This window comes from Acidobacteriota bacterium (genome assembly GCA_030949985.1).
Lineage (GTDB): Bacteria > Acidobacteriota > Polarisedimenticolia > J045 > J045 > JALTMS01.
In genome coordinates, this window is sequence record JAUZRX010000023.1 from 56,795 (window position 1) to 114,465 (window position 57,671).

The following is a 57,671-nucleotide window of genomic DNA, read 5'->3' on the forward strand; positions in this document are numbered from 1 at the left end:
CACGGCGATGCCGGCAAGACCAGCCTCACAGCCGCTCTGGCCTTTGGCGCCGGCGCGACCGACAGCCTCGGCTCCGTGCTCGAGGGCACGGCCGTTACCGATTTCGACGCCGAGGAAATCCAACGCAAAGTCAGCATGTCGGTGGCCGTGGCTTTCGTCGAGCACGGTGATTGCAAGATCAACCTGATCGATGCCCCCGGTTACACCAATTTCATCGGCGAGGCGGCCGCGGCCCTGCGTGCGGCGGACTGCGCCATGCTCACCGTGCACGCGGTTCACGGCATCGAGGTGCAGACCGAGAAAATGTTCGAAGACGCCGAGAGCGATGCCCGGCCGCTGGTCTTCGCGGTGACCCAACTCGATCGGGAGAACACCGACTTCGCCACGGTGGTCGAAGCCCTGGGCGAGCGCTTCGGGCGGCAAGTGATGCCCATCGCCCTGCCCATCGGCACGGGAGACAGCCTCGAAGGCGTGGTCTGCCTCGTCACGGGCAAGGCCCTGCGGCCCAAGTCCGGCGGCCGCGAGGTGGAGATCGGCGATCCGCCGGCGGAGATGGCCGACGCGGTGGCGACCGCCCGCGAGCAGTTGATCGAGATGGTCGCCGAGAGTGACGACGAACTGATGAACGCCTTCCTCGAAGAGGGCGAGCTGAGCGACGAGCAGTTTCGCCGGGGACTGGCCCTGGCCATCGGCTCCCGCAGCCTCTTCCCCGTCTTCGCCACCGCCGCGCCGAAGATGATCGGCGTGCACCAGATCCTCGAAGCCCTGGTGGGCTTCGCGCCTTCTCCCGCCGACCGTCCCCTGCCGCCGGTCACCGACGCCGAGGGCGCGGCGGTGGAGGTGAGCGTCGATTCCGACGGCCCCCTGGTGGCCCAGGTCTTCAAGACCTACATCGACAAGTTCGCCGGCCAGATCAGCATGCTGCGGCTCTTTTCCGGCAGGATCAGTGCCGACCAGGGCGCGTGGAACGCCGACACCGAGACCGCCGAACGACTGTCGGGGTTGGCGCTTCCGCGGGGCAAGGAAGGAACCAAGGTCACCCAACTGATGGCCGGCGACATCGGCTTCGTGACCAAGCTCAAGGCGACCCGTACCGGAAACACCCTCGTCGCCGACAAGGGCAGCGTGGTCAAGGTGGCGCCGATCCCCTTCCCCGAGCCGGTCATCGCCTACGCGGTGCACGGAGAGGGCAAGGGCGACGATGAAAAAATCGCCCGCTCCCTGGCGCACCTGGCCGAGGAAGACCCCACCCTGCGCATCTCCCGCGACCCCCGCACCCACGAGCTGATGCTCCACGGACTGGGCATCGACCACGTGCGCACGGCGATGGACAAGATGGAACACCGGGACGGGGTCAAGGGGATCCTGCAGAAGCCGAAGATCCCCTACCTCGAGACGATCACCAAGGCCGCCTCCGGTGACTACCGGCACAAGAAGCAGTCCGGTGGTGCGGGACAGTTCGCCGAGGTGCACATGCGCATCGAGCCCCTGCCGCGGGGTGGCGGCTTCGAATACGACTCGGAGATCGTCGGCGGCGCGATCTCGCGGAATTTCTGGCCCTCCATCGAGAAGGGCGTCAAGCAGGTCATGGAAGAGGGTGTGATCGCCGGCTACCCGCTGCGGGACGTCAAGGCGGTGATCTTCGATGGCAAGGAGCACCCGGTGGATTCCAAGGACATCGCCTTTCAGATCGCCGGTCGCCAGGTCTTCAAGGCCTGCGTGATGCGTGCCGCGCCGGTGGTGCTCGAACCGGTGATGAAGGTGGTGGTGACCTGTCCCGACGAGAACATGGGTGACATCCTCGGCGACCTCTCCCGGCGCCGTGGCAAGGTGCAGGGCTCCGACAGCCAGTCCGGACGCAGCATCGTACGGGCCCTGGTGCCCATGGCGGAGATGCTGGAGTACTCGGCCACGCTCAAGTCGCTGACCCAGGACCGGGGTTCGTTCACCATGGAACTGGCCAGCTACGAGAAGGTGCCGGCCGAGATCCAGCAGGAACTGATGGCGGCCTACAAGCCCCAGGACAGCGAGGACTGAAGTGTCCGCTCCGAGGGTCTTGATCCGGCATCTGGCCCGGCACGTGGACCAGGAGGTGCTGATCGCCGGCTGGGTGACCCACCTCCGTTCCAAGGGCAAGATCGCCTTCCTGGTCCTGCGGGATGGGACCGGCCAGTGCCAGGCCGTCGCCTCGGTACGGGACGTCGACCCGCAGACCTTCGAGCAGATCACCCGCTGCGGCCACGAGTCATCGGTCAAGGTTTCCGGCGTGGTGCGCGCCGACAGTCGTGCGCCCGGTGGCTTCGAGCTGGGAGTCAAGAGCTTCGAGGTGGTCACCCAGACCGAGGACTACCCCATCGGACGCAAGGAACACGGCACCGAGTTCCTCCTCGATCATCGGCACCTCTGGCTGCGCCATCGGGGTCCTTGGGCCGTGCTGCGCGTACGGGACGAAGTGGTCAAGGCGATCCGCGACTTCTTCTACGACCGGGAGTTTGTGCTGATCGACTCGCCGATCCTCACGCCGGCCGCCTGCGAGGGCACCAGCACGCTGTTCAAGACCGACTACTTCGGTGACAGCGCCTACCTCTCCCAGTCCGGCCAGCTCTACCTCGAACCGGCCTGCCAGGCCTTCTCCAAGGTTTATTGCTTCGGCCCCACTTTCCGCGCCGAAAAATCCAAGACCCGTCGGCATCTGACCGAGTTCTGGATGGTCGAACCGGAGATGGCCTGGGCCGGGCTCGACGAGACGATGCAGCTCGCCGAGGCACTGGTCGCCTACGTGGTCGGCCGCGTACTCGAGCGGCGGAGCGAGGAGCTGGCCATCCTCGAACGGGACACCAGCAGGCTCGAAGCCATCGTGCCCCCCTTTCCCCGGCTCAGCTACGACGAGGCCGCCGCGATCCTCACCCGCCCCGAAAACGTCGAACGGGCCCGACAGGCCGGCGCCCCGCCCTTTGAACCGGGCTCGGATCTGGGCGCTCTGGACGAGACGATGCTCGCCGAGGGCCATGACCGCCCCCTGATGATCCACCGCTACCCGGCGGAGGTGAAAGCCTTCTACATGGAACCGGACCCGGACGACCCGTCCCGGGCCCTGTGCGTGGATGTGCTCGCCCCCGAGGGCTACGGCGAGATCATCGGCGGCAGCGTGAGGATCCACGACGCCGGGTTGCTGGCGCAGCGTATTGCCGACCACGGCCTGCCCGAGGAGTCCTTCCGCTGGTTCATGGACGTGCGGCGCTTCGGAGGCGTGCCCCACGCCGGTTTCGGGATGGGTGTCGAGCGGGTGGTGGCCTGGATCTGCGGGATCCACCACGCCCGCGAGGCCATCCCCTACCCCCGGACCCTGCAACGGTTGTATCCGTGAGTTCCCGCCCGACAGACCCCCACAAGGGCCGCCGGGTGGCGCTGGTCAGCCTGGGGTGTCCCAAGAACCAGGTGGACAGCGAGTTGATCCTCGGACGCCTGGCCGCCGAAGGTGCGGAGTTCGTCGAGGATCCGGAGTCGGCCGACATCCTGGTGGTCAACACCTGCTCGTTCATCGACAAGGCCCGGGCGGAGTCCGTCGAGACCCTCCTCGAAGCCGCCGAGTGGAAATCCCGCCGCCGGGGGCGGCATGTGATCGCCGCCGGCTGCCTGGTCCAGCGTTCCGGCGACGAACTGGCCGCGAACCTGCCCGAGATCGACGGCTTCGTCGGCCTGGACCAGATTCGGCGGGTGAGCGAGGTGGCGCGGCAGCCGGGTCGCGCTGAGGGCCGCTTGCCGGTTGCGGGGACCGCCGCCCGGGAGCTCTACGCCGCCGCCGAGCCGCGATTGCGGCTCTCTCCGCCCTGGACGGCCTACGTCAAGATCGCCGAGGGATGCGATCAGCAATGCGCGTTCTGCGCGATCCCCACCTTTCGGGGCAAGATGCGTTCGCGGTCCGTGGACGACCTGCTCGAGGAAATCGTCGCGCTGGCCGCCGACGGCGTACAGGAAGTCAACCTGGTGGCCCAGGACTCCTCCTCCTACGGTCGCGACCTGGGAATGGACGACGGCCTGGCCCGCTTGCTCGAGGCGATCGACGGCTGCGAGGCCGCCCCGGCCTGGGTACGGCTCCACTACCTCTACCCCGGTCGCCTCTCCGGACGCCTGGTCGACGCCCTGGCCGGTTGCCGGCGCCTCGTGCGCTACATCGATCTGCCCCTGCAGCACGCCCATCGGGACGTGCTGCGCCGGATGCGCCGTCCCGGAAACGCCGACAGCTACCTGCGGCAGGTGGAGGAACTGCGACGCGCCCTGCCCGGCGCCGCCCTGCGGTCGGCCTTCATCGTGGGCTTTCCCGGAGAGAGCGAAGCGGAGTTCCGCGCCCTGGTCGATTTCGTCGAGCAACTGGCCCCGGACAGCGCGGGGGTCTTCACCTACTCTCACGAGGAGAACACCACCGCCCACGGTCTCGACGACGACGTCCCCGAAGAACTCAAGAACGAGCGGCGGGAGATCATCGAAGAACTCTGCTCGTCTCTCAGCCACCAGCGAGGCGAGCGTCGGCGGGGAGAACGCCTGACCGTGCTCTGCGAGGGGCCCGCCGAAGACCAGCCGGAACACGGTGCCGGCCGCTGGGAAGGCCAGGCCCCGGAGGTCGATGGCCGGGTCGTGATCGAAGGTGGCGCCGCCTGGCCCGCCGGCACTTTCCTCGAAGTGGAAATCACGGGCGCCGCTCCCTGGGAGCTGTGGGCCCGGCCAGTGGCCGGCACAGGCGAGGCATGAGCCTGGTCCGCCGCACGGTGGCCACCGCCCTGGGAGTCGGACTCGTACCTTTCGCTCCGGGCACCTTCGGGAGTTTGGCGACCCTGCCCCTGGTGCTGCTGCTGTGGTGGAGCGGCCGCCCCCTGCTCTTCCTGCCCGCCGTGCTGGCGGTCACGGCCCTGGGGCTCTGGTCGACCCGCCGGGCCGAACAGGACTTCGGCACGCCGGATCCCGGCGCGGTGGTGATCGACGAGGTCGCCGGCATGCTGCTGGCCGCGGCGGCGTTGCCCGCCGGGTGGCTTTCGCTGTCGATGGCCTTCGTCGCCTTCCGCCTCTTCGACGTGGCCAAGCCCTGGCCCGTGGGCCGCGTGGAGCGCTGGCCGGGAGCCTGGGGCATCATGGCGGACGACCTGCTGGCCGGCGCCATGGCCCAGGTCACCGTACGGCTGCTGCTCTGGGCCCTGGAGAGGCTGGGATGAAGGTCATCCGCAAGCTGGACGAACTCCACCTCGCTGCGCGGGGCGGGATCGTGGCGACCATCGGCAACTTCGATGGACTCCACCTGGGCCACCAGGCGATCATGGCCCGGGTGACATCGCGGGCGGCCGACCTCTCCCTGGCCTCGGCGGTGGTGACCTTCCACCCCCATCCTCTGCGGGTGCTGCGCCCCGAGCGCGCCCCCCGGCTGATGCTCACCGGGGCCCAGAAACAGGCGCTGGTGGAGCAGGCCGGCATCGACGTGCTGGTGGTGCTGCCCTTCCACCGGCGGCTGGCGGACATGCCCGCGGAAGCCTTTGTCGAGCAGGTGCTGGTACGGGGCCTTGCAATCAGGGAACTCTACGTCGGTCCCGACTTCCGTTTCGGGCGCGACCGGGCGGGAGACGTGGACCTGCTGGCGCGCCTGGGTAAAAGCCACGGCTTTCTGGCCCGGGGCGTCGAACCGGTGCTCGACGAGGGTCGGCGCATCTCGGCTTCCGGTATTCGCCGGCTGCTGGCCGATGGTCACGTGGCGCAGGCCGGCCGCCTGCTGGGCCGTCCCTTCACCCTGGTCGGCACCATCGTTCACGGCGAAGGGCGGGGCACCACGCTGCTGGTGCCCACCGCCAACCTGGCTCCCGAGAATCAGTTCCTGCCCGCCCGGGGGGTGTACATCACGCGCACCCGTTGGGGGGGGCGCAGCCGGCTCGGCGTGACCAACGTCGGTATCCGGCCGACTTTCGGTTTTCGGCGGATCGTGGTGGAGACTTTCCTGGTGGATTTCGAGGGAGATCTCTACGGCCAGCGGGTGGAACTGGAGTTGCTCGAACGGCTGCGCGAGGAGCGTAAGTTCGGTTCGGCGGCGGAACTGCGTGCGCAGATCCAGCGGGACATCGAGGCCTTCAAGGCCTGGCGCGAGGAAAACGGCGCGTCATGAACGAGGTCCTCGCGGTCTTCTGCCGCTGGCCCGAACCGGGGAAGGTCAAGACTCGACTGATTCCCGCACTCGGCGCGGAAGGCGCGGCGGCGTTTCAGCGTCGCTGCATCGAGCGGGTCGTCGAACTCTGCCGCGGCCTGCGCCGGCCCGGCCTGGTCACGCAGCTCTGGATCACGCCGGATTCGGCGGTGGCAGAGGTTCCCGGCGACCTTGCCGGCGACTTTACGGTGCACCCCCAGGGCGAGGGGGACCTGGGGGCGCGGATGGCGCGTGCGGTGGTCCGGGCCCGGGCCCGGGGCGCCCGCCGCGTCGTCGTGATCGGTACCGACTGTCCGGCTCTCGATCGCGCCGTCATCGACGCCGCCCTGGACGGGCTGCGCCGCTTCGACGCCGTCATCAACGAAGCGGAAGACGGGGGCTACTGCCTGATCGGTCTGGCCCGGGCGATTCCGTCGGTCTTCCAGGACATCGCCTGGGGCACCGAAGCGGTCGCCGCCCAGACCCTCGAGCGGCTGGAAGCCGCCGGTGCCGCGACCTTGCGCCTGCCGCCCCTGGGGGATGTCGATCGCCCCGAGGATCTGCACGAGGTCCGGCGACGCTGGCCCCGACTGCTCGATGGCGTCTGAAAGGGGAACGACACGGCGACGACGTTCGCGCCCATCCTCCCGGGAGCCGACCCGCCGGGGCAGAGCCCGGGGCTCAAGGCTCTCGAGCCAGTTCCCGGATCAGGACCTCGGCCAGGTACCGATACTGCTCGAGCCGGTTGTAGAGCTGGGCCGACAGGCGCAGCAGGCGCCGGGGAGGATCGGGCCAGGAGAAGACCGGCACCTCGACACGGTGCGCGTGCCAGAGCCGGTCTTGGAGGGGATCCCAGCGCCCCTCGGCGGCGGCACCGGATCCCGGCGGCAGGGGGATCGAGGCCAGCGAGCCGATCATCGATGCGGGGGCGGGGGCGGCCGTCCCCAGGGCATCGAGCAGCAGCCGCCGGCCCGCCAGGGCCAAGTCCCGGTTGGCGCGGCGAATCGCCGGCCAGCCCCCGTCGACCGCGTTCTCGAAGAAGTCGATGGCGAAAGGAACCGCCAGCCAGGCGCTGGGATCGCGGGTTCCCATCCAGTCGAACTCGGCGCGGAAACGGCGGCCTCCGGCGGGTGTCTCGGCGGCGCCGTGGGAGATGGTCAACGGCCGGGTGACAGCCTGCAGATCCTGCCGCACGTGCAGGAACGCCGCGCCCTTGGGGGCGCAGATCCACTTGTGGCAGTTACCCGTGTACCAGGCGGCCCCCAGGCGGTCGAGATCCAGGTCCAGCATGCCCGGCCCGTGGGCGCCGTCCACCAGGGTCTCGATGCCCCGGGCGGCCAGTTCTTCGACGATCTCCCCGATCGGCAGGACCAGGCCCGTCGGAGAGGTGACGTGGTCGATCAGGGCCAGACGGGTGGCCGGCGTGGCGGCGTCGAGAATCGCCTCCGTGACCCGCGACGGATCTTCGACGGGAAAGGGGATACGCGCGATCTGCAGGGTCAGGCCATGGCGTCGGGCCATCAGCCGGGCCGCTTGCAGGCAAGCGTTGTAGGCGTGGTCGACGAGCAGAATGCCGTCACCGGTGCGCCATGGGATCGAAGCGAGCACCGCACCCACCGCCGCGCTGGCGTTGGTGACGAAGGCCAGGTCGTCGGCCCGGGCACCCACGAATCGACCCAGCCGAAGGCGCGCTGCGGCCAGGCGCCCGGGAAGCTCTCGCGCGAGGAAGAGCACGGGCTCCCGCTCGAGTTGCTCGCGGATCGCCGCCTGGTGATCGAGGACCTGTCGGGGGCACGAGCCGAAGGAGCCATGGTTGAGGAAGGTGACCTGGGGATCGAGCAGCCAGGTGGGTGCCGTGCCGACTGTCATGGAAAGAGCTTCGCCTGCTCCGGCAGGCATCGTCGCACCGGGGCGTAGCTCCGCCGATGGACGGGACAGGGACCGAGGCGGGCGAGAGCCTCGAGGTGGCCCGCACTGGGGTAGCCCTTGTGCCGGGCGAAGCCGTAACCGGGGTATCGGCGGTCCAGCTCGATCATCAGGGTGTCCCGGTGATGCTTGGCCAGAATGCTGGCCGCGGCGATTACCAGGTGGCGTCCATCACCGCGTATCACAGCGCGCTGCGGCACCCCGACCCGGGGCAGAGAGCGGGCGTCGGTGAGCAGAAAGTCCGGGGCCGGATCGAGGGCGCCCACCGCCCGGGTCATGCCTTCGATGGCGGCCTGAAGCGGGCCGATACGATCGATCTCCGCGGCGCTGACTTCCGCGACCGCCCAGCTCACCGCCGACTGCCGAATCCGCATCGACCAGCGCTCCCGGCGAGCGGGATCGAGGCGCTTGGAGTCGTCCACGCCAGGCAGCCGTGCGCCGGCGGGCAGGATCACCGCGGCGGCCACCAGGGGCCCGGCCAGGGGACCGGCCCCGGCCTCGTCGGCCCCGGCGATCAGGCGATAGCCCGCCTTCCGCAACGCCGCCGCCCCGGCGCGCAGGGCGCGGCGGCGGGCCGGGCTGGGAGAGGGCGGGCTCATGGAAGCGCATTCTAACCCGAGCCCGGAGGGGGGGCGGCTCCTATAATGGGCGCCGCCGAGCGTCTCGGACCCACCCGACGGGGGTGACGGAAAGGCGCCGCGGGGAGCGCTGGGATGAGCGACGGTCGGGGATGGTTCATCACCCTCGAGGGCATCGAGGGGGCCGGCAAGACGACCCAGACCGAATGGCTGGTCCGGGCCCTGCGCGCCGCCGGCCGGCAGGTGGTCGCCACCCGCGAGCCGGGCGGCCGCGGTCCCGTGGCCGAGACCCTGCGCGCCCTGCTCAAGGAGCCCGCCGTGTGGAAGGAACTGGGCCTGGCCGAGATCTACCTCTACGCCGCCGCCCGGGCCCACCACCTGGAGTCGCTCGTCCTGCCGGCCCTCGACGAGGGGCGCGACGTGATCTGCGACCGCTATCTCGACTCCACCCGGGCCTACCAGGGTTTCGGTCGCGGCCGACCCCGGCGACTGATCGAAGATCTCCACGCACTGCCGCCCCTCGACCTGCGGCCCGATTGCACCCTGCTGCTGGATCTCCCGCCCCGCGTCGGGCTGGCCCGCGCCCGGGAGCGGGGTGAGGACGGCCCCGCGGGCTACGACGACGAGAGCCTCGCCTTTTTCGAGCGCGTCCGCGATGGCTTCCGGCACATCGCCGAAGACGAGCCCAGCCGGGTGCGGATGGTCGACGCCGACGCCTCGCCGCTGGAGGTCCATACCCGGATCGTGGGCGCCCTGACCGACCTGGTGCCCGGCCTCGAGCCCGCCGCCGGGGGCTGGCCATGAGCGAGGAGCCGATCGTTCCCCTCGTCTCCATCGAAGGCCAGAAACGCGCGATCACGGCCCTGCTCGCCCTGGTCGCTTCCCGGGAGGCCCTCCCTCCCCTGCTCTTTTGCGGGCCGGAGGGCGTGGGCAAGCGCAGCGCGGCCCTGGGACTGGCCGCGGGGCTGGTCTGTCGCCGGGGGGGGATCGACCGGGCCTGTGGGCGCTGTCCGCCCTGCCAGCGGGTACTGCAGAGCCGCGGGGTGACCGCGCTGCGCCGCCGTTCGACCGCCCAGGACCGGGCCCAGGTCTACCCCGACATCGGTTTCGTGGGCATTCCCGAGGGCAAGACCCGCATCTCGGTGCTCCAGGCGCGGGACGTGGAACTTTCGCTGTCGATGCAGCCGTTCGAACTCCCGCGGCGGATCTACATCATCGAGCCCGCCGACTCGCTGACTCCCGCGGCCGCCAACAGCCTGCTCAAGGTGCTCGAGGAGCCCCCACCCTGGGGCCTGCTGATCCTGGTCACCGCCCACCCCTGGGCCCTGCCCGTCACCGTCCGCTCCCGGATGCAGACGGTACGCTTCGGCCTGCTCGACCGGCGGACTGTCGAGTCCTGGCTCGCCGGCAGGGGTTACCCGGCCGACGAGGCGGCCGAGCGGGCCCGCTGCTGTCGGGGGCGACTCTCCCTGGCCCTGGCGGCGGATCCGGCCGCCGAGGACGCGCTGCGGGAGACCTGGACGGGGGCCATCGAGAAACTCGCCGCGGGCGGCCCGGCGGCGGCCCTGGCCATCGCCGTGGCCGAGGCCTGGGGCAGCGACGCCGCGGCCGCCGAGAAGGCCTGCCAGGCTCTGCTGGAGCTGATGCGTGATGCCCAGGCGGTGGCCGCCGGCGCCGAGCCCCAGTGGCTCGACCGCGCCCAGGCCGAGCGACTGGCGGACTTCGTCGACGCCGCGGGCCCGGCCCTGTACGATCGCTTGCGAGTGGTGGAGTTGCTGCGCTCGGAAATCCGCGTCTTCCACCGCAATCCACGCCTGAGCGTCGAGGGCGCCCTGCTCGCCCTGGCGGGCAGGCTCGACCGGGCGGCCTTGGGCCGCTGACGGGCGTCGAAGGGGAAACCAATGGGTCAGGAGAACAAGGGCAAGCCCACCGCTCGCTCGGTCAACATCAGTATCTCCGAGCAGGCGCACAAGGGCGTCTACGCCAACAAGGTGATCGTGGCTCACAGCGCCGACGAGTTCATCCTCGACTTCGTCGCCGATTTTCCGCCGGGTCCCCAGATCGTCTCCCGGGTGATCACCGCCCCGGCCCACGCCCGCGCCCTGCTGGCCACCCTCCGGGAAAACCTGGAGCGTTTCGAGCGGCAGCACGGTCCGATCCGTCGGCGTTCAGGTCCCGGCACGCCCCCCGCCGACGCCTGACTCCCGACCACCGGCGCCGCAGGGCACGCCACACCGGCAGCACTCAGCGGCCTGGCCGTCGTTGTGCCTTCGCGCGCAGCACCAGGCGTCCCCGGCGAAGATCGACCTCCATCACATGCCGGGCCAGAAGGTCGAGACCGACGAAACCGCAGACCCGCACCCCCGTGATGCGACTCCGGGCGGCCAGGTCGATGACGCCGACGTTTTTCAGCCTTCGCCGGTTGTCGCCCACCGCCAGACCCAGGCGCGGCACTTCGCCGGCGAGCGCCAGTCGGCCACCATAGGCGGACGCTTGACGGGAACCCCGACGAAAGGGCTGGCCCCGTTCCTCGAGCAGGCCGGCGCCGATCAGGGAGCGGCTGGCTCCGGTGTCGAAGAGCAGCAACGCCGGGCCGTCCCCGGCGGTGGTTTCCACCTCAGCCTCCAGCAGGAGCTGACCGGCAATCCGGTAGAGGGCGACTCCGGCCTGCCCCGCGGGCCACGGATCGACGGCCAGTGGGTCCTCCGCGGCCCCGCTCCCGCCATCGAGGAGCGCGAGGCGGACCTCCCCGGCGAAGGGATCGATGGTCACCCCGGCCCCCGCGGCAGCCAGCACGTCGAGGCCCACGATCGCCTGGTAGGCCCCGCGTCTTTCGAGGGATCCGGCGGAGCGCACGGCCAGCGCCGAACTGAAGGTCAAGGGTCCGAGGCGCAACCGGTCGAGCAGCCCGCGAACGATGGCATGCGTGCCGCTGCCCCCACCGCCGAAGAGGGTCCCCCGAGTCAGCGTCTCCATGGGGACCCGGCGCAGGGCGGTGGGCGCCAGGTGCAGACCGGACGCTCCGCTGTCCAGCAACGCCGGCACCCGGCGTCTTTCGTCCAGGGCGATCTCCACCAGCCAACCCCGCACATGCCCCGGCCTGCCCGCCAGGGGCTCGAGCGGAAGCGCGCCGGGCAGCGCCCGCTTCTCGACCACCCATACGGGCCGATCGCCCAGGGCCTCGATCAGCCGCAGGTTGTCCCGGGCGCCGGCGATACGCTCGGGAGGCTCGCGCTCGGCTGCGGCCACGTCCAGGTAGGCCGCCAGGGCCTCGCGTCGCCGCTGCCGGTCGGCCACCACGTTGGCCAGGGTGAACCATCCCGCGGCGCTTGTCGGCGCCAGCCGCACGACCCGTTCGGCGGCCTTCTCGGCGGCGGTGAAATGGAAACGAGCGGCGAGCACGCGGGCCAGCACCAGCCAACCGAGGGCGGCCTCGGGATCGTCCGCGATGGCGGCCAGGGCGTCGGCGTGGGCTCGGCGGGGTCGTCCGCAGCGCCACTCGAGGGCCGCGCGGAAAGCCGGCAGATCGACATCGGCGTCCCCCAGGCGTGCGGCGGCCGCGCACGCGCCGGCCCCGGGATCCAGGTCGAGAAAGTCCGCGAGGGCCAGGCCCGCGAGCACGCAGCGGGGGGCCCCGGACGCGGCCGCCAGGGCGGCATCCCTCTCGAGGCGTTGCCGCCGGCCCAGGCGCCGGGCCGCGCCGTCGGCGGGACAATCCGCCGCCCACGACGGAGCGAGGGCGACCAGGGCCGCCATCACCAGCACCACCCGGCGCGCTGCCTTCCTCATCCCCGAGGCTCGCTTTCCAGGGTGACCACCACTTCCAGGTGGGGCGTTTGGGGGAACATGTCCACCGCGGCGACGGCCACCGCCCGGTAACCGAAGTCGGCGAAGCGGGCCAGGTCCCGAGCGGCCGTCGCCGGGTGGCAGGAGACCATCACCACCCGCCGCACTCCCAATCGCCGAGCGAGGGCCGGGATCGACTTTCCGATTCCGGCCCGCGGAGGATTGACCGCCAGCGCCTCGAAGCGCTTTCCGGCGTCGGCCAGCCCGGCGGCGGCGGCCTCGGCGTCGCCGGTGAGAAAGTCGGCGTCGGCAAACCCTTGGTCCCTGGCTGCACGTCGTGCGGCCCGCGCCCCGGCGGGGTCGAGCTCCACGCCCACCACCCGGCTCGCCGGCCCCGCCCCGTGGAGGGCGATCAGGCCCGCCCCGCAGTACAGGTCGAGCAAGGAGCGGGGGGCTTCTCCCGCCTCGTCGCGAAGGGCCCGGCCCGCCAGGCGGTAGAGCTTCCCCGCTGCTGCCGGGTTGACCTGCACGAACCCCTGGATGCCGAGGGGGAACTCCACCCCGCCGATGCGTTCGGTCAGCTCGCACCGCCCTTCCTGCCACACCACGCGCCCCTTGCCCCGGCCCGCCCCGTCGACCTGGGCGGCACCGGCCAGGGGCTCGCCGGCGGCGAGCGCCCTGCGGGACGCCCGGCGCAACTGCGGCGCGGCCGCCGGGGTCGAGTGCCAGACGGCCAGCCAGCGTCCGGCGGCCAGCGAACCCCGCAGCTCGAGATGGGTCGGCCCTTCCCCGGAAGCCGGATGCCGTTCGTCCATCCGGGCCAGCAGGCTCTCGACCACCTCCCACCCCCCCGGGGCCAGCAGGTGGCAACGGTCTACGGCCACCACGGCGGCGCCGCGTCCGCGGGGTCGGTAGCCGGCCCGCCAGCGGCCGCCCCGGCGGGCCAGGGCCAGGCGTACCCGGCTGCGGTATTCCAGCGGCGAGGGGCTCGCCACCACCGGGTCGATGGGCAGGTCGACCCCCGCCAGTCGGCGAAGTTGCCGGGCCAGGTGCTGGACCTTCCAGTCCAGGCCTGTCTCCTCGTCCACCACCATCAGGGGACAGCCGCCGCACCGGCCCTGCTGCGCGCAGGATGCGGGCCGGCGCCGGGCCGAGGGCTCGATCACCTCCAGCGGCACCGCGTCCAGTCGGCGGCGGCGTTCCGCGACCACGCGGACGCGCACACGCTCACCGATCACCACCCCGGGGACGAAGACCACCCGCCCCTCCCAGCGCCCCACCCCGGCGCCCTCGACGTTGAAATCGACGATCTGCAGCTCGATCGTGCGGCCGGGAAGCGAGCCTGATCCTTCGCCTGCTTCGTTCAACTGTCCGCCTTCCCCGGGCCCGGGCCGCCCGCCCGGGAGGGAGAATCTCCAAAACCCGCGCCGAATCTCAACTTTGACCTTGGCTCGGGGGGCAAAAAGTGGTATCGATAGGTTAATCGATCTCGCGTGCAAGGAAAGCGCCATGGGGGGCACATCATCCTTGACACGCACCCTGCGGGCGGGACCTTCGGGTTTCGCCCGCATGTCTTTTCTGCCTCCCGGGGCCCCGGGTCCCGCGTCATTTCTCCTGGGCCGTGGCAAACTTGAAGGCCACCCGCCCCATCCCAGGAGTCGCATCCATGGAAGTGCTCGACGCCCGCCGCATGGCCCAGGCCGATCGGATCACCATCGACGAGGTGGGGATCCCCGGCCTGGTGCTGATGGAAAACGCCGGCCGACTCGTCGCCGAGGAGGTGGCCGAGCGCGTCGACCCTCCGGGCCCGGCGCTGGTGGTCTGCGGGCGTGGCAACAACGGCGGCGACGGCTACGTGGTCGCGCGCCATCTGGCCCGTCTCGGCTACCAGGTCCAGGTGGTGGCCCTCGGCGGGAGCGGGTCCGCGCTGCGCGGAGACGCGGCGGCGATGGCCCGCGCCTGGCGGGGGCTCGGAGGAGCCGTGGAGACGGTGGGCTCGGCCCGGACCCTCTCGCGGCTCGCCCCCCTCTTCGAGGGGGCGGCGGTTGTGGTCGATGCCCTTTTCGGCACGGGTTTGAGCCGCCCCCTCGAGGGTCCGGCCGCGGCGCTGGTGGAGGCCATCAACTCCTGCCCGGCGCCGGTGGTGGCGGTGGATCTTCCCTCGGGCCTCGATGCCTCCAGCCCGGATGTGCCGGAGGTGGTGGTGGAGGCCACCCTGACCGTCACCTTCGCCCGTCCCAAGCCCGCGCAGCTCCTTCCGCCCGCCGAGATGGTCTGTGGAGAGGTGGTCGTGGTGGACATCGGCATTCCGGCCCAGGTGGTCCTGCGGACCCGTCCCGACCTGCACTGGATGGGTGCGGAGGACGCCGCGCTGCTGCTGCCCGAGCGGGAGCCGGCCGATCACAAGGGCCGCTTCGGCCACGTGCTGGTGGTGGGAGGCAGCCGGGGCAAGGCCGGCGCGGCGGCTCTGGCCGGCTGGGGCGCCCTGCGGGCCGGGGCGGGGCTGGTCACGGTGGCCGCTCCCGAACCCGTACGACCGGAGGTGGCGGCCCTGGCTCCCGAGTTGATGACGGCCTCCCTGCCCGCGGGGCGGGAGGGCACCCTCGCCCGCGACGCCCACCGGCAGGTACTCGACCGGCTCGGGAAGTGCACGGTGCTGGCCGTCGGCCCCGGCCTCGGTGCGGGGCCCGTCGTCTCCACCGAGGCACGCCGGCTGGTGCGCTCGAGTCCCTTGCCCGTGGTCCTCGATGCCGACGGCCTGGGAGCCTTCGTCGGGCGCCATGTCAAAACGCTGGCCCGGCACCGGGCCCCGCTGGTGATCACACCCCACCCCGGTGAGGCGGGCCGGCTCCTGGGCAGCAGCTCGGCGGCCGTGCAGGCCGATCGCCTGGGTGCCGCGCGGGCTCTGGCCTCCATGGCCGATGCGGTGTGCGTGCTCAAGGGCCATCGCACCCTGACCGTGTCACCGGGGGGCACGGCCATCATCAATGCCACGGGCAACCCGGGCATGGCCAGTGGAGGCATGGGCGACCTGCTGACCGGCATCATCGCCGCCCTGCTCGCCCAGGGGCTCGAAGCCATGGAGGCCGCCGCTCTCGGGGCCTATCTCCATGGTCTCGCCGCCGACCTGAGCCTCGACCGGGGCGAGGCGCCGGCCAGCCTGGTGGCGACCACCGTCGCCCGCGCGTTGCCGGCGGCCCTGCGGCAGATCGGCGGAGACCCGGCGTGAGCACCACGTCGCTGACCTGGACGAGCACCGACGAGCCACAGACCGAGCTGGCCGGCGAGGCCCTCGCCCGGCACCTCGTGGGGGGCGAAGTGCTTTCCCTGACGGGAACCCTCGGTGCGGGCAAGACCGTCTTCGTACGCGGCCTGGCCCGCGGCCTGGGGCTCCCGGGCGAGCCGGTCTGCTCGCCGTCCTTCGTGCTGGCCACCTTGCACGAGGGACGGCCCGGCCTGCTCCACGTCGACCTCTACCGGCTGGCCGACGGCGCCGGGATCGACGACCTGGGCATCGAAGAAGCGATGGAGGAGCGGCACGTGGTCGCCGTCGAATGGGGTGAGCGGCTGCCGGCCTGGCTCGCCCCCCATGCCTGGAGGATTCGTATCGAGCTGGAGGGCGACGTGCGGCGGATCACCGCCGATCCGCCCCGCAAGGACTACTCCAGGCGGTAGTTGGGCGCCTCGCGCGTGATGATCACGTCGTGCGCGTGGGACTCTCTGAGCCCCGCTCCGGTGATGCGCAAGAAGCGCGCCTTCTGCTGCAACTCGGCCACGTTCGCCGCGCCGCAGTAGCCCATGCCCGAGCGCAGGCCGCCGACGAGTTGGTAGACCATGTCTTTCAGGCGCCCCTTGTAGGGCACGCGGCCCTCGATGCCTTCCGGCACCAGCTTGCGCTCGTCCTCCTGGTCGGCCTGCCCGTAACGGTCTTTCGAGCCCTCCCGCATGGCCGCCAGGGAACCCATGCCCCTGTATTCCTTGAAGGTCCGGCCCTGGAAGAGCACCGTGTCGCCGGGAGACTCCTCGGTACCGGCGAAGAGCGAGCCGATCATCACCGCGTCGGCTCCCGCCGCCAGCGCCTTGGTGATGTCTCCCGAGAACTTGATGCCGCCGTCCGCGATGACGGGAATGCCCACCCGGCCGCAAGCCCGGGCGGCGGCGGCGATGGCGGTGAGCTGGGGCACGCCGCAACCGCTGACCATCCGCGTGGTGCAGATGCTTCCCGGGCCGACGCCGACCTTCACCGCGTCGACGCCCCGGTCGACCAGCGCCCGGGCCCCTTCTTCCGTGCCCACGTTGCCGGCGATGAGCTGGGTTTCAGGGCAACGCTCGCGGATCCGGTCGATCACCTCGAGAACCCGCCGGGAATGGCCGTGGGCCGTGTCCACCGCGAGGATGTCCACCCCGGCTGCAACCAGGGCCGTGCATCGCTCGAGGGTGTCTTCGCCGGTCCCCACCGCGGCTCCCACCAGCAGGCGCCCGTGGGCATCTTTCGCCGCCTGGGGGTATTCGATGCGTTTCTGGATGTCCTTGTAGGTGATCAGGCCCTTGAGCTGGTAGTCGTCGTCGACCACCAGCAGTTTCTCGATGCGGTGCTCCTGGAGCAACTCCTGGGCCCGTTCGAGATCGGTCCCCTCGGGCACCGTGATCAGGTTGTCACGGGTCATGTACTGTTCGATGGTGGCGTCGTGGTTGGTACAGAACCGCAGGTCCCGGTTGGTCAGAATGCCCACCAGCCGACCTCCCCGATCGGTGATGGGCACGCCCGAGATCTTGTAGCGGGCCATCAGGTCCAGGGCGTCCCGTACGGGGTGATCCGCGGTCATGGTGATCGGATCGACGATCATCCCCGACTCGGAGCGTTTGACCTTGTCCACCTCCGCGGCCTGGCGTTCGATGGGCAGGTTGCGGTGGATCACGCCCAGCCCGCCGAGCTGGGCCAGGGCGATCGCCAGCCGGGCTTCGGTGACCGTGTCCATCGCCGAGGAAAGCAGGGGGATCTGCAGGCGGATGCTGCGGGTCAGCCGGGTCGAAGTGTCCACCTCGCCGGGCAACACCTCGGAATAGGCCGGCTGCAGCAGGACGTCGTCGAAGGTCAGTCCGAGTGGAATATCGTGGTGGCTCATCGCGGGCCTCGCGTGGGGGTCGTGCGGAGTGGCGCGATTCTACGCGCCGCCCCCGGGGCCGTCCAGCCCGACGGGCCCGCGGCCCGGCGTCACTCTCCGAGGCGGTGTCCGCAACGCGGACAGAATCGCGCGCCGGCCGGGTGAACGCCGCCACACCCGGAGCAGGTGCCGCCGGCCGTCTTCCGGCCGCAGTGCCGGCAGAATCGTGCGTCCGCTTCGATGGGCTTGCCGCAGGCCGGGCAGGCCGGCTCCCCGCTGACGGACGGTTCGGCAGCGACCACGGTTCCGCTCCGGTCGAGCGCCTCGCGGATCAGGCCCGGCATGGCCATGCCCAACCCGGCCCCCACGCCGAGACCCATGCCCTCCCCGGCACTCGATCCCCCGCCGCCGGCCGCCGCGTCCCCGAGGGCCCGGGCCGCCTTGAAGCCCATGTACCGGCCGCCCATGCCCACTGCGGCCATGCCGGAGCGTTCGTCGATCACCCGGGCCACTTCCTCCGGAGGCGTGATGGCCGCGATCAGCAGTTTCTCGAGTTCCAGGCCGTAGCCCGCCAGGTCGTGCTCGACCCGCCGGGCAAGATCGGCGGCCACTTCATCGTAGTGGGCCGGGAGTTCGAGCAGGCCGATACCCGCCTCGCCCAGGGTGTCGTTGAGCCGGCCTACGATGATCTCGCGGAAATAGTCTTCCACCGCCGCCACCTGGTAGCTTGGGAGGGTTCCCACCAGGGTATTGACGAGCTGCTTCGGATCCCGCACGCGCAACGCATAGCGCCCGTGGGCCCGAAGCCGCACCATGTCGAATTCGGGATCGCGGAAGACGACGGGGTCCCGCGTGCCCCAGCGCAGGTCGGTGAAGGTCTTCTTCGACACGAAATAGGTGTCGGCGCGGAAGGGCGTCTTCCCGCCGAAGGGAATCTTCAAGACCTCCACCAGCAGCGGAATATTCGCCGTGTCGAGGGTGTGGCGCCCGGTTTCGAAGACGTCCAGCGCATGGCCGTTGCGGAAGAACACGGCCCACTGGTTTTCCGTGACGACGAGCTGGGCGCCGAACTTGATCTCGCCACCCGGCTCGAAGCGATGGACGATTTCCGTTCCGCTCTCTTCCCGCCATTCGATGACTTCGATGCTCAGACCCACGGCGCTCTCCTCTCCCTGTCGGCAAGACTTCACCTGGATCAAGCTGGCGCCGGGCGGGACGGGCGGCAAGTTCCGGCAAGCGCCGAATGACCGCCACGGGAGGAACCGGAGAGAGGCGAACAGGGGGGAACGCGGCCGGTCAGCGCTTCAACCGCAACACTTCTTGTATTTCTTGCCCGAACCACAGGGGCATGGGTCATTGCGCCCCACCTTGGAGCCCGACCGGCGGACCGTCTGCGCCTGCCTGGCCTCCTCCCCGGCCTTCGACCGGGAGGCGGCGCGAAAGATCGCCTCCTGCTCCTGGCGCCGACGGGCTTCCTGCTGACGGCGTTCTTCTTCGCTCATCGGTTCGAGCAGCATCAGGTAGCGGATGATCTCGCCCTCGATGCGCTCTTTCATCGCCGCGAAGAGTTCGAAGGACTCGCGCTTGTATTCCACCAACGGGTCGCGCTGGGCGTAGGCCCGCAGGGAAATCCCTTCCTTGAGGTGATCGAGGGCCAGCAGGTGGTCTTTCCACTGGTTGTCGATGATCTGGAGGATCACGTAGGTCTCGTAGCGCCGCATCATCTCGGCACCGACCCGCCCCTCCTTTTCGGCATAGCGCTTTTCCACCAGCTCCCGCAGGCTGGCGACCATTGTCTCCCGGTCGTCGTTGAGTTCGAGGCCACCCGCCGCCGGATCGAAGCCGAAGTAGTGCAGGAACTGGGCGCTGAACTCGTCGAGCTGGGGCTCGCCGCCCCCCTTCTCGTCTTGAGCCAGGTACTGGTCGAAGAGGTATTCGATCAGATCACCGGCGCGGTCCATCACGTAGTCCCGCGGCGATCCGCTCTCGAGGATCTCGCGACGCAGGCCATAGACTTCCTGTCGCTGGAGATTCTGCACGTCGTCGTACTTGATCAGCTGCTTGCGGATCTCGAAGTTCTGCGCCTCGACTTGCCGTTGCGCCCGCTCGATCTGCTTGCTCACCAGCCGGGACTCGATGGGAGCGTCGTCGGCGCCCTCGAGAGCCTTTTCCATCAGCCAGCGCGCAAAGCGCCGCATCAGGTCGTCTTCCAGCGAGAGGTAGAAGCGCGAGGAACCGGGATCGCCCTGCCGTCCCGCACGCCCCCGGAGCTGATTGTCGATACGCCGGGCTTCGTGCCGCTCGGTTCCGATGATGTGCAGCCCGCCGAGGCGGATCACCTCTTCGTGCTCCCGGGCACAGGTCGTCTTGGCGTCTTCCATCGCCTTGGCACGGACGGCATCGTCCACGTCGTCCCAGCTCTGCCCCGTTCGTTCGGCGACCAGGGTCCGGGCCAGGTGCTCGGGGTTGCCGCCGAGGAGAATGTCCGTACCGCGACCGGCCATGTTGGTGGCAATGGTCACCGCCCCGAGACGTCCGGCCTGGGCCACGATCTCGGCTTCCTGGGCATGATGCTTGGCGTTGAGCACCTTGTGGGGAATGCCGGCCCGCTTGAGCAGCTTGGAGAGATGCTCGGATTTCTCGATCGAGGTCGTACCGACCAGCACCGGCTGGCGCCGCTCGTGAGCCTCGGCGATATCTTCCACCACCGCCTGGAACTTGCCCTTCTCGGTGCGGAAAATAGCGTCCGGATCATCGCGGCGGATCATCGGCTTGTTGGTCGGGATGACCATCACGTCGAGCTTGTAGATCTCGGCGAACTCGGCCGCCTCGGTCTCCGCGGTTCCCGTCATTCCCGACAGCTTGTCGTACATCCGGAAGAGGTTCTGGAACGTGATCGTCGCCAGCGTCTGGTTTTCGCTGCGGATCTCGACCCCTTCCTTGGCCTCCACCGCCTGGTGCAACCCGTCCGACCAGCGCCTTCCGGGCATCTTGCGGCCGGTGAACTCGTCGATGATGATGACTTCCTCATCTTCGACCAGGTAGTCCACGTCGCGCTGGTAGAGGGTATGGGCCCGCAGCGCCTGGCCGGCGGCGTGCAGGATCTCGATGTTCGACGGATCGTAGAGGTTCCCGACTCCCAGGAGTTTCTCCAGGTGGGCCACGCCCCGCTCCGTGAGCACCACGTTGCGACTCTTCTCGTCGACGATGTAATCGCCGCTCTGCTCGAGTTCCTCGCGCTGCTCGCGGGACGCCTCGCCGGCGATCACCGCGCCGGGCACGAGCTTGGGGACCACCGCATCGACCTGGTAGTAGACGCTGGTGTCACCCTCGGACGGCCCCGAGATGATCAGCGGGGTGCGCGCCTCGTCGATCAAGATCGAATCGACTTCGTCGACGATGGCGTAGTGGTGCCCCTTCTGCTGCACCATCGACGAGTGCGTGAATTTCATGTTGTCGCGCAGGTAGTCGAAACCGAACTCGTTGTTCGTCCCGTAGGTGATGTCCGCGCCGTAGGCCTCGCGACGCTGCTGGTCGTCGAGCTGGTGCTGGATGCAGCCGACACTCAGGCCCATGAAGCGATAGACGCGCCCCATCCATTCGGCGTCACGGCTGGCCAGGTAGTCGTTGACCGTCACCACGTGGACGCCGTTGCCGTCGAGGGCGTTGAGATAGGCCGGCAGGGTGGCCACCAGGGTCTTGCCCTCGCCGGTTCGCATCTCCGCGATGGCACCCCGGTGAAGGACGATGCCACCGATCAACTGCACGTCGAAATGCCGCATGCCGAGTACGCGCCGCGCCGCCTCGCGCACCGCGGCGAAGGCCTCGACCAGCAGGTCGTCGAGGGTCTCGCCCTGGTCGAGGCGCCGGCGGAACTCGACCGTCTTGGCCGCGAGTTGCTCGTCGCTCAGCGCCCGCATCTCCGGTTCGCGCTCGCCGATCGCGGCGACGATCGGCTGCAGGCGCCGCAACTCGCGCTCGTTCTGCGTGCCGAAGATCTTTCCCAGTAGCTTGTTGATCATATTGTCATCCCCGAGGTGCGCAGCATAGCCCGGATCTCACGCCGCGCCCAGCCGCCGGGGAAGGTCAGTAGATCACGTCCTCGAGCACATACTTCATCGGATCGACCCGCTTGCCGCCCACGAGAACCTCGTAGTGCAGGTGCGGCGCGGTGGAGCGGCCGGTGTTGCCCACCAGGGCGATGACGTCTCCCCGGCGGACCTTTTGTCCCGGGCGCACCTTGTAGCCGTGGAGGTGTCCGTAGCGGGTCACCAGGCCGTTGCCGTGGCTGATGTAGAGCACCCGACCGTAGCCTCCGTTGCGCTCGGTCTTGACCACGATGCCGTCGGCGGGAGCGTAGACCGGCGTGCCTTCGGGGGCTGCGATGTCGAGTCCGTGGTGGAACTGCCGGCGGCCGGTGAAGGGATCCCGCCGCCAGGAAAAGCCCGACCCGATCAATCCGTGCACGGGGAGGATCGAAGGCGTGCGGGAGAGCATGTCGGTCTGTTCCCCGAGCACCTCCTCGACGGTATCGAGACGTCGCGAGAGCAGGCGGCTGCGGTCGAGGAGCTCGCCCGTCTCGCCCCGGGCCATCTCCGCCCGGCTCAACAAATCGAGAGCCTCGCCGGCGATGGCCTGTCCCTGGCCCTGCCCCGCCGTGGCCGGCAGGTCGAGTCCCGCGAGGGTCGCCAGCCGCGAGGTGCGCCGCTCGAAAGCATCGAGCCTCTGGCGCAGCTCACGCATCGAGGCATCGATCTCGTCCGTCCGGGCCGCCAGGTCGTCCCGTTCGGCCTGCACGCTGGCCAGGGTCCGTGAAAGCCGGGCGCCGCGCAGCATCAGCAAGGGCGTCGCCGCCGCCAGCATCGCCACCACGGCCAGCACCGCGGCGCCCACGAGCAACTGCCGGCCACTGAGGTGGTAGCGCCGCAAGCCGCCGCGGGCATCGGGAACGATCATCACGGTAAAGTTTCGGCGAAGGAACACGACGCACCTTTCCGAGGGTCCCCGCTCGCCTACGGAGCGTGGAGGAGGCGCAATATAGCCTCCGCAACGCCGAAGTGGCAAACGAATCGGAAAGAGCCGTTTCAAACTGCGTGCCGCCCGGCGCCGGATACCCGGAAACCATCGTGAGCGATTCCGAAAGAGTCGCCCCGCGGCGAATTACGAAATCGTGCCCAGGGGATCACCGACGGCACCCGGCCCCCCTCCCTACCATCGCGTCCCGTTCGGCGTCAGAATCCCCCCATGAACCTGGAATCGCAGCTTTCACGAACTCTTTTCGCCGGCGTCGGCGGCCCCGATCTCACCACGGCCGAAATCGCCGCCCTCGGCGACCTCCGGCCCGGTGGCGTCACTCTCTTCGGCCGCAATCTCCGCTCCCTGGCCCAGTTGCGCGACCTGGTCTGCGCCCTCGAAGAATGCGCCGGGAGGCCGCTGGTGGTGGCCATCGACCTCGAGGGCGGACGGGTCCACCGCCTGACCGCCATCGACCCCCGCCTCGCCGCCTTGCCCGCGGCCCGCGAGCAGGCCCGCTGGTCCCTCAACCGCCTCGAGCGGACCTGGGAGGCGGTCGGCGTCCTGCTGGCCAGCGTGGGGATCGACCTGGACTTCGCCCCGGTGGTCGACCTGGACGAGGGCCTGGCCGCCAACGGCATCGGCGACCGGGCCTTCGACTCCGACCCCGACCGGGTGGTGGTGCGGGCCCGGGCTGTGATCGAGGGACTCGCCAGGGCGGGCCGGGCCTCGTGTCTCAAGCATTTTCCCGGCCTGGGGGGCACGCGCACCGACACCCACCGGGCCCTGGCCGTCTCGCCCCATGACGCGGGGGAACTTTGGGAGCGGCACGTCCACCCCTACCGGGAACTGACCGCCCTGGCGCCGGCGGTGATGACGGCCCACGCCGCCTACCCCTGCCTCGAGGAACCCCGCCTTCCCGGCAGCCTTTCCGCCTCGATCGTCACCGGCTGGCTGCGCGAGCGCCTCGGTTACCAGGGCGTGGTCTTCAGCGATGACCTGGGTATGGGCGCGCTTGCCGGCTGCGGCGACGACGGCGACCGCGCCCTGGCCGTCCTGGCGGCCGGGGCCGATGTGGCTCTCTTCTGCCACGATCTCGACGCGCCGCGGCGGGCCCGGGATTGCCTCTTCCGGGCCATCGCCCGCGGCGCCCTCGATCCATCGCGGCTGAGCCGCTCGGCGGCCCGCGTCGAGAAGCTGGCCGACCGCCCCCCGGCGACCGTCGGCGCGGAAGCGGCGCTCGAATCGCTCGTCGAGACCCTGCTCCACCCACTCGATCCCTAGCCGCCCGTCGAAAGAGCCTTGTGCGAGCCAAGGGCCGAGATGGCAACCTCGGCCCCCGGCGTGGAAGGTTTGGGGGGGTGGACGGGATCGCCCGGATCTACTCCGGCCAGAGTCCGGACCCGGTGAGAATCTCGAGAATCTCCAGGTACCGCTTGCGCGTGCCGCTGACGACTTCGTCGGGAAGATCGGGACCCGGAGGCGTCTTGTCCCAATCGAGAGTTTCGAGGTAGTCGCGTACGAACTGCTTGTCGAAGGAAGGCTGCGCCCGGCCGGGGGTGTAGGCGTCCCGGGGCCAGAAGCGGGAGGAATCCGGGGTGAGCATCTCGTCGCAGATCACGACCTTTCCATCGATCATGCCGAACTCGAACTTGGTGTCGGCGATGATGATGCCCCGCTCGAGGGCGAAGGCCGCCGCCTTGCGGTAGAGCTCGAGGGTCAAGAATCGAAGCTGCTCGGCCCTCTCTCCGCCCACCAACGCGGCCATCGTGTCGAAGGAGATGTTCTCGTCGTGTCCGGTTTCCGCCTTGGTGGCCGGTGTGAAGATCGGCTCGGGAAGCTGTTCGGACTCCACCAGCCCTTCGGGCAGGGAGATGCCGCAGACCTTGTTCGTCGCGCAGTAGTCCTTCCAGCCGGAGCCCGAAAGGTAACCCCGCGCCACGCATTCCACCGGAAACATCTCGGCTCGCCGAACCAGCGCCGAGCGCCCGGCCAACTGGTCGGCCCAGCCCTGCAGCTCGGCCGGAAAATCGGCGATTCGCTCGGCCACCAGGTGATTGCCCACCAGGTCTTTCGACCATTCGAACCAGAAGGACGACACCTGGTGCAGCACCTTCCCCTTGTCGGGAATGGGCTGGGGCAGGATGACGTCGAAGGCGGAAATGCGATCGGTGGCGATCAACAGCAGTTGATCACCGAATGCGTAGATATCCCGCACCTTGCCGCGGGAGAGAAGATCCATGCCCGGAAGCCGGGTCTCGACCACCGCGTTCATCGTACCGCTCCTCCGTGGGCTTTCAGCGCAACGCCTTGGCCCGGCTGCGGGCCTTGGCCCTCAGGTCTTTGTCACCGATTCGCATACGCGAAAAATTCTTGAGCAGGGTGACGGCCTCTTTCTTGCGCCCCGCCGCCAGCAGGGTTTCCGCGTAGTAGAACGGAGTGTTTTCGAAACGAAGATCGGGGACCCCCTCGAGGGGCGCCTTGGGCGGAGGCTTGGTATGGCCCTTCTTGGCCTTGGCGCGAATCTCCACCATTTTCGAGATGGGTTCGAGAATCTCGCGGGCGCGATCCATCTCGCCGGCTTCGATGAGCAGACGGCCCAGTTCGAAGGCCGCGTTTTCGCGCACGTAGCCGTAACGCCCCTGGGGATAGGGCCAGCCCTCGGTAGGAGCCCAGAGCCCGACATTGCGGATCGCCTTTTCGAGCCACTCCCGCGCCGCCGCCGGGTCCTCCTCCGCGATCGCGATCAACCCCATTTCGTAAGTCGCGTAGGCGTGCTGGGGCTCCCGCCCGATCACCTGGGTCAGCAGGGCCTTGGCGGTTTCCAGGTCGCCCTCTTCTTCGGCCACCAGCGCGCGATTGAAACGCGCCAGGTGTACAGCGGCGGCACGGGGAGGGTCATCCTTGCCCGGACCCATGTCGATCAATCTCTGGTAGGTCTGCTTGGCCTTCTCACGACTCGCAGCGCCACTGACCTCGTAAGCCTTGGCCAGGAGAAACAGACCGATGGGATCGTCGGGCTCGACGGTGGTGGCGCGTTCGAGGTATTGCCGGGCCCGCACCACGTCTCCACCCGGACGCCTCAATTCCACCAGCCCGAGCTGTCGCAGTGCCCCCGCATGGTCGGGGTGCGCCTTGACGAAGTCGTAGAACCACGACTCCGCCTTGTCCCACTGGCGCTTGGCGACCAGTTTCTGGCCGGGGGCCAATTCGGGGTCGACCGCCACCGCGCCGGCCGCCTCCACCGGCAGGGCCAGCAGCAACAGCAGGCCGGCCGGCAAGAGCCACCGCAGCGCGGCGAGCCCGTCAGGGCGAGAAAGCTGTCTCATCTCGTCGATCTCCTGGAGCCCTCCCCCGGTGCCGTGACCAGGGGAAGGGGACTATCCCCATTTCTTCGATCCTAGCATCGAGCCCGGCGTCTCGCTGCCCTCGTCCGCGGGTCCCCTTTCCCCCTGCCAGGGCGGCCGGAGCCCCGTCGGCCGGCAGGCCGATCGCCTCGAGCAGGGCCGGCAGCACGCTGGCCACGCTCGCCGGGTCCCCGCCCCCCCGAACCGGGTCCCCGGTCCCGGCCAGCAGCAAAACTCCCGGCGGCCCTCCCGCGTGGGTCGCGGTGGGCCCCTCGAAGCCCGCCAGGATGCCCGCGACGCGGCCCAGATCGTAGCGCGGCACGAGCCCCACCGGTGAGACCAGCGCCACCACGAAAGGCCGGTCGGAGCTTCGAACCTCGGCGAGAAGTCGCCGGAAGCCGGGCTCGAGCAGGCGGAAATAGCGCGCCAGCGCCTTGCCGTAGACGGAGATCTCGTCGCTTCCCACACCGAACGCGGGGGATTCGGCCCGGTAGCCTCCCAGTTGAAAGGCCAGGCTCTCGTAGCCCGCCAGCCTCAGGTGCACCATCGCCCATCCGGTGTCGGCCAGGACCCGCTTTCCGATTTCGAGGGCGCAAAGATCCGCGGCCAGGGCCTGCCGGGCCCGGTCCGCCTGCTGCTCGAGGCGCTGCCGGGGTTCCGCCCCCTCGTCGAACAGGAGCCCAACCATCTCCCCGGGGTCCGGGCAGACTACGCCATCGCGCCCCCAACCGACCCGGGTTCCGGGACCCAGGGCCTGGGCCGGCACCTGTCCCGGCCAGCCCAGGGGATCGCCCACGAGCAGCCCTTCGAGCCCGGCGGCGGCCAGGATCTCCGGCCATCCGTGGGCTCGCAACGCCGCCACGCTCACCGGCAGGCGGCGCCACAGGCGGGTGTGCACCAGGGGCCGCAGGAAAAGTCCCCGGGGGAAGACCGCGAAGGAACGTGAATCGTTCGCCGGCTGGTAGCGAACGGCTCCGAAGATCCCGTGGCGCCGGGGTGGCTGACCGGTGATCAGGGTGGCGTGCAGAGCGATGGGATCGGGCAGCGGGCCCGGTTCGACCGGTCGCAAGGGATGGTCGGCGGCCAGGCGCTCCAGACTGGGCGCCAATCCTGCCTGCAGGTAGCGGGAGAGATCCTCCGGACCGAGAGCCGGGATCTCGACCAGCAGCACGCGGTTTCGGGGATGCAGGGTCTCCCGCGCTTCCACCGGCGGGCGCCCCGGGTGCCGCACCCGGCGAATCTGCGCCGCCACCGCCAGGCCGATACACAGCCCCAGGGCCACTGCGACCACCCATGGAGCCGTCACACCGCCCGGAACCCGCAGATCGACCAGAACCAAAAGCGCCAGCAGGACGGCGGCGGCTCCCAGCAGGGCGAGGGTCAGCCCCAGGGCCACCTGCGCCCGACCGGGCAGCACCTCCCCCAGGGCCAGCCACTGCCGCCAGGCGGCCAGCAGCAGCAGGACCGCATCGAGCAGGGCGATGCGCAGAATGTAACGGGTGGAGAGACCGGCCCGGGTGGACCGGCCGAAAGAGAGGAAAAGGCCGACCAGTACCAGGGCCGGGCCCGTCAGTACGAAGACCACGAGGATCTGGGGCAACAGGGCGAAGGCCGCGGCGAGAAAGCCCCCGCCGGTCAGCGGCCGGTCCGGGCTGAGGATGAAAAGCAGCAGGACCTCGATGGCCCCGGCGAACCACGCGGCGACCGCGGCGTCCGCAAGCAGCCACACCACGGGCCGGATGACCCGGGGAGCGGGGTCGGCGGAGGAGGCGGAAGCGGGGGGATCACTCATCGCATCGGGCACCCGGGCGGGTCGAGGCGCGACCCGGACCCTTCCATCATGCCACGGAGATTTTCTTCCCATCGAGTTGCCCTTCCCCGCGGTGTAGAATCCCCGCGCCCCGACACCGTTCGCCCGCGAGACATCCCGCGGCCAAGGAGAGCCACGCCCGACATGCCCGAAAACATCACAGCGCGGGTGCAACAGCAGCAGGATCTCGGCCAGGACTACTTCCTGCTCCGGATCGCCGGCGCCCGGATCGCCGCGGCGGCCAAGGCGGGGCAGTTCGTCATGCTGGGCCTGGGGGATCCCGGCGAGATGCTGATTCGTCGCCCCTTCTCCGTGGCCCGCCTGGCCGACACGGCGGAACCGCCGGCCTTCGACATCGTCTACAAGGTGGTCGGCCGTTGCACTCTGGCTTTCAGTCGCCTGGGGGAAGGCGCGGAGCTGAACGTGCTCGGCCCCCTCGGACGCGGCTTCTGGCGGCCCGGCGCCGACGCTCCCTGTCGGCCGGTGATGGTGGCCGGCGGTATCGGCATCGCTCCTTTTCCCCTGCTGGTTCAGCAACTCGGCGAGGCGGCCGGACGGGCGGAACTGATCTACGGCGGTCGGAGCGCCGGCGATCTCCCCCTGGCCGAATGGTTCGAGCCCCGCTGCCGGAAAGTCACCCTGGCGACCGAGGACGGCAGCGTGGGCCTTCGGGGCAGGGTCACCACTCCCCTCGAAAGCGCCCTCGAAGGAGTCGTGGAACAGGACGGCACCTGCGTTTTCGCCTGCGGCCCTCACCCGATGCTCAAGGCGGTGGCCGAAATCTGTCTGGCGCGGAAGATTCCCTGCCAACTGGCCCTCGAGGAAACCATGGCCTGCGGATTCGGTGTCTGCCTGGGCTGCGTGGTCCCCCGCCGGCATCCGGCAGACGCCTTCGACAGCTTCGTCAGGGTCTGCACCGAAGGCCCCGTCTTCGACGCCCGGGAGATTCTGCTGTGAGCGTTCCCGTGAACCTCGAGGTAGGTGTGGGTGCGGGTCTGCGCCTGCGCAACCCGGTGATGACCGCATCGGGCACCTTCGGCTACGGCCTGGAATTCGAACCCTTCGTCGATCTGCGCCGGCTCGGGGGGATCGTCGTCAAGGGGATCTCACCCCGACCCCGGTCCGGCAATCCGCCACCGCGACTGGTGGAAACGCCCGCCGGCATGCTCAACGCCATCGGCCTGCAAAACGTGGGAGTCGAGCGCTTCATCGAAGAAAAACTCCCCCTGCTGCGGGAGCGCGACGCGACCGTGGTGGTCAACGTTTTCGGTCAGCGTGTCGAGGACTACGTCAAGGTGGCCGAGACCCTGGACGGCGAACCGGGCGTGGCGGCCCTGGAACTCAACCTCTCCTGCCCCAACGTGGCCCACGGCGGCTACCTGATCGGCAAGAGTCCCAGCACCGTGGCCGAGGTCACCCGGGCGGTCCGCCGGGCCAGCCAGCTTCCCCTGTGGGTCAAGCTGACTCCCAACGTGTCGGACATCGTCGGCATCGCCAGGGCCGCGGCGGATGCCGGTGCCGACGCCCTGTCGCTGGTCAACACCTACCAGGGCATGGTAGTCGACGTGGAAACCCGCCGGCCGGCCCTGGCCAACGTCACCGGCGGGCTTTCCGGACCCGCCATCCGGCCGCTGGCCGTCGCGGCGGTCTTCCATGTGGCCCGCTCCCTCGACATCCCGGTGATCGGCATGGGCGGCATCGTCTGCGCCCGCGATATCGTCGAATTTCTCCTGGTCGGCGCCACCGCGGTACAGGTCGGCACCGCCAGTTTCAACGAACCGGGAATCGCGGCCCGGCTGGTGGGCGAGTTGGCCCAGTGGTGCGTGGAGCATGGGGTCAGCGACGTCCGCGAGCTGGTGGGAGCGATCGAGATGCCCCGGTGAAGGCGGTTTTTCAACTCCCCCCCCCTCCCGGCCCCACCCGTGCCGCCGCCCTGCCTCGCCTTCCAGCCACCGATCCCCGCACCCCCTCCGACCCCACCCGCCGCTCTCTCTGGCGCTGGGCCGGCGCCCTGGAGTGGCCTCCCGATATCCCGCCGCTCAGCCTGGGCGAGGGGCTGGTGCCGCTGGAGCGACTCGAGGTGCCCGGCCTGGAGCGGCCGGTGAGCGTGCTGCGCGAGGATCTCGAGCCGACGGGCTCGTGGAAAGACCGCGGTTCGAGTTTGCTGGTCTCCGCTCTCCGGGCCCGCGGCATCCGGCGGACGGTGGAGGACTCCTCGGGCAACGCGGCTCTCTCGCTGGCCGCTTTCTGCCGGGCGGCGGGCATCGAGCTGACCGCCTGCGTCCCCGCCGCCGCGCCGGCCGTGAAGAAGGAACTGGTCCGGGAGGCCGGCGCTCGCCTCGAAGAGGTGACCGGGCCCCGGGAACGGGCCTCGGCGCGGGCACGGGAACTTTCCCGCTCCGGGGGCCTCTACCACGCTTCACACGCCTTCCACGCCCTGCATGCCCTGGGAGCCGCCACCGCGGCGTTCAACATCGTCGAAGGGCTCGGCGGCCTGCCCTCGGTGGTCATCGCCGCCACCGGGCACGGCGGCCTGCTCGCCGGGCTCTACGCGGGCCTCGAGGCGAGCGCCCGGGGTCTGGGGCTGCCGATGCCCACGGTCGTGGGTGTGCAGTCCGCGCTCTGCGCGCCCCTCGCCCGCGCCTTCGCGGAAGGGAGCCGGACGGCCGCCGGAGGCGACTGGCCGGCGGGCAGCCTGGCCGACGGCGTGGCGATTCGTGATCCGGCGCGGGGAAGCGAGATCCTGGAACTGACCCGCCGTCACGACGGGAGCCTGGTGGCCGTCGACGAGTTGGCCCTGGACAGGGCCCTCCGGGTCCTGTGGCTGGCGGGCCTGAAGGTGGAGCCCACCGCGGCGCTGCCGCTGGCCTGGCTGCTTTCCCGGCCCGCCCTGCCGGAAGAGGGGGAAATCGTCCTCCTGCTCTCCGGCAGCGGCCTCCGCTCCGGGCGGCTGCTCTTCTCCGCGCCCTGAGGCCCCTCATCCTTCCAGCCTTGTCATCGGGCGCCCGGCTAACGATATTGCCCGGGTAACTTCATTTCTCGTTCGAAAGGATCTCGCGCCCCGATGAGCAAGAGTCCCATCGACATCGAGCTACTGATCCGCCAGGCCCAGTCCCTGCATCCGCTGCCCCAGTCGGTCACCCGCCTGGCGCAGATGATGTCCGGTGAGGGGTGGACCATGACCGAGGTGGTGGAGGCCATCTCCTACGATCAGACCCTGACCGTCCGACTGCTGGCCATGGCCAACTCCGCAGCCTTCGCCGCCCAGAACGAGATTCGCACCGTTCGGGATGCCGTGGTGCGGCTCGGTGCCGGCGCCGTGCTCTCCCTGGCCATGGCGGCCACCGTGCAGTCCCACCTCGACCGGGGAGTGCCCCAGTACGGCCTGGGGGAGGGCGACCTCTGGGATCACTCCGTGGCGGCGGCCGTCAGTGTCCAGGCGCTGGCCACCCGTGCCAAGGCCGACCTTCCCGCCGAGTCCTTCACCGCCGCCGTACTCCACGACATCGGCAAGCTCCTGATCAGCCGTCACCTGGACGCGAACCTCCTCGAGCGGCTCGCCCGGGCGCGGGACGAAGAGGGCCGCTGCGGTTTCCTCGCGGAAGTCGAGGTGCTCGGCATTCATCACGGCCAGCTCGGCGCCATGATGGCACGGTCCTGGGGTTTGCCCGCGGAAATCGTTCGGGGCATCGAATACCACCACGATCCTCTGGCAGGCGGTGGTGGTGTGTGCCACGTGGTTCACGTGGCCAATGGCCTGGCGCACATGGTGATCGACACCGGGCCCTGTTCTGGGCACGAACCGACTCCCGAGCCGGGCAGTCTCGAAGCGCTGGGTCTCACCCGGGAGGACATGACCCAGCTGGTCACGACGGTCGGGGACCAACTCGACGAGGTTCTCCAGCGCTACGCCGTCCACTGAGTGCTCAGCCCCAACTGCGGCTGCGCACCGTCAAGCGCTCCGCCTGGGCCGAGCCGATCGCCCGCAGCAGCGTACGCATCCGCCGGGAAGCCTCCCGTGCGGTGGGCAGGCCGCCGCCCCGCAGCAGCAGGCGGTTCTCCCAATCTTCGAATTCCACGACCAGGCCCCGACGGTCGGGCACGGCCAGCCGTCCGAGAACTTCGTCACGGCTCATGCCCTCCACGGGCAATACATTGGTCACCGCGATACCGCCGGGAGCCAGGTGGGCGCGGATCTTCGCGGGCAGGGCTCCGAGGCTGAGACCGGGCTTGGTGGTGGTCTTCCCCTCGGTCACCGACAGGTCTTCGAGAATCCCGTCGAAGCGGATCCGCGGGCGCCGACGCAGCCAGTCCAGGGCATCACCCTGCTCGACGCGGACCTCGCCGCACCACTGGCCGCAAAGCTCACGGAACAGGCTTTCACCTCTCAGGTCCAGGTCCACGGCCCGCAGGGGGTGGGACCAGCCCATGGCGCGCAAGGGAGCGACCAGGCCGCCCGCCGCGAAGCCGAGGATCAGCAACCGCCGTCCCCCGGCGAGGGCCGCGAGGCTGGCGGCCAGAACGTCGAACAGGCAGCCCGCCGCCTCCGGGCGCCGGAGGACCACGCTGAGTACGGCGTCCCGTTCCACCAGCATCGCTCCGCGGGCGGAGCGCACGACTCGCATCAGCGCTTTCCCAGCAGACGGATGCCGCCGCGGGCGGCGGCGAGCACCGGGCCGGGCACGCCTGCGGCGCGGGAGAACTCGCCCGGAGTCAGGCACAGGGGACGCACCGGCGTGACCCCCGCCAGCCCGGCGCGCACCTGCGCGACGCGCTCGGCCACGGGCACCGACTCGAAGCCGTGAGCGATGATCAGGACCCCCGGCGCGGACCGATCCAGGGCAGCGGTCCTGCCGGGAGGATCGAAGACGATCACTTCCTCCGGTGCCCACCGCTCGACGATCAGGGGCAACACTTCCCGGCGGATCCAGAGGACCACCGGATGTTCCGCGGACAGTGGTGACGACGACTCGATCATCAAAGCTCCCACCTCGAACTGCCACGCGGCCCCGACGGGTTCGCCCCACCCCGGCGCCGAGCCCGCAGCGACCGGCACGTCCGCCGGATCGAAGTCGTAGTATGCCCCAAAAGACTCGGCCCCGTCGGGAGCCCCGGAACCTGGAAACCCGGCCCTTCCAACCGGGCCGGGTGCGCGGCGGGACCAGGCGGCTCGCGGTGATCCGCTCCCGCCTGCCTCCCCGCCAGGGTGCCGATGCGCTTATTCCTGGTAGTCGACCACCCGCACACTCAGGCTGGCGATCTCGGCCGGGTTGCCCGACAGCGCGATCTCGAAAGCCCCGGATTGCCCCGGCACCAGCCGCTCGGGGCTGACGGTGGAGGTGCCGGTGGCCACCAGCACTTCACCGCCGTCGAAACCTTCCGCGCTGACGAGGATCTGCTCGATCGGCACCGGGCCGCGGTTGCGCACCACTCCCCGGACGATCCGCCGGCCGTCTTCTTCCCGCGCCCGGTAGGAGACGATTTCGAGCAGTCGCGGCAGTCCCCGCTCCCGCAGCGCGGCGACCACCAGCGGGTCCCACCGGGCGGCTTCCAGGGCCGCCAGGGCGGCGGCGTCGGCGGCCTCTTCCCGGCCGGAGGCCTGGAGCAAGAACGCCCGCAGGGCGTGGTAGTCGGGCAAAGCGGCGATGGCGCCGTCCTCGAGGGCCAGCTCCACATGGTCGAGAGCGGCCGCCACATCTCCCTTTCGGCCGAGGCATTCGGCCAGTACGGCATGAGCCTCGGCCCGCGCCGTCTCACCCAGGTCGCCGGCCAGGGCCCGCTCGGCCTCGCCGATCGCCGCGGGGCACTCGCCGTTCTGGGCCAGGTAGGCGGCGCGCAACTGGTGAGCGGGGGCATAGTCAGGGTCGATGGTCTCGATACGATCGATCAGGGCCCGCACCTCGTCGTAATTTCCCCGGGCCCAGGCCACCTCCGCCGCCTCGCCGAGAAGACCCGGATCCCGCGGATAGACCGGCAGGGCACGCCGCACCAGTTCGGTGGCGCGGGTCAGATCCCCTTCCAGCCGGTACGCGCGCACCATCCGGGCGAGCTGGCGGGGGGGCAGGGCCGTGGGATCCTCGTCGGCCAGCGCCGCCTCGATGCGCAACGCCCGGTCGAGCACCGGGCCGACCTCCCGGGCCGGAACGGCGAAATTGATATTCTGGCCCTCCGTCAAGGTCAGTGAGCAAACCCCCACGACCCGGCCTTCCATGTTCACCAGGGGCCCCCCCGAAGAGCCCGGTGAGATGGGCGCCGTGGTCTGGATCAGTTCCACGCCTTTCTCGTCCAGCCGCCGCACCGCCGAGACGATCCCGTCGGAGACGGTGAACTCGTAACCCCGGGGATGGCCGATGGCCAGAACTCTCTCTCCCACCGGCGGCAGCGAGGACGCGGCCAGGTCCAGGGGCTCGAGCTTCAGACCGGTGACCCGCAGCACAGCCAGGTCGACTTTTTCATCCACGTGCAGCACTTCGACCGAGGCCAGCAGCGCTCCCTCCCAGGTGCGAACCATCACCTGGGCGACGCCCCGGATCACGTGGGCATTGGTCACCACCAGGCTCGGCTCCCGCAGCACGAAGCCGGTGCCGTAGGAGGTATCGCCACTGCTCTCGATGGTGCCGAGGATCTCGACGACGGACGGCCGCAGGCGCCTCGAGAGCGCCTCGAGTTCCATGGTCCCGTCCTCCAGGCCGTAACCCGGGGCGGCCAGCAGGAACAGCAGGGCCAGGACACGACTCGCGCGTGAGAGACTCATCATCGGAGGAATATAGGCGCCCGGAAGCCGCGCGCCCGCCCTTACGAACCTGCCGAAGCGGTCAGCCGAGCCACCAGCGGCAGGCCAGCACGGCACCGAGTACGCCGAAGAGATCGCCGACCAGGCAGGCCGGTATCGCGTGCCGGGTCCTGCGCAGTCCCACCTCGCCGCCATAGACCGCCAGCACGTAGAAAGTCGTTTCGGTGCTGCCCTGCATGGTCGACACCAGGTACCCGATGGCGCTGTCCGCGCCATGGGTCTTCATGATTTCGGCCATCACCGCGTAGGCTCCCGACCCGGACAGGGGGCGCAGCAGGGCCATCGGCAGGGCTTCGGCGGGCAGGGCAAGGGCCCGGGTCAGGGGGTCGATCAGGCCGACCAGCGCGTCGAGGGCGCCCGACGCACGAAACATCCCCACGCCAACGAGGATCGCCACCATGTAGGGGATGATCCGCAAGGCCACCTGGAAACCCTCTCGTCCCCCCTCCACCACGGCCGCATAGACATCGACCCTCCGCGACCACCCGGCGAGCACCACGACCAGGATGATCCCGGGCAGCACCGTCGCCGACAGGGCCACACGGAACTCGTGAGGAGCGAGCCCGGAACGGGCCAGGGAGGCAAAACCCCAGGCCCCGCACGCGATGGCCACCAGCAGCACCGCCGCCGCGATCACCAGGCGCGGGAAGGACCACTTCGCCGGTGGAGCGCTCACGATGCCCTCATCGTCCGCCTCCCCGGCCGCCGGGTCATCCCCCCCACCCTGCACGAGGGGCGGACGGCTGGCACTGAAGAAAGGCAGGCGTGCGAGCAGCAGGCAGGCCACGACCGCCGCCAGGGTGGACAGCGCGGTGGCGAGGAGGGTCGTGATCACGATGCCCGCGGGATCCTTCGAACCCAGGGCGGCCCGGGCCGCGATCACACCCGTGGGAAAAACCGCGACCGCCGAGGTGTTGATGGCCAGAAACAGGCACATCGGGTCGGTGGCGGTACCCTTTCGCGTGTTGAGCCGGTCGAGTTGACGCATCGCCGCAATGCCGAAGGGGGTCGCCGCATTGACCAGTCCCATCATGTTCGCGGCGATGTTCATCGTGATCGCCGCCAGGGCCGGATGTCCGTCGGGAATCTCGGGAAAAAGCCGGCGAAACAGGGGACGCAGGCTGCGCGCGAGTCCACCGAGCAAACCGGCGCGGGAGAGGACTTCCACCATCCCCAGCCAGAAACTCATCATGCCGACCAGGCCGATCGCCAGGGTCACGGCGGACTGGGCGCTTTCCACGGACGCTCGACTGACCGCCTCGATCCGCCCGGTCAACAGGCCCACGCAAACGGCGACGAGGAGCAGGAGAATGAAGACCGGTCCCATCGCGGCAGGTTAGCACGAACGCCGGCGGACGGACGCCGACTTTCCCGAGGCAAGCGGCTCCTTGCCTCCGGCCGCCGGGGCCACCAGATTGGATCCATAGAGTCGAGAGCCGTCGGCAGGCGGCAGGGAGTTGCCCTTGTCCACAAGTGCCGGGAACGGGAGGCCGGGATCGACCGCGGGCTTGACCCTGCTCGAGACCCTGGTGGCCCTCGCCCTGGTGGCCATCCTGACCAGCCTGGCCGTACCCACCTTCGGCCGCGCCCTGGTCGCCGCCCGCCAGCAGCGCCTGGCAGCGGCGGCGGGACAGATCTTCACCGCCGTCCGCCGTTACCAGGCGGATCACGGGCACCCTCCGGCACCCGGCTCGCTTCGCCCCGATGGCTTCAATCTCCGCACCCTGACTCCCCTGGCCGATCGGGGTTATCTCGCGGGCCCCGAAGCGATCCTCACCCAGCTCAAGGATCGTCGCGTCACCGCCTACGACACCTCGGGGCCGGACGGGTCGAGTGGTTTCTGGCTGCTGCTGATCGACGCCGACAGTCCCGAACTGCAGATTCTCGCCGCCAGCACGGACGACTTTCCCCTGGCCCCGGGCCGGTGGCTCGAGGGGATCTACCTGCTGCGCGGCGAGCAACTCGAGAAGCTGCGCGGGGCCCCGTCCCTGGCGCCGACCCGCAGGACCAGGGCGGCGGGCGGTCCCGGAGAACCTCCCCGTGGCTGATTCCAGGCGATACTGGAAGGAGTCGATCGGCGTGATTCCGGGCCGGGGGAAGAAGCGGAGCCGCTCTCCCGCCGCAAAGGGGCCTTCGGCGGCCCCGCAACGCGTGGCGGCGGCCCTGGACGACGCGCGGCAGGAACTGGCCGCGCGAGGGAACGCAGACACGCTCACAGGTGTCCAGAAGTCGGGCCACGCGGTCGCGCTGGCCAACGTGTGCCGGACCCTCGAATCCCTTCCGGCGGGCAGCATGGATTTCGCCCGCCAGGTCACGCGCCATTTGTGGCCGGCCTCCCCCGCGGACATCCGGCGCCTGGACACCATCGTGGAGGCCTATCCCCTGCTCTCCCCTCCGGCGCGGAACGCGGTCGGCAACGCGGTGCTCGTCCGGGCGCAGGGCGAACGGCTCCTCGAACGCGCGCCGGAACCGACGGTTTCCGCCCTGCTGACCCGTGCCTCCCACTGGCGTCGCCTGGAAGAACTGGCGGGGCGGACCCGGCAGCTCCTCTCCGGCGGCGACGACGACAAGGTGCTGCGGGCCGCCCTCGAACTGGTGCCCGAAAGCGTGGACCTCGTCACCAACGCCCATCTCGCCGAGTCCATGGCGGAGGTCGTCGACGCCCTCGCCGGAAACGTTCCACGGGGCGCGGCCCTTTCCCTCCCCGCCCTGGGGAGCGCCGCGCCGGCCATCGCCGACTCCCTGAAGGGTGAAAAGCCCTCGCTGCTCACCCTCGAGGTAGGTAGCGCGATATGCAGGGCCCTGGTCGCTCTCGACCAGTCCCGCAGGGACGAACTCGCCCCCCTGCGCCGGCTCCTCGGCCGAGTCTCCGAACGCCTGGAGGGGCAAATCAACGAAGTGCTGCGGGCCCATCGCCGGGACCCGGAAGCCACCGCTTCCCTCGCCGCCCTGCGGCGTCACCTGCGAGACGTACGGTCGCGGCTCGACGAGGCGATGCTCGACTCCGCCGTCACGGCTCCCGTCGCCTCCGGTGCCCGTCCCGAGCCGACCGACGGCGACCAGCAGATTCTCGACCACCTGGCGCAGGTCGAGGAACAGGCGGAGGGGTCCGACGAGGAGAAAAACCGCTGGAAGCGCTGGATCGGCTGGAGCTTGATGGGCGGGGCCCTGCTGCTCGTGGGGACGATCCGCAGCCTGCTGCCCTCCCCCCTGCCCCCGGTTCCCGACGTGGTTCCGGCGGATTTCGCCCCGGCCACCGTCCTGACCCGGGTCGATCCGGCGGGGGCCCTGCTGGTGGCCACCGCCGATCCGGCATGGGACGCGGCGGACGCCTGGTCGCGTCGTCAGCAGGCCGTGCGGTTGATGAGCCTGGCCGAGAAGAAAGGCTTTCGCGCTGGTTTGCTCATCGCCGTCGATGGCCGCCCCCTGGCGTCCTGGTCGCCCGGTCGCCCGCCCCTGCTCAGGGAGGGCCCGGGCCGTGCGGCGATGACGCCGCAATCACCGGTGGCGCGCAGGCTCCGCGCCACTATGTTTGAAAGAGATGGCCAAGGTGGAATCCAGCATGCGCCCTGATCGTCGCGCCGGCGAGCGTGGGGCCGTCAAGTGCCCGGTGGAAGTGCGGGTGGGCGACAAGCCGCCCCTGCGGGGGCATACCCAGAACGTCTCGGCAACCGGATCCCTGCTGGTGCTGCCCTGCGATATCCCGCTGGGTGTCGAGTTCCGCCTGAGCCTCGAGTTGCCCGATGACCAGCCCCCCCTCGAGCTCTGGGCCATGGCGATTCGCCACGCTGCGGGCAGCGATGCCCATTCCCGTCCCGTCCGCCTGGGGGTGACCTTCATCCTGCCCCCCCTCGAAGCCGTCCGTCGTATTCGCAGCCTGATCTACGAATCCGCTCCGAACTGATCTCCCCGGAAATCCCACCCGCACTCTCTTCGTTGGCGGCATAATCGAACGCCGTCGGTCCTTGCCTCGAGCAGGACCCGGGAGAGGAGATTCCCATGCCCCGACGCGAGTTGTCCGTCGGCCTGGCCGGTCTGGGCCTGCACGGCGAACGCTACGCCAACCACCTGTTGCAGGGCCATGTTCCCGGCGCCCGCCTGGTGGCCGTCTGCCGGCGCCGACCGGATCTCTCCCGGGCCTGGGCGCGGGAGCACTCCCTGCGCCTGTACGGCTCCTTCGAAGAGCTGGCCGAGGCCCCGGGACTCGACGCCCTCGTGGCCGTGCTGCCTCCCTCCCAGCACGCCCCCGCCATTGCCACGGCGGCGGCGGCGGGGCGGCCCCTGCTGGTGGAGAAACCCGCGGCGGCCGGCGCCGACGCGGCGCGGCAGGCCCTGACCGCCGCCCGCCGGGCGGGCATCCCGGTGATGGTGGCCCAGACCTTGCGCTTCGACGCCACCATCACCGCCCTCGCCGAGGCCTTGCCCTCCATCGGCACGATCCAAACTCTCGCCATCAACCAGCGCTTCGAGCCGACCACGCGGGATTGGATCGACCGCCCCGGAGAAGGCGGCCTGGTCTTCAACACGGGTGTTCACGGCATCGACCTGATGCAGTACTTCACCGGCTGCCGGATCACCGAAGCGCGGGCCCTGGCCGGGCGCATCCATACCCGGAACACGGAAGACCTCTTCGTCGCTGCGCTTCGTCTCGAGCCGGGAGGCATTCTCGCCACCCTGGACAACTCCCGGGCCTGCGGCGCCCGCAGCGGCCGGGTGGAAATCGCCGGTACCCAGGGCCAGTTGGTGGCCGACCATGTGCACGGTATCTTGTGGCGCCTGCGGGGGCGCAGCCGGGAAGCGCTCCCGGTGGGACCGCCGGTGGCGACGTGCCGCGCGGTCCTCGCCGCCTTCGCCGACGCCCTGCGGGACGGTCGACCGATGCCGGTCCCCCTGGCCGAGGGGGTCGCGGCGGTGGAAGGCGCTCAGCTCGTCCAACAGGCTCTCGATCAAGAGGAGCAGGCAAACCCATGACCAAGATCATCGAGTGTGTTCCGAACGTCTCCGAGGGCCGTGACCAGGCTGTGCTCGAGCAGATCGCCGAGACGGTGCGCGGTGTCGAAGGCGTGGTACTGCTGGACGTGGATCCGGGAGCCGAGACCCATCGCACGGTCTTCACGTTCGTCGGCGATCCCGAAGCCGTGGCCGAGGCGGCGTTTCGCTTTGCCCGGACGGCCCTGCGCCTGATCGACATGACCCAGCATCGGGGAGCCCATGCGCGGATGGGTGCGGTGGACGTGATGCCCTTCGTGCCCGCCGGAGGCGGCGCCACCATGGACGACTGTGTCGCACTGGCCCGCCGGGTGGGCCGACGCATCGGGGAAGAACTCGAGATCCCGGTCTTCCTCTACGAGCGCGCCGCCACCCGGCCCCAGCGGCAAAGCCTGGCCGAAGTGCGCCGGGGCGAGTACGAAGGGCTGGCCGCCCGCCTCGCCACCGAGGAAGGACGCCCCGACTTCGGGCCCGCCGCTTTCGTTCCCCGTTCGGGCGCCACCGCCGTCGGCGCCCGCCCCTTCCTGATTGCCTACAACGTGGACCTCAATACCTCCGACCGGAAGCTGGCCCACGACATCGCCCTCGACATCCGCGAACAGGGGCGTTTGAGACGAGATGCCGACGGCAAGATCGTCCGCGACGCGGAGGGCAACAAGCTCCGCAAGCCCGGAATCCACCGCAACGTCCGCGCCGTCGGCTGGTACATCCCCGAGTTCGGCCGGGCCCAGGTCTCCATCAACCTCACCGATTTCAACGTCACCGCGCCTCACGAGGTCTTCGAGACGATCCGCAAGCTGGCCCGCGAGCGGGGCCTGCGGGTGACGGGCTCGGAGATCGTCGGCCTGGTCCCCCTCGAGGCGATGCTGATGGCCGGCCGCCACTACCTGGGCTTGCAGGGCCGCAGCGCCGCCCTGCCCGAACCCGACCTGGTCGCCCAGGCCATCGCCAGCCTGGGCCTCGACGACGTCAAACCCTTCGATCCGGCCCAGGCCATCATCGACTACCGCCTCGCCCCGCGGCAGCAGGGCCTGCGCGCGATGAGCCTGACCGATTTCGCCGACGAACTCTCCCGCCCCACCCCGGCTCCCGGCGGCGGCAGCGTGGCCGCCCTCGCCGGAGCCCTGGCCGCCTCGCTGGTTTCGATGGTCGCTTCGTTGACCCACGCCTCTTCGCGCACCTCGCCCGAGGCGCGCGAAGAACTCGAGGCCTGGGGCGTCCGGGCCCAGGCGCTCAAGGATGTGCTGCTCAAGGCCATCGACGACGATACCGCGGCCTTCGAAGCCATCGGAGCCGCCCGACGTCTGCCGCGCAAGACCGACGAGCAGAAAGCCGCCCGGGCCCAGGCGATGGTCGAGGCCACACGCCGCGCCATCGAGGTGCCCCTGACCGTCGTCGAGCAGGCGGCCGACGCCGCCGATCTGGCGCTGAAACTGGCCTCGAACGGCATGGAGGCCGCTGTCTCCGACGCCGGCGTCGCGGCCTGGTGCGCCCGCGCCGCGGCGGAGTCGGCGGCTCTCAACGTGCGGATCAATCTCCCCGGCTTGCCGTTGGAGGCCGAACGTTCGGCCCTGGCCGAGCGCCTCGAAAAGGCGTTGTCCCGGGCCCGCGACCTGGCCGCCCAGGCGGCCCGCAAAGCCGAGGAGCGAATCGCCTCCGGAAGCTGAGCGCAGCTATGCCGACTCGCCGGGAAACCGTTGGGAGGGGTCGATGCCGCGCAGTTCGAGAAGGCGGCAGATCACCGCGCCGATCTCCCGGTCGGGGGTGGAAGCACCGGCGGTGATGCCCACTTCCAGGTCTTTCTCCGGCAGCCATCCCCGGGAGAGGGCCATTTTCCCCGTGTCCGGCAGCCTGTGCCGAATTTCCCCGGCGCTGAGCAGCTCCCCCGCGCCTTCCACGTGATAGGTCGGCACCTTCTGGGCGCAGATCTCCGCCAGGTGGCCGGTATTCGACGAGTTGTAACCGCCGATGATGATCATCAGCTCCGGGGGCGACTCCATCATCTCCAGCACCGCCTGCTGCCGGTCTTCAGTGGCGGAACAGATGGTGTCGAAAGCCCGGAAATGCTCGTCGATGGCATCGCTCCCCCAGCGATCCTCGAGGGCCTGGCGGATCACCCGGGCCACCTCGAGGCTTTCCGAAGAGAGCATCGTGGTCTGATTGGCCATGCCGACCCGCTGCAAGTCGCGGCGGGGGTCGAAACTCTCGGAGACCGACTGCGCGAAACGGCGGAGGAAGGCCTCGCCGTCGGCCCCCTCGCCGGCCCGGATGAAACCCGCCACCTCATGCGTCTCTTCGAGGTTGCGCACCACCAGCACCTTGCCGCCCGGATATTGCAGGGCGCGGGAGGCGGTGGCCCGGGTCTCCTCGTGGTCCCACTTGCCGTGAATCAGGCAGGTGTACCCCTCTCGCGCAAAACGCTCGACGTTCTTCCAGACGTTGAGAACACTGCCGCAGGTGGTATCCACCAGGAGCGCGCCGGTTTCACGCAGCCGGGTCAGCAGATCGACGGTCACCCCGAACGCGGGAATCAGAACGACGTCCTCCGGGCCCACGTCTTCGAAAGCCACCGTCGAACCGTGACCTCCGTCGAGAAACTCGTAGCCCAGTTCCCGCAGGCGGGTGTTGACACCGGGGTTGTGGATGATCTCCCCGGTGATCAGCAGCCGCCGGCCGGGAAAATGCCGCCGGGTCTCGTAGGCGTAGTCCACCGCCCGCTCGACCCCGTAGCAAAAGCCGAACTCCTTGGCGATGCGGACCTTCAGTCCCGGCCAGGCCAAGGCGTGGCCGGCCAGGCGGGCCTGGCTGACCAGTTCGGACTCGTAGTCACGGGCCAGTTCTCCGGCGACCTCGCGGCGGAGCCCGAAACCCTTGCGGACGATATCTGGAAAATGGCTCAACGCTCTGTTCTCCGGGCTCTGCTCTGGCAAACCAGACCCTAACCCGAATTATGCACGAGCGCCCCCGGTGACGCCTTCACCCCGGAACGAAATTTGACCCTTCGGCGCTATGGGGGGAGGGGCGCGCCGAAGGGTCGGATGCCACGAAACGGTGGGTCACATCGGGAGCTTTTTTCTCCTGCCGGGCCGGGGGGAGAGTGCCCGGCAGGTCCGCTCCCAGTCAGGAGGATCTTGAGCCGGATATTAGGGCGAAGCGGGGCCGGCGAGGGGGCGGAGGGGGCCACTTTTGCTGCATATTCACCGCAAAAAAAGCACAGGGTCGATCCGCAAGCCCCCCGGCGGCGCCTATCCTTGCCCGGATTCCGCTTCTTTCAGGCCCAGGAAGACCTCCATCTGCTCCCGTACCGCCTGACTGTGCTCCGGGTGCAGCACGTTGAGGCGATACTCGTTGATCATTTTTGTCTGCATCTCGATCCACTGCCGGTAGCAGGGATCGCAGACAGACGCGCGAATCTCCCGGCCGAGGTCTCCGGGCCAGGGCTCGTAGTCGAGCCGCGGCCCTTCACCTCCACAACGTCGGCACTTCCACTGCTGATCGGGTGAGGTCATAACGCTTTCTCCTTGAGCGCGACAGTTTAGCCGCCCCGCCCCGGGGGGGCGAACACTCCCGGCCCGCGGGTTGGCCGAAGCTGGGGATCGCCCACCGGGGAAGGTGCCCCGTTGGGCGGGCACGCCCGTGGGCCGTTGCGGGTCGAGGGGCTGCCTGTCGCGGGTCAGGAAGGGTCCCGCCGAGCCTGGATGCTGGCCTCCTCGAGCTTCTGCCGGCAGGGGTCCGCCTCGTCGCCATGCCGCGGCAGAGCCAGGATGCGCGGAGTCCACGGATCCTCGCGACGGTAAGCCTCACCGCGCACCGGGCAGGGCTCCACGCGGCATCCGGCACAGAGGCTCGGCGAACAGGGGTCCGGATGGACCAGCACTTCCCCCGGCGCCGCCAGGCCTTCGATCAGGGCCGCGGAAAGTTCCTGTTGCGCCTCGTGTACCCGCTCCAGTTCCCAGTAGCGCGGCAGGGTCAGATGGAAGTCGATATGGACGAAATCGCCCGAACTCCAGGCCCGCAGCAGGTGAACATCGATCCACTCGTCCCGGCGCAGCCGCCGGAGGACTTCGGCGATGCGCGCGATCAGTCGCGGGTCCTGCCGGTCCATCAGCCGCCCCCCCGCCTCCCGCAGAAGCTGGACCCCGTTGAGGGTGATGATCGAGGCCACCAGGCAGGCGGCCAGGGGATCGAGAATCACGAAACCGGTCAGCTTCACCAGCAGGAGGCCGACGATCACACCCGCGGTGGTCACCGTATCGGCCAGCAGGTGCCGCCCCTCGCCGACCAGGGTCAGGCTACCGCACCGTTTTCCGCGGAGGACGAGGAACGAGCCGATCAGCAGGTTGGCCAGCGCCGCCGCTACGGCCAGGGTCAGTCCGGTGCCCAGGTCGCTGAGGGGACGGGGATCGAGCAGCGCGGGAATCGCCTCCCGCGCGATGCCCGCCGCGGCCAGGAGAATCATCACTCCCGCAAGCCCGGCGGAAAAGAACTCGATGCGCCCGTGTCCGTAGGGATGGGAGCTGTCCGCCGGTCGGGAAGCGTAGACGACACTGAAGAGTCCGAAAGCCCCGGTGAGCACGTTGACCAGCGATTCGACCGCGTCGGAGAGCAGGGCCTGGCTGGAGGTCAGCCACCAGGCCACCACTTTCAGCCCGCCGATCAGCACCGCCAGCACCAGCACTGCGGACATCACGACGACGGTACGGCCCTGGCCCGAGATGCTGTCGCGTACCTTCTCGCCTCGCTCCATCGAGCCCAGTCTACCCGGATCTTTCCCGTCCCTCGAAACGACGTCGCGGCCGAGCGCTGCAGGCCGGAACCCCCAGCGCCCGCCCCCTTCCGCAGGGAGCCGACCGGACCAGGCGCCGGAGCAAGCCGTCGAGCGGTTTGGCAGACGGGTTCGGGGGCCCCAGAATCGACCCATGCATGCCGCCCCCATCGAGCCCGCCGATCGCCGCGTCCGGAAACGCGGACCGGTCGGTCGCCGCGTACTGGCCCTGACCTTGCTCCTGCTGGCTGTCGGTTTTCTCGCCTGGCAGGTCCAGCGCGCCGGCCCACGAGAGATCGCCTCACGCCTGGTCGAGGTGAGCTGGCCCTGGCTGGGGGTGATCGCAGCGCTGACCCTCGCCCGCTACCTGGTGGCGTCCATGAAACTGGCAGCCATCAGCCGGCGCCTGATGCGGGTGCGATTCGCGGCCTACGTGCCGATCTTCCTCGCCTCGCAGATTCTCACCCTGGTGATCCCGGGCCTCCGGGTCGGAGGCACCATCCTGCGGGCCCACCTGGCCAACCGACGCTTCGGAGGCGGCTTCGCCCGTCACCTGGGGCCCAATATCCTCGACCAGCTCACCCTCTTCGCGGCCTGGCTGATCGCCGCCGGCGTTCTGCTGCCCGTGGCCGCGGCGGAAACCGCCGGCCCCGTGCCCTATCGTCCCTTTCTCCTGCTGGCGGGATTGACCGGAGCCTTCGTCGGAGGCTTTTTCCTCTTCCGGCGCCACTGGCCGGCCATCCACCGCTGGCTGAGGTTCGAGCGCCGCGGCCTGAAAGCCCGGGTGGCCCAGGCCCTGGCCCAGGCCCTGGAAGGCACGGGCACCCTGGTCACCGATCCGACCGCCATCTTCCTCGGCCTGGGCGGCGGCCTGCTCTTCGTGCTGCTGGCCGGGCTCTGCCAGCACGCCGCCCTGCACGCCCTGGGCGAGCCGGTGGCCTGGTGGACCTCCCTGCTCGCGGTGGTCGTGGGAACCACGGCCGGCACCGCTTCGGGCACCCCGGGAGGCCTGGGAGTCGCCGAGGCGGCCCAGGTGGTCTACCTCCAGGGGCAAGGCATCCCCCCGGGGATGGCGACGGCGGCCGTGCTGCTGGCCCGGGGCGCGTACTACATTTCGATCCTGGCTACCGGCGGCCTGTCCTTCGCCTGGGAAGCCCGACAAGGACACCTGGCGGGGTTGATGGGAGGCCGGTTACCAGCCGCTGCCCACGATCCAGTGAGCCGTCCCCAGGACATGACCTCTTAGCTCGCCCTCCATCCGGTCGGCATCCGCTCCGGGCTCGAGAGAGACCGGGCGGTCGAGGGCGTAGAGGGTGAAGCGCAGGCGTCGCCCCCCCCCCATTTCGAGGGGCGGTGCGGCAAAGCCCGGCAGCCCATCGCCCACCCGGGCCTGGGACAGGCCGGCGACCCGGGCCTCCCGGGGCAGGCCCGGGGGCAGGCCCCGGCGATCGGGCGTGATGTTCCACACGGCCCAGAAGATCCGGCCGCGGCCGATCGCGGAATCGTCACGGGCCACCAGCGCGAGACTCGCCGTACCCGGCGGGACCGCCTGCCAGTTCAGCTCGGGGCTCCCGCCGAAACGTCCCATCATGGTGATCGCGGTCCAGCCGCCGGCAGCCGGTCCTGCCGGTTGCAGGTGGAATCCCGGACTCTCGTTACGCAAAGCGCTGTCCACGCCGGCGGCCAGGGAAACCGCGGCGACGAGGAGCAGGATGGGCAGGCTGAGTCTGAGGTCCATGGACCCGGAATGTACCGCGAAACCCGGCTCCGGCAGGGAGAGCCGGGGAATCGGGCGAAATTGGAGGAGGACGGAGCCAGGCGGTATCCTGCTGGCCATGGACTCGGCTGGAGGGCAACCCGACCCGCAGGCGTTTGCGCTGCGGCGGGAGTTGAGGGACTTGATCGACCACCTGGTCGAAGGGGGATGCGGACACCGGCGCCGCTTCGAGGAAGTCCTCGAACGCCTCGGACGCTCCCGCCGCCTGGCGCTCCGGCAGATGATCGCCATCCTCCGCCATCACCCCGTGGGCGACCAGGTGTCCGCCCTGGAGATCCTCGGCCGTCTGGCCCGCCCCTCCGATGCGCGACAACTCGCCGCCATCGCTTCCAACAGTGACGAGCCGGAGACCTGCCGCGTGCTCTGCGCGATGGTCGTACTGGGACTCGACCAGGGCGAACGCCTGGACGGCGCGGAGATCTCCGGCCTGGTGCTGCGCTGGCAGGCGCGACACCTGGCCGAGGAACCGGGACTGCGCGAGCCGCTGCTCCGACTCTATGCCTCGGCTCCTCCGGACGAGCGGCGACGCTGGCTGGCCCTGCAGGACGACCAGCTCGACGAGGTGGAAGGCCGCGCAGCGGTGTTCGAAATGCTGCTGGAAGCCGAGAACGATCCCTCCTTGCGGGAAATGGCCCTCGAGGCCCTGATTCGCATCCCCCACCCCACCGTGCGGGCGGCCCTGCGCCGGATTCGACCGCAGGGGCCCTACGAGCGGGACTTCGTCACCGGCGCCCTGGCAGCCCTGGCGGCAAGCGCCGACCCCGTGGCCGTGCCGGAGGGCTGGAGCGCCCGGATCGGCTTCTGCGATGGATCGGGTGCCTTTCCCCTGCGCTTCGACTTCCTCCGTGAAGGCCAACGCCCGCGCTGCGCCCTGTTCATCATCGATCTCGAACGAGGCCCCACCGAGGCGCTGGCGCTGGTGGGCAACGAGGTCGCCCGCTACGACGGGCTGGACGGCGATCTTCCCGGAGAAAACGGGGGCGCTGGCGAACCCGAGCTCTACCCCATCGCGATCAACCGGGCCCTGGCCCTGCTCGAAGAGGCCCGACGCCAAGCGGGGCCGGGCCGGATCCCCGCCTGTCCCGACTTCGAGGATGCTTGCCGGCTGCTCGATCCGCTCGCCGACGTGATGCCCGTCGCTGCCGAGGCCTTGCCCCTGCCGGAGGTGCCCGACGCCCTGCGACGTTCGGCCCTGCTGGTGGATCTCCCAGGATATGCGGGGTGGTTCTACGATGGGGGCGACCGTTTCCTCGACGATCTCCGCCTGCAGCACCTCGAGGCCCCTCGCCCCCTGGCGCCTCCCGCGGCCCGGCTGGTCAACGCGGCGGTCGACCGCCTGATCGAGCGCGGCGAGCCGGCCCGCCTCGCCCGCCGCCTGCGACACAACGCCCTGGTCCATCGCCTGGCCAGCCAACTGGAGTTCGGGGCGATCGCCATGGCCGCGGCCGCGGCCTGTCAGACGCGGGAGTTCCGGAGGCTGCCCCTGGTGCGACGCATCGTCACCCGCTCTCTCCACCCCGGGCACATGTTCTTCTCCCCGACTCCCGACGCCACCCGGCGCGGCGACCTGGCGGAACTGCTGATCGACACCTCGGCCCCCGATCGCCACCAGGTCTTCACGGTGGATCTGGCCTGGATCCTGACCCGGGCGATGGAAGTCTGGCAGGCGCGGATCCCGGTCGGCGATCGTCCCTCCGGAGAACAGGCCCGGTTGGCCGTGCTGACCCTGGCCCCGATCGTCGCCCGCTGGATCGAGAGCTTTCTCGATCGTGCAGCCATGCCTCCCGCCGCGGCCTGGGAAGCGGCCGGGGACGATCTCCGGGCGGTCATCGGCGGCCACCTGGAAGATCGCGGTTTCGCCCGGCCGGCGGTGGACCCCCGGTGGCAAGAACTCCTCACCCTGCTGGCCTCCGCGGCCCGCGTCCTGGTTTTCGAGATCTGTCTCGACCAGTGCCACATGCACTGCCCGGCTCACCCCCGCCTGCCCGCCGGCGACGCCCTGGATCACGGCGTCTTTCCCGCCGGCCGCCAGGCGGAAGTCCGCATTCGCTCCTGGCCCGGAACACTGCGCTGCGAGACCCCGCCCCACCACCGTTCGATTCTCTACCGCTTGCTCGACAAGGCCCGTCGACGCCGGCTCCGCACCCCCTTTCTCTGCGCTCTGTGCCGCGAGCCGCGCCCGGGCACGACCCGCTCCCGCTCCCGGGCCCGGGACGCGGAGGGTCGGCAGCACCTCGTCTGCCGCCGCTGCCAGGGTCGCTACGGTCGGGATGCGGCCTTTCGTCGGGAGATCGAAGCCCGTGGCCTGAGGCTCGAAGCGCCGCGTTCCTAGCCGCCGGTCTCATCCCCCGTCCAGCATGCGCTCGCGCCGTTCCGCCCGGGAGTAGGCCAGGGCGAGGCATGCGGCGCCCAGCAACAGGTAGCCCAGGCGATTGCGCAACCACAGGGCCTGGACTTCGCCGGGATCCTGCCCCGAGACGGTCAGGGGCGACCAGAAAGGCGAATAGGCCGAACCGGCGAAGAGCAGGGCCACCGCCAGCACCACCACCGCGGCGAGCGCGCCGCTGATGGCCCCCCGGAACAGAGCACCGGTGCCCGTGGCCACCACCAGGAAGAACAACCCCACCTGCAACGAGGCGACCAGGGCCTCGAAGGGGAAATCGGTCAGCAGGAGAAACACCGCAGCCGCCAGGGTCAGCTCGGCTGCCACCATCAGCAGGGCCGCGGCGATCAGTTTGGCGGTCCAGATGCGCCCGGCCCCGCCCGGCACGGTATAGGCGATCTCCAGGGTGCGCTGATCGATCTCCGCGGCGATCACCCGTACGCCGAGAAAGATTCCCAGGGCCGCCAGGGGCAGGCCGATCAGCAGGCCCTGCACCGAACGTTCCGTGTACCCTCCCCCGCCATCGCCCACGAAAAGCAGGGCGTAGAGCAGCAACGGCCAGGCCAGTGGCACCACCGCCACCAGACCATAGCGGCGGGAGGCCATTTGCCGCGCGGAAGGGGGCAAGGTCGCCAGCAGGGCTCCCAGGGCGGCCAGGCGGCGGCTCGGCATCATGACGGACTTCCCACGAGCAGCATGTAGCCATCCTCCAGGCTGGGTTCGGCAGGGCGGGCCTGGTCGGCGGGGGCCCGGGCACAGAGCACGCGCAGGCGGCGCGAGCCATCACCGACGGGCGCTTCATCGACGATTCGGGCTCCGGCAGGCAGTTCGACCGGCCGTTCCGGCGGCACCCTCACCTCCCACACCCGGCCGGCAGCCCGCCGCGCCAGTCCCGCGGGGCTGCCGTCGTAGACCAGGCGACCGCCGGCCAGGACCAGTACCCGCTCACAGGAAACCTCGACGTCTTCCACCACGTGGGTCGAAAACAGGACGATGCGTCCGCGAGCCAGGCGCGCCAGGAGGTTGCGGAAGCGAATGCGTTCCCGCGGATCGAGGCCGACGGTGGGTTCGTCGACGATGATCACCGGCGGCAGGCGCAGCAAGGTCCGGGCGATGGCGACCCGCTGGCGCATGCCCCCGGAGTACTCGGCGATGCGCCGATCGGCCTTTTCCGCCAGCCCGACTTCTTCCAGCAGACGGTCGACCCGTTCGCGACGCTCGGCGGCCGGGACGATGTCGTAGAGCAGGGCGTAGTAGAGCAGGTACTCCCGCCCGGTCATGTTGTCGGGGAGGCCGAAGTCCTGGGGCAGGTAGCCCAGCCAGCGGGCCAGGCGGGGACGGAGTCCGTCGAGGGGCTCGCCCCCGAGGCGGATCACCCCGGTCACCGGATCGAGGATGCCGGCCAGCAGCCGCAGCAGGGTGGTCTTCCCCGCGCCGTTGGGGCCCAGAATCCCGATCATGCCCCGTTCGGCGTCGAATTCCACGTGATCGAGGGCGCGCACCTCGTCGGCGGAAGCGGCGGGAGCGAGCCACCGCCGGGCCAGGCCTTCGAGCGCCGGGGGGGAGCGTCTCCGGCCCGATCCGCGCGCCGGCGATTCCCGGGTCGCCAGGTGACGACCGTATTGGAAAATCGCGAGGGTCAGGGCCAGGAGCACGGCTCCCGCCAGGCGCCACCCCAGGCCCGCGCGGCCTTCGAGCCAGGGAGCGAGCACGTCCCTGAAGAGGACGATCTCCCAGGCGGCCCAGGGCAGGGCCAGGGCCAGCGCCCCCTCCGCCCCGCCGGGCGTCTCCCGCCCCAGGGCGTCGACCTTGCCCCGCCAGCGGCGCAGGTGTTTCAGCCAGGCCCCCAGCCAGCCGGCGGTGACGAAGAGGAACACGATCTTCCACAGCCCGGCCGAGGCGGCGTGGGCCAGGTAGCCCGTGGCGCCGGCCAGCAGGGCGTAGCGAGCCAGGGGCTCGACGGCGTCTTTCGGCAGCCAGGCGCGGGCCCCGCGGGCCTCGACGCGCTCGAGAAATTCCCGCCGGGCGCCGAGAGCCGCCCGCAGCGGGCCGGGCAAACCATAGAGCTTGGTCAGGGCCCGCACTTCCAGGCGCGGGGGAGCGCCCGGCTCGATCTTCGGCTCGGGGGGAGGCTCGCGTCGCCAGGAGAGGGCGATCGACAGCAGCCAGCAGGCGGCGACCAGCACCGTGGTGACGATCTGCCAGGTCAGTGAGCTGACGGCTCCACTCCTGAAAAGCGGTCCGACGACCGCGGTGGTCAGGCCGAGCCAGGCGAGCACGACCCACGGCCCCAGCCGCCCGAAGAGGGTGTCCAGCCGACGCAGGAGCACGTAGGCCAGCGGGATCACCACCAGCGTCAACACGGTGGATGCCGCCAGGCCTCCCATCACCACCGTGGCGAAGGGGGGCCAGATCTCGTTCTCCCGCCCCGTCGCCAGGGCCAGGGGCCACAGGCCCGCCAGGGTCGTGACGGTGGTCATCAGCACCGGCCGCGCCCGTTCCCGGACAGCGGCCAGGGCGGCGGCTCCCGGCCCCCAGGTGCCCGAGCGGCTTCTCTGCTGCATCCGGTCCACCAGCAGAATGGCCGGATTGACCGTCAGGCCCAGCAGCGCCAGGGTGCCGACCAGCGCCATCAGGTCGGCGGGCATCCCCGCCGCGATCAGCGACCAGGCGGCCCCGATCAGGGTCAGCGGCAAGGCGAGCAGCACCAGGAAAGGCATGGAGAACGATTCGAAAGTCAGGGCCAGCACCGCGAAGAGCAACAGGACGACGGGGACGAGGATCTTCCTGAACCACCCCGTCGCCGCTTCGCGGGTCTCCGTCTCCAGTGTGTAGCCCCGGGGAAGGGCCAGGCTGCGCACGGTGGCCTGGAGCTGGCGTTCGATTTCCAGCCGCCGGGGACCCACCTCCGGCAGATGCCGCGAAAGGCGGTAGAGCACGCTGATCTCCCGGCGGCCGTTGCGATGGCGGATCACGGGGGCGGCCGGCAGCACGCGCACATCGCTCAGCACCCCCAGGGTCGTGACCCCGGCCGGTGTGCCGACCGGCAAGGTCTCGAGGGCGCGGCGATCGAGACGCCGGCCCTCGCGGAAGAGCGTTACGGGGGTTTCCCTGCCGTCGCGTCCCACCATCCCCACCGGCAGGACCATGCCTTCGCGGCGGAAGGCGGACAGGGCGGGCAGAATCGACTCGGGAGCCAGGCCGAGGGCCGCGAGCCACTCCCGCCGGGGCTCGATGTTCAGCTCCGGCGGGTTCCCGCCGCCGGCCACCCAGGCGTTTTCCACCTCTTCGAGGGCTTCCAGCCGAGCCGCCAGTTCCCGCCCCAGCCTCGTCAATCGTTCGGCATCCGGGCCGGACAGGCGGACGCGGGCCGGTCCGTTCCCCAGCAGGTCCGTCGTCTGCGCCTCGCCCCCCCCACCCTGGTCGTCTCCCGGACGCAAGACCTCGGTGCCCGGCAGCTCGCGCGCGGCGATCCGCTCGACCCTGGCCACCAGGCTTGCCGCCGAAGTCTGCGGCGGACGCTTGTCGGCCTCGACGAGCTTGATCGTCAGGGAGCCCGAGCCTTCCTGGATGAAACTCGACACGCCGGCCACGCCGGCCGTGGCCAGCAGCCGCCTTTCGACTTGTCCGAAGATCGCGCTGCTGCGCTCGAGAGTGCTGCCCGGGGGCAGGCGCAGGGACAAGCGCACCTCGTCGGCCTCCCGGCCGCCTCCCGTGGCGGTGTTGACCCCCAGCCACACCGTGGCCACGACGGCGGTGATCAGCACCGCTCCCCCAATGCCCGCCAGCCACGCGCCGGGGCGCCGCAGCGCACTGGCCAGCAGGCCGCCGAAGACTTCCCGGCCGATGTCCGGCGGGGAAAGCCCGCCGCGCTCGGCCCGTCTCCGGCGCCGGGCCGCGATGGCCCGCAGCGCGGCCGGGGCCGCGAGTCGGCGGGAGAGCAAGGGCACCAGTCCCAGGGCCACGATCAGCGAGCCGGCCAGGGGCAACAAGTAGGCCAGGGCGAGAATGCCGACCAGGGTCTGCATGGCCCGGTCACCGAAATCCACGATCAGCAACGGAAAGAAGACGACGGCGTTGGTGGCGGTGGCGGCGACGATGGCCCGCACGGTGCGCCGGCTGCCGGTGAGCGTCGCCCGGCCGGCATCCTCGCCCCGTTCGAGCTGCCTCTGGATGGCTTCGTAGACGACGATGGCGTTGTCGACGAGCATGCCCAGCCCTACCGCCAGGCCGAAGAGGGTGACCAGGTTCAGGCTCTGGCCGGCCAGGTAGAGCAGCGCCAGGGCGATCAGCAGGCTGGTCGGCACGGCCAGGGCGACGACCAGCACCGCCCGCAGCCGACGCAGGAAGAGCATCAGCGCGGCGAGCGCGATCAGAAAACCCGTCGCCGTGAGTTTTTCCAGTCGGAAGATTTGCTTTTCGACAACGTCGGCAGCGTCGAAGTGGATCGAAAAACCGACGCCCCGCTCCTGGAACTCCCGCCGCAGGCGCTCGAGCCGCTCCCGCAGGGCGCGCCCCATGCGCACCAGGTTGGCGCTCTCGTTCTTGAAGATCACCAGGCCCACGGCGTTCTGACCGTCGACCCGGAAGAGGGTCGTCTCACGCCCGCCCGCCTGGTCGATGGCGGCCACGTGTCGCAGGCGGACCGGAGAGTCCGCAGCGAGCTGCACCTCCGCCAGGCTGACCACGGACGGCGGCCGCCCATCGACCAGTACCAACCGGCGCCCCCCGAAGCCATCGATGCGGCCCGCCGAACGCGGCGCCGCCAGCACGTCGGCCAGCCGCCGGGCCACCGCCTCGGGAGGCATCCCCCATGCCGCCAGTCGGGCCGGGGAGAGGTCGATGCGGATGCCATGGCGGGCGCCGCCGAAGATCAGCACCCGACTGACGCCGCCGACGCCGCTCAGCCGCGGCTCGATCTCCTCCTCGACCAGGCTGCGCAGGGCGTGGCGATCCACCGGCGCCGTCACCTGGACGACCATCACGAAGCGGCTCATGGCGGAGAAGTCGTTGGCGGCGCCCACGTCGATCGTGGTGCCCGGCGGCTGGCCGTGTCCGAGATCCGCCGCCAGTTGCCGCAACTCGAGTTCCCGCACCTTGATGTCGGTCCCCTTTTCGAAGCGCACCCGCAAGAAACCGGAGGCGCCGCGAATCTCCCCCTCGGTCTCCTGCACCCCATCGATGGAGCCGACCCGGGCCTCGAGGGGCATCAGGATCTCCCGCTCGACGACCTCCGGCGGCGAACCGGGGCGCACGAAGCTCAGGTCGAGGGTGTCGCCGCTGACCGGCGGAAAAAGCTCCACGGGAATCTTCCACCCGGCCAGCAGCCCGAGCAGGACCAGGGCGGTGAAGAACATGGCCGTGGCCACCGGTCGGCCAGCGGGCAGGGCCAGCCAGCTCATGGGACCCGGCGCCGGAAGCGCAGGCGATGCAGGAGCAGGTAGAGAGAGGGAATCACGAAGAGCGACGCGACGGTCGAGGCGAGCAGTCCGCCGATCACCGTCAGCGCGAGAGGAGCCCGCAGTCGAGCCGCCTCGTCCCAGCCGAAGGCCAGGGGCGCCAGGGCCAGCACCGTGGTCAGGGTGGTCATCAGGATCGGCCGCCAGCGAAGACCCGCCGCCCTTGCGATGGCCGGGGCGGCCTCCAGCCCCTCGACCCGGCGCCACCGCTCGGCGGTGTCCACCAGCAGGATCGCGTCGTTGACCGCCACCCCCGCCAACAGGATCAGCCCCAGCAGGGCCATCACTCCCAGGGGCCAGCCCAGGGGAACCATGACGCAGGCCACACCCACCAGGGCCAGGGGCACCGAGGCGAGAACCGTGAAGGGATGGAGCAGCGACTCGAACTTGCCCGCCAGCACCATGAAGACCAACAGCAGGGCCATCGCCAGCGCTCCGAGCAACTCCCCCAGGGCCGCCACACGCTCTTCCTCCTCACCCGCCAGGCGGAGTCGCAGGCCCGGGGGCGGCTCGAAGCCGGCGACCACTTCCTCGAGGGCCCGCACGGCCTGGGGATAGCTCACCCCCGGTGCCACCCGGGCGGTGACGCGCGCCACCCGTCGCTGGTTGCGGCGCAAAATCTCCCGCGCGCCCTCGACCTCTTCGAAGCGGGCCACGTCACCGAGGGCCAGGCGCTTGCCGCCGGTGGTGAAAAGGGGCAGCCGCTCGAGCTGATCCCGCCGGATGCGCGGGGTGTGCAGGGTGACCTCCAGCTCCTCGTCACCCCGCACCAGGCGGGTGACATCGAAGCCTTCGAGGGCCGCCTGGAGGCTGCGGGCCACCAGCTGCGGGGTGACGCCCAGGGCGTCGGCCAGGTTGCGGTCGATGACCACGTGCAACTCGGGCGGGCCACCTTCCAGCGAGGAGCGCACGTTCCACAGCTCCGCACGGGCCGCGGCCCGACGGCGCAGGGCCACGGAGGCCTCCCTCAGGTCGGCCAGGGAACGACCGCCGATCTCCACCGCCAGGGGCGCTCCCATGTGCCCCAGGGACCGGGCCAGGGCCGACCCGCCCAGTTCCCACTCCACCGAAAGTCCCGCCAGGGACGCCACCGCGTCCCGGGCGGCGGCCACGACCTCCCGCGCACCGGGCCCCTCCCCCGAAAGGGAGACGGTGATCCGAGCGGTGTTCTCCTCGAACTGCTCTTCCCGCACCTGGCGGTCGTCTTCGGGCAGCCGGCCGACCTCCGAGAGAATCGCCTGCGCGGTGCCATGACTCGCTTCCCGCAGGATATCCTCCACCCGGCCCGCCACCTCGGCGGTGGCCTCCACCGGCATGCCCGCTTTGGCCACCAGTCGCAGGGAGAAGCTCTGCGGATCCGCAGGCGGCAGCAATTCCGTCCCCAGGCGACCGAGCCCCCATCCGCTCCCCGCCACCGCCGCCGTCGCCGCCAGCAGGACGAGCCAGGGGTGCTCGACGGCGCGGCCGGTCAGCCTCTCGACCGCCCTTCGACCGGGATCGAAAGCCCGGACCCGCTCGCGGGGCAACAGCCATGTCGACAGGGCCGGAATCAGGAAAACCGCGGCCAGCAGCGAGACCAGCAGCGCCGCCATCACCGCCAGCGACAGCCCCTCCACCAGCCGCGCGGCCAGCCCCTGGACGAAGAGCACCGGCAGGAAGACGATGCAGGTGGTCAGGGTGCTCGCCCCGATGGCCCCGGCCACCTCTCCGGTCCCCTGGACGATGGCCTCCAGGCGTCCGCCCCCCGCATCCAGGCGGCGGTAGATCGCCTCCACCACCACGATGGCGTTGTCGACGAGCATCCCCGCGCCGAGGGCCAGGCCGGCGAGGGTCATCACGTTCAGGGAACGGTCGGCCAGGCGCATCACGAACAGGGTGGCGAAGAGCGAGACCGGGATCACCGCCGCGACCACCACGGTCGGACCGGCGGCGCGCAGGAAGAGCGCCAGCACTCCCACCGCCAACAACACTCCCAGCAGGGCGGCCCGCCGCACCTCCCGAATCGAAGACTCCACCACCCGGGCCTGGTCGACGATCACGCCGACCTCGACTCCCGGCAGGTCTTCCGCCAGCGGCGCGAGGGCCGCGCGCAACCGGCGCGAGACGTCCACCGTATTGGCTCCCGCCTCCTTGAAAATGGACAGGCTCACCCCTTCCCGCCCATCGATCCGTACCAGGTGCGTGATCTGTCGATCGGCCTCGTAGACCCGCGCCACGTCGCCCAGGTGGATCGGCCGCGCGCTCGGCTGCCCACTCGAGGGGTAGACCAGCACGACCCGGGCCACGTCCTCGCTGCTCTCGAAGCGCTGGCGGCTGCGCACCAGGTAGACCCGGCCTCCCTCCTCCAGGGTGCCCGCCTCGATATCCACGTTGGCCGCCTGCAGCCGCGCGGCGAGCTGCTCGAGGGACAGTCCGAGGGAGCCGAGAACCAGGGGGTCCACGTCGATCCGGATCTCCCGTTCCCGGCCGCCGAGCACCCGGGCCTCGGCCACGCCCTCGATGCGCTCGAGAGCGGGAGCCAGCCGTCGTCGCGCGATCCGCCGCAACTCGGCGAGGGCCCGCGGCCCTCCCGCGCCCACCAGGCCGAGGGTCATCACCGGGGATTGGCGGGGGTCGAAGCGACGAACCAGCACCTCGTCCACGTTCGGATCGGCCCCCATCGGTGCCATCGCCTTCTGCACCTCGATCAGCGCCAGGTCCATGTCGGCATCCCAGGCGAAGACCACCGTGGCGAGCAGCCGACCGGTCCGCGCCACCTGGGCGATCGAGCGGATACCGCGCACCGTGAACAGCCGTTGTTCGACCTGCTGGCCGTAGAGCTGCTCCATCTCCAGCGGCGGCCGGTTACCGGAGCGTATCGAGACGACGACGGTGGGCGACTCCAGGTCCGGCAGCAGATCGACGGGCAGAAGCCGGAAGGCCCGGTAACCGACGAGTACCGCCGCCAGCGCGATGACCACCATCGCCACGGGCCGGCGGGCGGCGATCCGGATCCAGCGTTCCACCGCTCAAGACCCCGTCACGCGCACTCGGCTCTCGTCGGCCAGGGTTTCGAGGCCCTTGACGACGATCTTCTCACCGGGTTCGACCCCGCTGAGCACTTCCACCACGTCATCGTCGCCCAGGCCGAGCCGCACCTCCCGCTCGGCCACTCTCTGGCCACGCAGCACGAAGACCACCTTGCGTCCCGAGCGTTCGGTGACCGCTTCGCGGGGCACCACCGTCACTCCCTCGCGGGTCTCGGCGATCAGCGTCGCCTCGACGAACATGCCGGGCCGGAGCACCAGGTCGGGGTTGGCGACTTCCACCTCGACCCGCAGGGAGCGGGTCTTGGGATCGAGGGTCGGCGCCAGGCGCAGCACGTGACCGGGAAAGGTGTGATCGGGCCAGCCGTGATGCCGCACCCGGGCCGGGAGTCCCACCCTCACCCGCGCGATGTCCGGACCGAGAATATCCACGTCGGCCACCACGGGGTCGAGAGGGGCGATGCGCGCGACGGTGAAACCCGCCGTCACCCGCTGGCCATCGGCCAGGGGCTGTCCGGTGGCGTCGCGCGCCAGTTCGAGGATGACTCCCGCGATGGGCGAGACGAGACGGGTCTGCTTTTCCGTGTAGCGGCTTCGCTCGACCTCGAGGCGGGCGTCGGCCAAAGCGGCCTCGGCCGCGATCAGTTCTTGCTCGGCGATCAGTCCGGCCTCGAAGAGCTTCTTCTTCGAGTCGTAGTCGCGCAGCGCCGTCAGGTAGCGCCGTTCGGTCGACTCGGTACGTGCCGCCAGGCGG

Annotated in this window: 46 protein-coding genes (2 of these 46 running past the window's edge); 23 read left to right on the forward strand and 23 right to left on the reverse strand. The window is 70.4% G+C overall.

What is annotated here, in order from left to right:
- The 6 genes in view from fusA to Q9Q40_06065 are tightly spaced (at most 1 nt apart) and all read left to right on the forward strand, a layout consistent with a single transcriptional unit that may run on beyond the window.
- Positions 1–2,037 carry the 3' portion of an elongation factor G gene (gene fusA, locus Q9Q40_06040; GenBank protein MDQ7006773.1) on the forward strand. Its footprint begins 48 nt before the window's first position, so only the last 2,037 of its 2,085 coding nucleotides appear in the window; its start codon lies beyond the left edge, outside the window; the stop codon is at positions 2,035–2,037.
- 1 nt (position 2,038) lies between these two features.
- Positions 2,039–3,367 (forward strand): asparagine--tRNA ligase, encoded by a 1,329-nt coding sequence (asnS, locus tag Q9Q40_06045; protein MDQ7006774.1) that lies wholly within the window; start codon positions 2,039–2,041, stop codon positions 3,365–3,367.
- Positions 3,364–4,749, forward strand: coding sequence for a 30S ribosomal protein S12 methylthiotransferase RimO (rimO, locus tag Q9Q40_06050; GenBank protein MDQ7006775.1), 1,386 nt, complete (start codon positions 3,364–3,366; stop codon positions 4,747–4,749). The genes asnS and rimO overlap by 4 nt, the downstream gene beginning before the upstream one ends.
- Positions 4,746–5,207: a phosphatidylglycerophosphatase A gene (locus tag Q9Q40_06055; GenBank protein ID MDQ7006776.1), complete on the forward strand. Its 462-nt coding sequence runs from the start codon at positions 4,746–4,748 to the stop codon at positions 5,205–5,207. The genes rimO and Q9Q40_06055 overlap by 4 nt, the downstream gene beginning before the upstream one ends.
- On the forward strand, positions 5,204–6,142 hold the full coding sequence (gene ribF / locus Q9Q40_06060) for a riboflavin biosynthesis protein RibF (protein MDQ7006777.1): 939 nt from the start codon (positions 5,204–5,206) through the stop codon (positions 6,140–6,142). The genes Q9Q40_06055 and ribF overlap by 4 nt, the downstream gene beginning before the upstream one ends.
- Positions 6,139–6,768 carry a TIGR04282 family arsenosugar biosynthesis glycosyltransferase gene (locus Q9Q40_06065; protein MDQ7006778.1) on the forward strand — a complete coding sequence of 210 codons (630 nt, stop codon included), beginning with the start codon at positions 6,139–6,141 and terminating at the stop codon, positions 6,766–6,768. The genes ribF and Q9Q40_06065 overlap by 4 nt, the downstream gene beginning before the upstream one ends.
- 73 nt (positions 6,769–6,841) lie before the next feature.
- On the opposite strand, the gene Q9Q40_06070 is transcribed toward Q9Q40_06065, so the two are convergent.
- Both Q9Q40_06070 and Q9Q40_06075 read right to left on the reverse strand, forming a co-directional pair.
- Positions 6,842–8,029, reverse strand: coding sequence for an aminotransferase class V-fold PLP-dependent enzyme (locus Q9Q40_06070; protein MDQ7006779.1), 1,188 nt, complete (start codon positions 8,027–8,029; stop codon positions 6,842–6,844).
- Positions 8,026–8,685 carry a ribonuclease HII gene (locus Q9Q40_06075; GenBank protein ID MDQ7006780.1) on the reverse strand — a complete coding sequence of 220 codons (660 nt, stop codon included), beginning with the start codon at positions 8,683–8,685 and terminating at the stop codon, positions 8,026–8,028. Before Q9Q40_06075 ends, Q9Q40_06070 begins: the two co-directional genes overlap by 4 nt.
- Before the next feature lie 114 nt (positions 8,686–8,799).
- On the opposite strand from Q9Q40_06075, the gene tmk reads away from it, so the two are divergent.
- The 3 genes from tmk to Q9Q40_06090 are packed head-to-tail and all read left to right on the forward strand — an operon-like array spanning position 8,800 to position 10,865.
- On the forward strand, positions 8,800–9,468 hold the full coding sequence (gene tmk / locus Q9Q40_06080) for a dTMP kinase (GenBank protein MDQ7006781.1): 669 nt from the start codon (positions 8,800–8,802) through the stop codon (positions 9,466–9,468).
- Complete coding sequence (locus Q9Q40_06085; GenBank protein ID MDQ7006782.1) at positions 9,465–10,544, forward strand: hypothetical protein; 1,080 nt, start codon at positions 9,465–9,467, stop codon at positions 10,542–10,544. The genes tmk and Q9Q40_06085 overlap by 4 nt, the downstream gene beginning before the upstream one ends.
- 21 nt (positions 10,545–10,565) lie before the next feature.
- Positions 10,566–10,865, forward strand: coding sequence for a DUF3467 domain-containing protein (locus Q9Q40_06090; protein MDQ7006783.1), 300 nt, complete (start codon positions 10,566–10,568; stop codon positions 10,863–10,865).
- 43 nt (positions 10,866–10,908) lie between these two features.
- Here Q9Q40_06090 and Q9Q40_06095 read toward each other — a convergent pair whose 3' ends face one another.
- Both Q9Q40_06095 and Q9Q40_06100 read right to left on the reverse strand, forming a co-directional pair.
- Positions 10,909–12,453 (reverse strand): hypothetical protein, encoded by a 1,545-nt coding sequence (locus tag Q9Q40_06095; protein ID MDQ7006784.1) that lies wholly within the window; start codon positions 12,451–12,453, stop codon positions 10,909–10,911.
- A complete protein-coding gene (locus Q9Q40_06100) occupies positions 12,450–13,817 on the reverse strand; it encodes a TRAM domain-containing protein (protein MDQ7006785.1) in 1,368 nt (455 codons plus the stop codon). The genes Q9Q40_06095 and Q9Q40_06100 overlap by 4 nt, the downstream gene beginning before the upstream one ends.
- A 299-nt stretch (positions 13,818–14,116) precedes the next feature.
- Here Q9Q40_06100 and Q9Q40_06105 point away from each other — a divergent pair, with 299 nt between their 5' ends.
- Both Q9Q40_06105 and tsaE read left to right on the forward strand, forming a co-directional pair.
- On the forward strand, positions 14,117–15,679 hold the full coding sequence (locus Q9Q40_06105; GenBank protein ID MDQ7006786.1) for an NAD(P)H-hydrate dehydratase: 1,563 nt from the start codon (positions 14,117–14,119) through the stop codon (positions 15,677–15,679).
- Positions 15,676–16,125, forward strand: a complete 450-nt coding sequence (gene tsaE, locus Q9Q40_06110) for a tRNA (adenosine(37)-N6)-threonylcarbamoyltransferase complex ATPase subunit type 1 TsaE (protein MDQ7006787.1) — start codon at positions 15,676–15,678, stop codon at positions 16,123–16,125. The genes Q9Q40_06105 and tsaE overlap by 4 nt, the downstream gene beginning before the upstream one ends.
- Here tsaE and guaB read toward each other — a convergent pair.
- From guaB to Q9Q40_06130, 4 genes are all read right to left on the reverse strand, one after another.
- Complete coding sequence (gene guaB / locus Q9Q40_06115) at positions 16,110–17,576, reverse strand: IMP dehydrogenase (GenBank protein MDQ7006788.1); 1,467 nt, start codon at positions 17,574–17,576, stop codon at positions 16,110–16,112. The two genes, tsaE and guaB, sit on opposite strands and share 16 nt — an antisense overlap.
- An 89-nt stretch (positions 17,577–17,665) precedes the next feature.
- A complete protein-coding gene (locus tag Q9Q40_06120; protein MDQ7006789.1) occupies positions 17,666–18,712 on the reverse strand; it encodes an SPFH domain-containing protein in 1,047 nt (348 codons plus the stop codon).
- 147 nt (positions 18,713–18,859) lie between these two features.
- Positions 18,860–21,577, reverse strand: a complete 2,718-nt coding sequence (secA, locus tag Q9Q40_06125) for a preprotein translocase subunit SecA (GenBank protein MDQ7006790.1) — start codon at positions 21,575–21,577, stop codon at positions 18,860–18,862.
- 64 nt (positions 21,578–21,641) lie between these two features.
- Entirely contained in the window at positions 21,642–22,538 is an 897-nt protein-coding gene (locus Q9Q40_06130; GenBank protein MDQ7006791.1) for a peptidoglycan DD-metalloendopeptidase family protein, read from the reverse strand.
- 261 nt (positions 22,539–22,799) lie between these two features.
- Between Q9Q40_06130 and nagZ the strand changes: the two genes are divergently transcribed.
- Positions 22,800–23,852: a beta-N-acetylhexosaminidase gene (gene nagZ / locus Q9Q40_06135; protein ID MDQ7006792.1), complete on the forward strand. Its 1,053-nt coding sequence runs from the start codon at positions 22,800–22,802 to the stop codon at positions 23,850–23,852.
- A gap of 97 nt (positions 23,853–23,949) precedes the next feature.
- Here nagZ and Q9Q40_06140 read toward each other — a convergent pair whose 3' ends face one another.
- Genes Q9Q40_06140 through Q9Q40_06150 form a run of 3 tightly spaced genes read right to left on the reverse strand, consistent with a single transcriptional unit; the run spans position 23,950 to position 27,707 of the window.
- Complete coding sequence (locus Q9Q40_06140) at positions 23,950–24,843, reverse strand: phosphoribosylaminoimidazolesuccinocarboxamide synthase (GenBank protein ID MDQ7006793.1); 894 nt, start codon at positions 24,841–24,843, stop codon at positions 23,950–23,952.
- Positions 24,844–24,865: 22 nt separating this feature from the next.
- Entirely contained in the window at positions 24,866–25,897 is a 1,032-nt protein-coding gene (locus tag Q9Q40_06145; GenBank protein MDQ7006794.1) for a tetratricopeptide repeat protein, read from the reverse strand.
- Positions 25,875–27,707, reverse strand: a complete 1,833-nt coding sequence (locus Q9Q40_06150) for an alkaline phosphatase family protein (GenBank protein MDQ7006795.1) — start codon at positions 27,705–27,707, stop codon at positions 25,875–25,877. The genes Q9Q40_06145 and Q9Q40_06150 overlap by 23 nt, the downstream gene beginning before the upstream one ends.
- A gap of 162 nt (positions 27,708–27,869) precedes the next feature.
- On the opposite strand from Q9Q40_06150, the gene Q9Q40_06155 reads away from it, so the two are divergent.
- From Q9Q40_06155 to Q9Q40_06170, 4 genes are all read left to right on the forward strand, one after another.
- Positions 27,870–28,682 (forward strand): dihydroorotate dehydrogenase electron transfer subunit, encoded by an 813-nt coding sequence (locus tag Q9Q40_06155; GenBank protein MDQ7006796.1) that lies wholly within the window; start codon positions 27,870–27,872, stop codon positions 28,680–28,682.
- A complete protein-coding gene (locus Q9Q40_06160) occupies positions 28,679–29,608 on the forward strand; it encodes a dihydroorotate dehydrogenase (protein ID MDQ7006797.1) in 930 nt (309 codons plus the stop codon). Before Q9Q40_06155 ends, Q9Q40_06160 begins: the two co-directional genes overlap by 4 nt.
- Positions 29,605–30,696, forward strand: a complete 1,092-nt coding sequence (locus Q9Q40_06165) for a pyridoxal-phosphate dependent enzyme (protein ID MDQ7006798.1) — start codon at positions 29,605–29,607, stop codon at positions 30,694–30,696. Before Q9Q40_06160 ends, Q9Q40_06165 begins: the two co-directional genes overlap by 4 nt.
- A 93-nt stretch (positions 30,697–30,789) precedes the next feature.
- A complete protein-coding gene (locus Q9Q40_06170) occupies positions 30,790–31,647 on the forward strand; it encodes an HDOD domain-containing protein (GenBank protein MDQ7006799.1) in 858 nt (285 codons plus the stop codon).
- A gap of 4 nt (positions 31,648–31,651) precedes the next feature.
- Here the strand turns inward: Q9Q40_06170 and Q9Q40_06175 are convergent, their stop codons facing one another.
- The 4 genes from Q9Q40_06175 to Q9Q40_06190 form a co-directional block, all read right to left on the reverse strand.
- Positions 31,652–32,350 (reverse strand): hypothetical protein, encoded by a 699-nt coding sequence (locus Q9Q40_06175; protein MDQ7006800.1) that lies wholly within the window; start codon positions 32,348–32,350, stop codon positions 31,652–31,654.
- Entirely contained in the window at positions 32,350–32,703 is a 354-nt protein-coding gene (locus tag Q9Q40_06180; GenBank protein MDQ7006801.1) for a hypothetical protein, read from the reverse strand. The genes Q9Q40_06175 and Q9Q40_06180 overlap by 1 nt, the downstream gene beginning before the upstream one ends.
- Before the next feature lie 240 nt (positions 32,704–32,943).
- The gene (locus tag Q9Q40_06185) at positions 32,944–34,482 is read right to left on the reverse strand and encodes a trypsin-like peptidase domain-containing protein (GenBank protein ID MDQ7006802.1); all 1,539 of its coding nucleotides are present in this window, start codon (positions 34,480–34,482) and stop codon (positions 32,944–32,946) included.
- A gap of 58 nt (positions 34,483–34,540) precedes the next feature.
- The gene (locus Q9Q40_06190) at positions 34,541–35,845 is read right to left on the reverse strand and encodes a nucleoside recognition domain-containing protein (GenBank protein MDQ7006803.1); all 1,305 of its coding nucleotides are present in this window, start codon (positions 35,843–35,845) and stop codon (positions 34,541–34,543) included.
- A 136-nt stretch (positions 35,846–35,981) separates the two neighbouring features.
- Between Q9Q40_06190 and Q9Q40_06195 the strand changes: the two genes are divergently transcribed.
- The 5 genes from Q9Q40_06195 to ftcD all read left to right on the forward strand — a co-directional run bounded on the left by Q9Q40_06195 (position 35,982) and on the right by ftcD (position 41,174).
- On the forward strand, positions 35,982–36,566 hold the full coding sequence (locus tag Q9Q40_06195) for a type II secretion system protein (GenBank protein MDQ7006804.1): 585 nt from the start codon (positions 35,982–35,984) through the stop codon (positions 36,564–36,566).
- Positions 36,559–38,091, forward strand: coding sequence for a hypothetical protein (locus Q9Q40_06200; GenBank protein MDQ7006805.1), 1,533 nt, complete (start codon positions 36,559–36,561; stop codon positions 38,089–38,091). The genes Q9Q40_06195 and Q9Q40_06200 overlap by 8 nt, the downstream gene beginning before the upstream one ends.
- On the forward strand, positions 38,081–38,422 hold the full coding sequence (locus Q9Q40_06205; protein MDQ7006806.1) for a PilZ domain-containing protein: 342 nt from the start codon (positions 38,081–38,083) through the stop codon (positions 38,420–38,422). Before Q9Q40_06200 ends, Q9Q40_06205 begins: the two co-directional genes overlap by 11 nt.
- A gap of 95 nt (positions 38,423–38,517) precedes the next feature.
- Complete coding sequence (locus tag Q9Q40_06210; protein MDQ7006807.1) at positions 38,518–39,489, forward strand: Gfo/Idh/MocA family oxidoreductase; 972 nt, start codon at positions 38,518–38,520, stop codon at positions 39,487–39,489.
- A complete protein-coding gene (ftcD, locus tag Q9Q40_06215) occupies positions 39,486–41,174 on the forward strand; it encodes a glutamate formimidoyltransferase (GenBank protein MDQ7006808.1) in 1,689 nt (562 codons plus the stop codon). Before Q9Q40_06210 ends, ftcD begins: the two co-directional genes overlap by 4 nt.
- 6 nt (positions 41,175–41,180) lie before the next feature.
- Here the strand turns inward: ftcD and Q9Q40_06220 are convergent, their stop codons facing one another.
- From Q9Q40_06220 to Q9Q40_06230, 3 genes are all read right to left on the reverse strand, one after another.
- Positions 41,181–42,407 carry a 4-hydroxy-3-methylbut-2-enyl diphosphate reductase gene (locus Q9Q40_06220; protein ID MDQ7006809.1) on the reverse strand — a complete coding sequence of 409 codons (1,227 nt, stop codon included), beginning with the start codon at positions 42,405–42,407 and terminating at the stop codon, positions 41,181–41,183.
- Between the two features lie 345 nt (positions 42,408–42,752).
- Positions 42,753–43,016: a Fe(2+)-trafficking protein gene (locus Q9Q40_06225; GenBank protein ID MDQ7006810.1), complete on the reverse strand. Its 264-nt coding sequence runs from the start codon at positions 43,014–43,016 to the stop codon at positions 42,753–42,755.
- A gap of 164 nt (positions 43,017–43,180) precedes the next feature.
- Complete coding sequence (locus Q9Q40_06230) at positions 43,181–44,254, reverse strand: cation diffusion facilitator family transporter (protein MDQ7006811.1); 1,074 nt, start codon at positions 44,252–44,254, stop codon at positions 43,181–43,183.
- Between the two features lie 172 nt (positions 44,255–44,426).
- Here Q9Q40_06230 and Q9Q40_06235 point away from each other — a divergent pair, with 172 nt between their 5' ends.
- Positions 44,427–45,518 carry a lysylphosphatidylglycerol synthase transmembrane domain-containing protein gene (locus Q9Q40_06235; GenBank protein ID MDQ7006812.1) on the forward strand — a complete coding sequence of 364 codons (1,092 nt, stop codon included), beginning with the start codon at positions 44,427–44,429 and terminating at the stop codon, positions 45,516–45,518.
- Here Q9Q40_06235 and Q9Q40_06240 read toward each other — a convergent pair.
- Positions 45,465–46,010, reverse strand: a complete 546-nt coding sequence (locus Q9Q40_06240) for a YbhB/YbcL family Raf kinase inhibitor-like protein (GenBank protein ID MDQ7006813.1) — start codon at positions 46,008–46,010, stop codon at positions 45,465–45,467. The genes Q9Q40_06235 and Q9Q40_06240 overlap by 54 nt on opposite strands.
- Before the next feature lie 160 nt (positions 46,011–46,170).
- Between Q9Q40_06240 and Q9Q40_06245 the strand changes: the two genes are divergently transcribed.
- Positions 46,171–48,381, forward strand: a complete 2,211-nt coding sequence (locus Q9Q40_06245; GenBank protein MDQ7006814.1) for a hypothetical protein — start codon at positions 46,171–46,173, stop codon at positions 48,379–48,381.
- A gap of 9 nt (positions 48,382–48,390) precedes the next feature.
- On the opposite strand, the gene Q9Q40_06250 is transcribed toward Q9Q40_06245, so the two are convergent.
- The 4 genes in view from Q9Q40_06250 to Q9Q40_06265 are tightly spaced (at most 3 nt apart) and all read right to left on the reverse strand, a layout consistent with a single transcriptional unit that may run on beyond the window.
- A complete protein-coding gene (locus Q9Q40_06250; GenBank protein MDQ7006815.1) occupies positions 48,391–49,107 on the reverse strand; it encodes a hypothetical protein in 717 nt (238 codons plus the stop codon).
- A complete protein-coding gene (locus Q9Q40_06255; GenBank protein MDQ7006816.1) occupies positions 49,104–53,834 on the reverse strand; it encodes an efflux RND transporter permease subunit in 4,731 nt (1,576 codons plus the stop codon). Before Q9Q40_06255 ends, Q9Q40_06250 begins: the two co-directional genes overlap by 4 nt.
- Positions 53,831–56,896, reverse strand: a complete 3,066-nt coding sequence (locus tag Q9Q40_06260) for an efflux RND transporter permease subunit (protein MDQ7006817.1) — start codon at positions 56,894–56,896, stop codon at positions 53,831–53,833. Before Q9Q40_06260 ends, Q9Q40_06255 begins: the two co-directional genes overlap by 4 nt.
- Positions 56,897–56,899: 3 nt before the next feature.
- Positions 56,900–57,671, reverse strand: partial view of an efflux RND transporter periplasmic adaptor subunit gene (locus Q9Q40_06265; protein ID MDQ7006818.1) — the 3' portion only. Its footprint extends 287 nt past the window's final position; the window shows 772 of its 1,059 coding nt (coding positions 288–1,059); the start codon falls outside the window, past its right edge — the gene reads right to left on this strand; it ends in the stop codon at positions 56,900–56,902.

Excerpts from the sequence above, each read along its gene's own strand:
- Q9Q40_06145 (MDQ7006794.1), bottom strand. The coding sequence starts at position 25,897 with ATGAGACAGCTTTCTCGCCCTGACGGGCTCGCCGCGCTGCGGTGGCTC.
- Q9Q40_06240 (MDQ7006813.1), bottom strand. The coding sequence starts at position 46,010 with ATGGACCTCAGACTCAGCCTGCCCATCCTGCTCCTCGTCGCCGCGGTT.
- Q9Q40_06075 (MDQ7006780.1), bottom strand. The coding sequence starts at position 8,685 with ATGAGCCCGCCCTCTCCCAGCCCGGCCCGCCGCCGCGCCCTGCGCGCC.
- Q9Q40_06065 (MDQ7006778.1), top strand. The coding sequence starts at position 6,139 with ATGAACGAGGTCCTCGCGGTCTTCTGCCGCTGGCCCGAACCGGGGAAG.
- Q9Q40_06150 (MDQ7006795.1), bottom strand. The coding sequence starts at position 27,707 with ATGAGTGATCCCCCCGCTTCCGCCTCCTCCGCCGACCCCGCTCCCCGG.
- Q9Q40_06095 (MDQ7006784.1), bottom strand. The coding sequence starts at position 12,453 with ATGAGGAAGGCAGCGCGCCGGGTGGTGCTGGTGATGGCGGCCCTGGTC.
- Q9Q40_06250 (MDQ7006815.1), bottom strand. The coding sequence starts at position 49,107 with ATGATGCCGAGCCGCCGCCTGGCCGCCCTGGGAGCCCTGCTGGCGACC.
- Q9Q40_06085 (MDQ7006782.1), top strand. The coding sequence starts at position 9,465 with ATGAGCGAGGAGCCGATCGTTCCCCTCGTCTCCATCGAAGGCCAGAAA.
- Q9Q40_06055 (MDQ7006776.1), top strand. The coding sequence starts at position 4,746 with ATGAGCCTGGTCCGCCGCACGGTGGCCACCGCCCTGGGAGTCGGACTC.
- Q9Q40_06185 (MDQ7006802.1), bottom strand. The coding sequence starts at position 34,482 with ATGATGAGTCTCTCACGCGCGAGTCGTGTCCTGGCCCTGCTGTTCCTG.
- Q9Q40_06225 (MDQ7006810.1), bottom strand. The coding sequence starts at position 43,016 with ATGACCTCACCCGATCAGCAGTGGAAGTGCCGACGTTGTGGAGGTGAA.
- Q9Q40_06090 (MDQ7006783.1), top strand. The coding sequence starts at position 10,566 with ATGGGTCAGGAGAACAAGGGCAAGCCCACCGCTCGCTCGGTCAACATC.
- Q9Q40_06180 (MDQ7006801.1), bottom strand. The coding sequence starts at position 32,703 with ATGATCGAGTCGTCGTCACCACTGTCCGCGGAACATCCGGTGGTCCTC.
- Q9Q40_06210 (MDQ7006807.1), top strand. The coding sequence starts at position 38,518 with ATGCCCCGACGCGAGTTGTCCGTCGGCCTGGCCGGTCTGGGCCTGCAC.
- Q9Q40_06170 (MDQ7006799.1), top strand. The coding sequence starts at position 30,790 with ATGAGCAAGAGTCCCATCGACATCGAGCTACTGATCCGCCAGGCCCAG.
- tmk (MDQ7006781.1), top strand. The coding sequence starts at position 8,800 with ATGAGCGACGGTCGGGGATGGTTCATCACCCTCGAGGGCATCGAGGGG.
- Q9Q40_06190 (MDQ7006803.1), bottom strand. The coding sequence starts at position 35,845 with ATGGGACCGGTCTTCATTCTCCTGCTCCTCGTCGCCGTTTGCGTGGGC.
- Q9Q40_06070 (MDQ7006779.1), bottom strand. The coding sequence starts at position 8,029 with ATGACAGTCGGCACGGCACCCACCTGGCTGCTCGATCCCCAGGTCACC.
- Q9Q40_06230 (MDQ7006811.1), bottom strand. The coding sequence starts at position 44,254 with ATGGAGCGAGGCGAGAAGGTACGCGACAGCATCTCGGGCCAGGGCCGT.
- Q9Q40_06155 (MDQ7006796.1), top strand. The coding sequence starts at position 27,870 with ATGCCCGAAAACATCACAGCGCGGGTGCAACAGCAGCAGGATCTCGGC.
- Q9Q40_06235 (MDQ7006812.1), top strand. The coding sequence starts at position 44,427 with ATGCATGCCGCCCCCATCGAGCCCGCCGATCGCCGCGTCCGGAAACGC.
- ribF (MDQ7006777.1), top strand. The coding sequence starts at position 5,204 with ATGAAGGTCATCCGCAAGCTGGACGAACTCCACCTCGCTGCGCGGGGC.
- secA (MDQ7006790.1), bottom strand. The coding sequence starts at position 21,577 with ATGATCAACAAGCTACTGGGAAAGATCTTCGGCACGCAGAACGAGCGC.
- Q9Q40_06175 (MDQ7006800.1), bottom strand. The coding sequence starts at position 32,350 with ATGCGAGTCGTGCGCTCCGCCCGCGGAGCGATGCTGGTGGAACGGGAC.
- nagZ (MDQ7006792.1), top strand. The coding sequence starts at position 22,800 with ATGAACCTGGAATCGCAGCTTTCACGAACTCTTTTCGCCGGCGTCGGC.
- guaB (MDQ7006788.1), bottom strand. The coding sequence starts at position 17,576 with ATGAGCCACCACGATATTCCACTCGGACTGACCTTCGACGACGTCCTG.
- Q9Q40_06205 (MDQ7006806.1), top strand. The coding sequence starts at position 38,081 with ATGCGCCCTGATCGTCGCGCCGGCGAGCGTGGGGCCGTCAAGTGCCCG.
- Q9Q40_06255 (MDQ7006816.1), bottom strand. The coding sequence starts at position 53,834 with ATGAGCTGGCTGGCCCTGCCCGCTGGCCGACCGGTGGCCACGGCCATG.
- Q9Q40_06105 (MDQ7006786.1), top strand. The coding sequence starts at position 14,117 with ATGGAAGTGCTCGACGCCCGCCGCATGGCCCAGGCCGATCGGATCACC.
- Q9Q40_06140 (MDQ7006793.1), bottom strand. The coding sequence starts at position 24,843 with ATGAACGCGGTGGTCGAGACCCGGCTTCCGGGCATGGATCTTCTCTCC.
- ftcD (MDQ7006808.1), top strand. The coding sequence starts at position 39,486 with ATGACCAAGATCATCGAGTGTGTTCCGAACGTCTCCGAGGGCCGTGAC.